This window comes from Streptomyces sp. NPDC127114, from assembly GCF_042677525.1.
Classification (GTDB): Bacteria; Actinomycetota; Actinomycetes; order Streptomycetales; family Streptomycetaceae; genus Streptomyces.
In genome coordinates, this window is record NZ_JBHXTJ010000008.1 from 111656 (window position 1) to 166208 (window position 54553).

A 54553-nucleotide genomic window follows, 5' to 3' on the forward strand; every position below is an offset into this window, starting at 1 on the left:
CCCGGGCAGCAGGAGCTCCATGGTCTCCGGCCCCCCGGCCGGCCCCTCCGGTACCGCCTGCGCCTGCACCGCCTCCGCGGGCATCGGCCCGGCAGCCGGCAGAGGCCCGCCCGCCGCCCCCGGCACCGCCTGCGCCTGCACCGCCCCCTCGGCAGGCAGCGGCCCGCCCACCGGCATCGGCCCAGCCGCAGGCATCGGCCCAGCCGCCGCCCCCGGCGGAACAGCCCCCGCCCCCGACGAAGCCCCGCCCACCCTCGGCAGTACGGCCGTCCCCTCCTCCGTGGCGCTCAGCGTCACGTACGGCCGGATGCGCAGCGGGTCGAAGTCCTCGGCCGCGGCCAGCTCGGCGGCCTGCGCCCGCGCGCGCTCGCAGGCGCAGCCAGGTCTGTGTACACCGCATTCGGGACAGACGTGTCCGGACATCGATGGGTCCCCTCCCGGTCAACTCCGAGCGATTATGCAGGCCGGTCACTGCCGCAGGGTGAACAGCTGTGCCCCTCCGCAGGCCAGAACGGGGCAAACACCCCAGGATGGGGAGGTGTCGCAGCCCCCACGGCCTTGCCCGGACCGGAGGAGACGCCCATGGCCCAGGAAGTACGCGCGCCGCACGCCGGTGGCGGTCCCGTGCCGGGGGAGGGGCAGAGCCGCCGCACCGTCGTCGTCGCGATCGGCGCGCTGCTGCTCGGCATGCTCCTCGCCGCGCTCGACCAGACCATCGTCTCCACCGCGCTGCCGACCATCGTCAGCGAGCTCGGCGGCATGGAGCACCTGTCCTGGGTCGTCACCGCCTACATGCTCGCCTCGACCGCCGCCACGCCCCTCTGGGGCAAGCTCGGCGACCAGTACGGGCGAAAGAAGCTCTTCCAGGGCGCCATCGTCATCTTCCTCGTCGGCTCGGCGCTCTGCGGCGTCGCCCAGAACATGCCGCAGCTCATCGGCTTCCGCGCGATCCAGGGCCTCGGCGGCGGCGGACTCATGGTCCTGTCCATGGCGATCGTCGGCGACCTCGTCTCGCCCCGCGAACGCGGCCGCTACCAGGGCCTCTTCGGCGCCGTCTTCGGCGCCACCAGCGTCCTCGGCCCGCTGCTCGGCGGCCTGTTCACCGAACACCTCTCCTGGCGCTGGGTCTTCTACGTCAACCTGCCGATCGGGATCGTCGCCCTGTTCGTCATCGCCGCCGTCCTGCACATCCCGGTCCGCACCACCCGCCACCGCATCGACTACCTCGGCACCTTCCTCATCGCCTCGGTCGCGACCTGTCTCGTCCTGGTCGCCTCGCTCGGCGGCACCACCTGGGACTGGGACTCGCCGCAGATCATCGGCCTCGCCGTCCTCGGAGCCGTCCTCCTCGTCTGGTTCGTGCGCGTAGAGCGGCGCGCCGCCGAACCGGTCCTCCCGCTCAGGCTGTTCCGGATCCGCACCTTCGCCCTCGTCTCCGTCATCAGCTTCGTCGTCGGCTTCGCCATGTTCGGCGCGATGACGTATCTGCCGACCTTCCTCCAGGTCGTGCAGGGCGTCAGCCCCACCATGTCCGGCGTGCACATGCTGCCCATGGTCGTCGGCATGCTCCTCACCTCGACCGCCTCGGGGCAGATCGTGTCCCGCACCGGCCGCTGGAAGGTGTTCCCGATCGCCGGGACCGCCGTCACCGCGCTCGGTCTGCTGCTCCTCCACCGGCTGACGGAGACCAGCTCCACCTGGGAGATGAGCGTCTGCTTCTTCGTCTTCGGCGCCGGACTCGGTCTCGTCATGCAGGTCCTGGTGCTCGTCGTGCAGAACGCCGTCTCCTACGAGGACCTCGGCGTCGCCACCTCCGGCGCCACCTTCTTCCGCTCCATCGGCGCCTCCTTCGGCGTCGCGATCTTCGGCACGATCTTCACCAACCGGCTCACCGGCAAACTGGAGGACGCCCTCGCCGGCCAGGACATCCCGCCCGGCACCGGACCCGAACAGCTCGCCGCCGACCCGCGCGCCCTCGCAGGACTCCCGCCCGAGCTGCAGCCGGCCGTCCTGCACGCCTACGCCACGTCCATCACCGACGTGTTCCTGTACGCGGCGCCGGTCGTCCTCGTCGCCTTCGTCGTCGCCTGGTTCCTCAAGGAGGACCGGCTGCGCGCCTCCGTCACCGCGCCCGACACGAGCCAGACCCTCGCCTCCAACCCGGTCGAGCGCTCCTCGTACGACGAGTGCGCCCGCGCGCTGTCGTTGCTCGGGTCGCGGGAGGGCCGCAAGGCCGTCTACGAGAAGATCACCGCCCGCGCCGGGCTCGACCTGCTGCCCGCGTCGAGCTGGCTGCTGCTGCGGGTACGCCGCCACGGCGCCGTCGAACCCGCGCGGCTCGCCGACGCCACCCCCGTACCGCTGCGGGCGATCACCGAGGCCGCCCGGCAGCTGGAGGAGCGGCGGCTGGTGGCCAGGGAAGGGCTCCAGCTGGTGCTCACCGAGGAGGGGGCCCAGACGGCGGTAGTGCTCGCCAAGGCGCGTGAGGACTCGCTGTCCGAGCTGCTCGGCGACTGGTGGGGCCCGGACCGGCCCACCGACCTGGTGAAGCTGGTCGAGGAGCTGACGGCCGAGCTGGGCGGCTCGGACGCGGAACGGCCCCGCTCGCCGGAGCCGCCCCGCGACCACCACGCGTGAGGCGCCGCGGACGGGCAGGACCTAGAGCTCCTTGCCGTACCAGATCTCCATGTACGGGCCGGTGCAGTACGCCGGGATCTCCGCGTAGCCGTTGCGCGTGTACAGCGCCCGCGCCTCCACCAGGTCGAGGCGGGTGTTCAGCACGGTGCGGCGGGCGCCGAGCTCGCGGGCCGCGTCCTCCAGGCCGCGCAGGAGGAGGTTCGCGCCGCCGGTGCCGCGGAAGGAGGGGCGGATGAACACCCGGGTCAGTTCGGCGCGTTCGGCGTCGAGCAGGACGAGGCCGCCACAGGCGGCCGGCTCGCCGCCGTAGCGGCCGACGAGGAAGGCGCCGGTGGGCGGGGCGAGCAGGTCGAGCCCCTCGTCGATCATCTCCTGGTCGTACTCGTCCTCGGTCAGGACGCGCTGGTAGTAGCGGCCCGCGACATCGCCGAAGTAGTCGCGGCGCAGGGCGGTGGCGTCGGGGGTGTCGACGCGCTCAGGAGAGAAGAACCAGGTCATGCGCGCCATTGTCGGCGCGCATGACCTGGGACGCAGCTCAATTCTTCGGCGACGCCTGCTGGACGACCTCGAACGACCACAGGGTCGACCCGGTCGCGGCCGGCCGGGGCCGCTCGCCCTCCGCCCCGCCCTCACCGGCACCGGCAGCGGCCGAAGTGCCCTGGTGCGCGGCCTTCATGGAACCGTTCATCCAGTTCTGGAAGTCCTCCTCGCTGCGCCAGCGGGTGTACACCAGGTACTGGTCGGTGCCCTCCAGCGGGCGCAGCAGCTCGAACCACTCGAAGCCGTCCGAGCCCTCGACGGCGCCGGCACGCGAGGCGAAGCGCTGCTCCAGGACCTCGCGCTGCTCGGCGGGCACGGTCAGGACGTTGATCTTCACGATGCTCATGAAGGGCAGGATAGGCGGCGCCCGGCGGCTACGCGGGGTCCACCACCCGGGCGATCAGCAGACCGTCGTAGCCCTTCGTGCCCACCGTCTGGACGGCCGTGGCGTCCAGCCGCGGCTCGGCCGCGACCAGTTCGAACATCTCGCGGGTGCCGGTGACCGACGGGTCGTCCGGGTGCTCGGTGGCGACCTTGCCGCCGCGCACGACGTTGTCGACGACGATCAGCGTGCCCGGCCGCGACAGCTTCAGCGCCCAGGAGACGTAGTGCGGGTTGTTGACCTTGTCGGCGTCGATGAACACGAAGTCGAACGGGCCCACGCCCTCCTGCTCCAGGAGCGGCAGGGTGTCCAGGGCCGGGCCGACCCGCACCTCGACGGTCTTGTCGAGGCCGGCCCGGGCGAGGTTGCCACGGGCCACGTCGGCGTGCTTCGGGTCGTACTCGAGGGTGACGAGCCGGCCGTCGGCGGGCAGGGCGCGGGCCAGCCAGATGGTGCTGTAGCCGCCGAGGGTGCCGATCTCGAGGACGTTCTTCGCGCCCTGCGCGGCCACGAGCAGGTGGAGCAGCTTGCCCTGGTTGGCGGCGACGGCGATCTCGGGCAGACCGGCGGCCTTGGAGTCGGCGAGAGCGGCGGTCAGCGCCTCGTCGGCTGGGGCCAGCAGGTCGGTGACATAGTGGTCGACAGTGGTCCACTGGGCCTGATCATTGCTCATGCAGCCGAACGTACACCGCCGGAGCCCGCCGCGGGCCGTGCGTTTCGCGCCCGCGCCGCCGCGAACCCGCCCGCCACGACCAGCAGGAGCGTGCCGCCCACGGTGAGCAGCCAGACCGGGATGCCGCCGCCGACCGTCCACAGCCGGTCGTCCCAGATCACCTCGCGGTACGGGGTGTCGGCGGGCGCGCGGACGAGTTCGTGGTCGCCGTCGATGCGGGCGGGCTCGGGGAAGGACTGGTCGACGGCCGTGAGGAACACCCGGCCCGGGCCGGTGAGTTCGGCGACGGCGCCCGTCGGCTTGTCGATCCCGCCCGCGAAGAGCACCTCGGGGCGGTCGCCGCCGATGGCGTCCTTCGGCTCCGTGCGGTGGCCGGCGAGCACGTACAGGCCGAGGGACTGCGGGGTCGTGGCGAGCCGGGAGAGCCGCATCGGGTAGACGGGCCGGTCGTTCGTGAACGTGATGCGGAGCGGGTCGAGTTCGCCGTAGAGCGTCTCGCCCGGCTTGTCCGGGGCGAGGCGGACGGCGACGTACTCCCACTTCCGCTCGACGTACGGGCGCAGCCCCTCCTCCAGCCGGTCGGAGAGCTCGAAGCCGTTGCGGTGCAGCCAGTCGCCGAGCGCGGCCGGGTCGGTGGCGGTGAGCCGGGCCACGTCGAAGGGGCCGAGGCGTTCGCGGCCGACGACGCCGACGCCGGGACCGCCGGCCCTGCCGGGCGGTGCGGCGCCCGCGCCGTCCAGCTCGCCCCAGGAGAAGGGCCAGTCGCCGCCGCGCGGCCAGAAGTAGTCCCGGTCGCGGTGCTCGGGCGCGGTCAGCCGGTCGAGCTCGTCGAAGAGCGCCGGGTCGCCGAGCGTCACCTCGGCGCGGTGCGGCACCGGCATGATCCAGGCGGCCTTCTCGGCGTCGCCGTGCACGGTGAAGCGCATGACGATCCGCTCGGTGCCGGTGCGCTCGTCCCAGTGCACGGCCGAGGTCTCCCGGTCGACGCCGATCCGGTCCATCCGGTTGGTGACCATGGCGCCGCAGCCGCACGCATAGGCGGGCGCGACGAGCGAACCGAGCTGGAGCGCGAGCAGCGCGGCCAGCATGGTGAGAAGGCGCCGTGTTCGTGGTGTTCGGTGTGTCCCCCGCATGCCTGCTGCGACGCAGGAACGGATCTTCCGGTTCCACTCCGGGTGCCGGGTGCCGGGTGCCGGGTGCCGGGTGCCGGATGCCTGCGCAGGCGCGTACGTGCGTGCCCACGTGGCTGCGTACGTGCGTGCGGCGTGCGGGAGGCGGGGCGTGGGCGTGGAGGTGGCGCCCCGCCTCCCGGGCGTACGGGAGTGTGCCGAGGACCCTGATCCGCCGGACCGGACCTAACCCACCCTGACCTGGAGCTCCTTGATGCCGTTGAGCCAGGCCGCCCGCAGCCGGCGCGGGTCGCCCGCGAGGCTGAGGTCGGGCAGTTCGTCGGCGAGCGCCTCGAAGATCAGCTCGATCTCCTTGACGGCGAGGGACTTGCCGAGGCAGAAGTGCGGTCCGCCGCCGCCGAAGCCGAGGTGCGGGTTCGGGTCGCGGGTGATGTCGAAGACCTCGGGGTTCTCGAAGACCTCGGGGTCGTTGTTGGCGGAGGAGTAGAAGAGGCCGACGCGGTCGCCGCGGCGGATCTTCTGGCCGCCGAGTTCGGTGTCCTGCGTGGCGGTCCGCTGGAAGGAGACCACGGGCGTCGCCCAGCGGACGATCTCCTCGGCGGCGGTCGCCGGCCGCTCCCGCTTGTAGAGCTCCCACTGGTCGGGGTGGGTGAGGAAGGCGTGCATGCCGTGGCTGATGGCGTTGCGGGTGGTCTCGTTGCCGGCGACGGCGAGCAGCAGGACGAAGAAGCCGAACTCGTCCGAGGAGAGGTTGCCATGGCCCTCGGCGGCGACGAGCTGGGACACGATGTCCCGGGCCGGGCACTCCTTGCGGGCGGCGGCGAGGTTCATGGAGTAGCCGATGAGTTCCATGGCGGCCTCGGCGCCGATCTCCTCGGTGATCGCGTACTCGGGATCGTCGTACGCGACCATCTTGTTCGACCAGTCGAAGATCCGGGCCCGGTCCTCCTGGGGTACGCCGATGAGTTCGGCGATGGCCTGGAGCGGCAGTTCGACGGCGACCCTGGTGACGAAGTCGAAGGCGCCGTCCGGCCCCGCCCCGGCCCTGGCCCCGGTGACGATGGCGCGGGCGCGGTCGCGCAGCGCGGTCTCCAGGCTGCGGATGGCGCGGGGGGTGAAGCCGCGCTGGACGATCTGGCGGACCCGGGTGTGCTCGGGCGGGTCCATGTTGAGCATGATCAGCTTCTGGACTTCGATCTGGTCCCGGTTGATGTGCTCGTTGAAGCGGATGACGGCGGTGTTCTCGTTGGAGGAGAACAGCTCGGGGTGCGTGGAGACGTACTTGACGTCGGCGTGCCGGGTCACGGCCCAGTAGCCCTCGTCGGCGAAGCCGGTGACGCCGGGGGGCTGGGCGCACCACCAGACGGGAGCGGTCTGCCGGAGCTCCGCGAACTCGGGGTGGGGGACGCGGTTCTGGAGCAGATCGGGGTCGGTGGCGTCGAACCCTTCGGAGAGACGGGGACAGGGCATCGGCAACACACTCCATTATCTGATGGCCCATCAGAAGTTGCCGGGAAAGGTAGTAACGAGTTCTACAAGTGGCAAGAGAAGGGGTGGGAACTGTTGCGTCCCGGACCCTTGCGTACCGGCGGTAGCAGTCATAAGACTGCAGTCAGAACTAGAACGCGTACTAGTTCCGAGTTCCTGTTCCACGTGACGTCGACCGGCAAGGGTGCCGGGACACCCCCGCCGGGCGAGGAGAGGACCAGCTCATGGCCGCGGAACCCGTCATCGTCGAAGCCGTACGCACGCCCGTCGGCAGGCGCGGAGGCGCGCTCGCCAACCTCCATCCCGCCTACCTCCTCGGCGAGACCTACCGCGAACTCCTCGGCCGCACCGGCATCCACGCCGACTGCGTCGAGCAGATCGTCGGCGGCACCGTCACCCACGCCGGCGAGCAGTCCATGAACCCCGCCCGCACCGCCTGGCTCACCATGGGCCTCCCGTACGAGACCGCCGCCACCACCGTCGACTGCCAGTGCGGCTCCTCCCAGCAGGCCAGCCACATGGTGGCCAACATGGTCGCGGCGGGCGTCATCGACATCGGCATCAGCTGCGGCGTCGAGGCGATGTCCAGGGTCCCGCTCGGCTCCGGGTCCAAGCACGGCCCCGGCAAGCCCTGGCCCGACGAGTGGAACGTCGACCTGCCCAACCAGTTCGAGGCCGCCGAGCGCATCGCCCGCAGGCGCGGCCTCACCCGCGAACGCGTCGACTCCCTCGGCCTGCTCTCCCAGGAGCGCGCGGCGGCCGCCTGGGCGGAGGAACGCTTCAAGCGCGAGACCTTCGCCGTCCAGGTCCCGACGACCGAGGAGGAACAGGCCGCCGGGCAGGGCATGTGGCGGCTCGTCGACCGCGACGAGGGCCTGCGGGACACCAGCATGGAGGCGCTGGCCCGGCTCAAGCCGGTCATGCCGACCGCGATCCACACGGCCGGCAACTCCTCCCAGATCTCCGACGGCGCCGCCGCGATCATGTGGGCCTCCAAGCGCATGGCCCGCGCCCTCAAACTCCGCCCGCGCGCCCGGATCGTCGCCCAGGCCCTGGTCGGCGCCGACCCGCACTTCCACCTCGACGGGCCGATCGACGCGACGAGGGCCGTGCTCGGCAAGGCCGGGATGTCGCTCAGGGACATCGACCTGGTCGAGATCAACGAGGCCTTCGCGTCGGTGGTGCTCAGCTGGGCGCAGGAATTCGACCGGGACCTGGACGGACTCGCGAAGGTCAACGTGAACGGCGGTGCCATCGCCCTCGGCCACCCGGTGGGCGCCACGGGAGCGCGGCTCATCACCACGGCACTGCACGAACTGGAGCGGACGGACAAGGAGTTCGCGCTGATCACGATGTGCGCGGGCGGGGCGCTGGCGACCGGCACGATCATCCAGCGGCTGTAGAGGCCTGCGGTTCCGCGACCAGTGCCGCCAGGAGGTCGGCCGCCCGTACGTCCGGGCGGCTGAGTCCGGCGGCCTGGCCGGCCCACAGGTTCACCCGGTCGGCGCGCTCCTGCTCCGCCGCGGCCCGTCTGATCGGCAGCATCAGCGCGTTCTGCAGCGGATACGGCGGTACGAGGTCCTCGTGGGCGGCCATCTCCCGCACGAAACGGTTGGGGATGCCGCGGGCCGTCCGGCCCGAGAACAGTCGGGTCAGCACCGTCGTACGGGCCTCCGGACCGCCCAGCGCCCGGCGGTGGACCGGGCTCGCGCCGGACTCGCGGGCGGCGAGGAAGGCGGTGCCGATCTGCACCGCGTCCGCGCCGAGCGCCAGCGCGGCCGCGACCCCGCGCCCGTCGGCGATGCCGCCCGCGGCGACCACCGGCACCGTGACCGCGTCCGCCACCTGCGGCACCAGCGAGAACGTGCCGACCAGGGACTCCCGTACCGGCCGCAGGAAGGCGCCGCGGTGGCCGCCCGCGTCGCTGCCCGAGGCGACCACCGCGTCCACCCCGGAGGCCTCCAGGGCCACGGCCTCCGCGACCGTGGTCGCCGTGCCGATCAACGCGATGCCGCGCCTGCGCGCCTCCGTCACGAGGCGGCGCGGCGGCAGGCCCATGACCAGGCTGATCACCGGCGGGGCGGCGGCGAGCAGCGCGTCGAGCTGCTCGTTGAAGTCCGGCCAGGCCGCGAGGTCGGCGGCGGTCGGGGCGGCGACGCCGAGCTCGTCGTAGTACGGGCGCAGCCGTTCGACGTGGGCGGTGAGGTCCGGGAGGCCGTCAGGGCGGGGCTCGCCGTCCTGCGGCACCCACAGGTTCACGGCGAAGGGCCGGTCCGTGGCCGTCCTCAGCCGGGCCACCAGGGCGGTGATGCCGTCGGGAGCGAGGTGGTGCGCCCCGTACGAGCCGAGGCCACCGCCCTCCGAGACCGCGACGGTCAGCTCCACGGAGGACAGGCCTCCGCCGAACGGGCCCTGGACGACGGGAAGTTCAAGGGAGAGCAGCTCTCCAAGACGGCCCGGCCGCATACAGCCTCCTCGGTCGTGGCGGGCCTCGTGCCCGCCGCCGTCGAGAAGAGTAGACGACCTAGACGACCGGTCAACTAAAACGCCGGAATCCTCTATAGTCACGGTCATGGGACGCACCAGCACGGCACGCGAACGGCTTCTCGACGCCACCGGAGAGCTCATGCGGGCCCGCGGCTACGCCGCCGTCGGCGTCGCGGAGATCTGCGCGAAGGCCGAGGTCAAGAAGGGCAGCTTCTATCACTTCTTCGCGTCGAAGCAGGCCCTGACCGTCGAGGTCGTCGACGCCTACTGGGCCGCCGAGCGGGCCTGCTGGACCGAGGCCGTGACCGGCCCGGGGCCCGCCCTCGACCGGCTGCGGCGGCTGCTCGCCGGCCCCGCCGAGCTCCAGCGGCGGGTCAGGGAGACCACCGGCAGCGTCGACGGCTGCCTCCTCGGCAACCTCGCCCTGGAGCTCAGCACCCAGGAGCCGGACGTCCGGGCTCGGCTCGACCTGATCTTCGACGAGCAGATCGCGATGGTCGCCGCGGTCCTCGCCGAGGCCGCCGAGGAGGGCGCCGTCCCGGCCGACCGGTCCGGGCCGGAGGTCGCGCGGGCGGTCGTCGCCCAGCTGGAGGGCCTGGTGCTGCTGGCCAAGCTCAAGAACGACCCGGCGGTCCTGGACCAGCTGTGGCCGCAGGTGCGGCTGCTGCTGTCGGCGGCCTGACGGCGGGGGGTGTGAAACGCCGCAGGCCCCGCCCCTCCGAGTGGAGGGCGGGGCCTTGCGGGTGGATGCGCGCCGCGGCGTGGTGACTCTTAGTACCAGCCGTGGGTCTGCCAGAAGTTCCAGGCGCCGTTCGGGGAGCCGTAGCGCTCGTTCATGTACTCCAGACCCCACTTGATCTGGGTGGCGGGGTTCGTCTTCCAGTCGGAGCCGGCGGAGGCCATCTTGGAGCCGGGGAGGGCCTGGACCAGGCCGTAGGCGCCGCTGGAGGAGTTGGTGGCGGTGTGGTTCCAGCCGGACTCGTGCTCGACGATCTTGCTGAAGGACGCGAACTGCGACGGCGGCACGATCTGTCGGGCGATCTCCTGCGGGGTGGCGGCGGAGGCCGTACCCGTGTTGCCGAGCACCGCGCCCGAGGCGCCGATGAGGACGGCGGCGGAGACGGCGAAGGTCTTCTTGCGGGAGACGGCGCGAGTGGCGATCGAGCGGAACAAAGCGTCATACCTAACGTCGGGGACATGGTCGCGCCGGGCGTTTTCGGCATGCCGGAACCAGAGCCCGGGGGTCCGGGAGCTGGTGGGGAACCGGCCTGCCGTGGTGCTTCGCGAACCTCGCTGAGCACCGGCTGCCTGGCGACGTCCACCAGACAAACAGGCCTGCGGCGGCGATGCAACGACCCCCTGTACGAGGAGGATTCGGACCCGGGCTGGTGGTCCCGGGCGGGACCCGTGCGTAGGTCCCGTCCCGTTTCCGCAGGTCACGTACGCGTATGGGGCGATTTGTGCGGCTCGTCCCGGCTACTATTCCGGTTCGTACGTGACCTGGGTCCTATGAGGGGCCTCACCCCGAGGGGCCCTCCCAGGACCCGCGAATGTGACCTGGGCCTCGAAGTTCGCGCGCCGCGTGGCCCGCCGGAGGGCTCGCAGGAGCGGGCCGCCGACGGTCAGGGTGAGGACCACGGTGAGCAGGGCGCGGCCGAGGTCCCAGCCGAGGGAGGTGGCGAGGACATACGCGAGGAAGCGCACCAGGTTCTCGGCGGGCGGGGCACCAGGGACGAAGTAGATCCCGCCCGCGCCCGGGTTCTGCCCGCCGCTGACGGTCACCCATCCGTAGAGGTTGGTGACCGTGCCGTACGCGAACGCCGCGAGGAAGCCGTACGCGGAGAGCATCAGGAGCTCGCGCCGGCCCCGCAGGCCCGCCGGGCCCGGCAGCAGGCCCGCGCCCATCGCGAACCAGCCCATGGCCAGCATCTGCGTCGGCATCCACGGCCCCACGCCGCCCGTGAGCAGCGCCGAGGCGAACATCGTCACCGCGCCCAGGACGAAGCCGAAGCCCGGGCCGAGGACCCGGCCGCTCAGCACCATCAGGAAGAACATGGGCTCCAGGCCGGCCGTCCCGGCACCGATCGGCCGCAGCGCCGCCCCGACGGCGGCGAGCACCCCCAGCATCGCCACCGCCTTCGCGTCCATGCCGCAGTCGGCGATGGTCGCCACGACGACCGCGATCAGCAGCGGCAGGACGAGGGCGAAGAGCCAGGGGGCGTCGGCGGCGTGGTCGGTGACGGCGGAGTCCGCGTCGGCGAAGAGCGGCCAACAGATGCCGGTGAGACCGACGAAGGAGACGAGCGCCAGCGCGGCCACGGAGCGGGGGCCGAGCCGGATGGGCCGTGCGGCGGGGGTGGCGAGGGAGCCGGTGGCGGGGGAGCCGTTCACGGGCGGAGCGCCTCCTCCACCTGGTCGACCGTGAGCCACGGCTCCGGCGCGAGGATCTTCGCGACCTGCGGGGAGAAGGCCGGGGAGGAGACGACGACCTCGGCCGTCGGGCCGTCGGCGACCACCTCACCGCCCGCGACGACCACGACACGGTGCGCGAGCTCCGCCGCCAGCTCCACGTCGTGCGTGGCGAGCACGATGGCGTGCCCCGCGGCGGCGAGCGCCCGCAGGCGGGTCACCAGGCGCGCCTTCGCCGCGTAGTCCAGACCGCGGGTCGGCTCGTCGAGCAGCAGGAGCGGCGGGCGGGCGGTCAGGACGACGGCGAGCGCGAGGGCCAGCCGCTGGCCCTCGGACAGGTCCCGCGGGTGGGTGCCGTCCGCGACGCCCGGCAGCAGCTCCGACACCAGCTGTCGGCAGCTGCCGGGCGCGGCGCCCGCGTCGGCGTCGGCCGCGGCGCACTCCGCCGCGACGGTGTCGGCGTACAACAGGTCCCGCGGTTCCTGCGGCACCAGTCCCACCTGCTTGATCAGCTCACGCGGATCGGTGGTGTGCGGGGCGAGCCCCGCGACCCGGATCCGGCCGCCCGTGGGCGCGACCATGCCGACGAGCGCCCCGAGCAGCGTGGACTTCCCGGCCCCGTTCCGCCCCATGAGCGCGACCGTCTCCCCGGCCCCGACCCGCACCGTCACCTCCCGCAGCGCCTCGACGCGCCCGCGACGAACGGCGAGGCGGTCGACGGACACGAGGGGTCCGGCGGGAGCCGCGGTGGAGGGATCGGCCACCGCACGCCGCCGCCTGAACAGCGAGTTCCGCCCACCCCGCCCGCCTTCGGCCCGGGCAGGGGGCCGGGGCGGGGTGGCTCCGGTGTCGGGAGCGGTGAGCGGGCGCGTGCCGTCCGCGACGCCCGGCGGCGGCGCGGAGCGGGGGAGGAGGCCCGCCAGGCGGGACTTCAGCGGGCCGGCCGCGCGGCGTGCGTCCCGTACCGACAGGGGCAGCGGGTCCCAGCCCGCCAGGCGGCCCAGGGCGACGACCGGGGGATGGACCGGGGAGACGGACATGATCTCGGCGGGCGGGCCGATGACCGCCTCCGGCAGGAGGAGGACCTGGTCCGCGTACTGCACCACCCGCTCCAGGCGGTGCTCCGCCATGAGGACCGTCGTGCCCAGGTCGTGGACCAGGCGCTGGAGGACGGCCAGGACGTCCTCCGCGGCCGACGGGTCGAGCGCCGAGGTCGGCTCGTCGAGCACGAGGACCTTCGGGTGCGGCGTCAGCACCGAGCCGATCGCGACCCGCTGCTGCTGTCCGCCCGAGAGCGTGGCGATCGGACGGTCGCGCAGCTCGGCGAGGCCGAGCAGGTCGAGCGTCTCCTCGACGCGCCGCCGCATCACCGAGGGCGGGAGCCCGAGCGACTCCATGCCGTACGCCAGCTCGTCCTCGACCGTGTCGGTGACGAAGTGCGCGAGGGGGTCCTGCCCGACCGTGCCCACCAGATCCGCGAGCTCGCGCGGCGGATGCGTCCGCGTGTCCCGCCCGTCGACCGTGACCCGGCCGCCGAGCGTGCCGCCCGTGAAGTGCGGGACCAGGCCCGAGACGGCACCCAGCAGGGTCGACTTGCCGACGCCCGACGGGCCGACGAGCAGCACGAGCTCGCCCTCGGGCACGGTCAGGTCGACGTTCCTGAGGGTGGGGCCTGCCTCGCCGTCGTACGTGACCGACACGTTCTCGAAGCGGATCACGGGCGCTGACTCTCCTTGCGTACGTCATGTACGTCATGTACGTCTCGTACCTCGCCTGCCACGGGTGGCACGGGCGCCACGAAGGCCGGCAGCAGGCCGACCAGCACCGAAACCGCCGGCCACACCGGCAGGGCGGGCGCCTCCAGCGGTACGACGCCGGGGTGCAGCGCCTCCGGCACGGCCGCGCCGGTACGGATCACCAGGACCGCCACCGCCACGCCGGAACCCGCGACCAGCCACGCCCGCACGCCCCAGCGGTCCGGCCGGTACCGGGTGCGCACGGTCCTCCGTCCGCCGAGCCGCAGCCCGGCGACCGCCGCGACGAGCCCGGCCACGAACAGCGGCAGCCCGTACCCGGCGCCCTGCGCGGCCAGCAGCCCGTACGAGCCGGCGCACACGCCCAGCAGCCCGCCGAGCGTCAGCACGTTCGTCGTGCGCCGGACGGCGGGCGGGACCTGCGCCGTACGGCCGTACCCGCGCGCGTCCATCGACGCGGCCACCGCCACCGAACGCTCCAGCGCGCCCTCCAGCACCGGCAGTCCGATCTGGAGCAGCGCCCGCACGCCGCCCGTGGGGCGGCCGCGCAGCCGGCGGGCGGTGCGCAGCCGCACGACGTCCGCGACGAGGTTCGGCGCGAACGTCATCGCCACGACGACGGCGACCCCGGCCTCGTACAGCGCCCCCGGCAGCGACTTCAGCAGCCGCGAGGGACTGGCGAGCGCGTTCGCCGCGCCCACGCAGATCAGCAGGGTGGCCAGCTTCAGTCCGTCGTACAGCGCGAACACCAGCTGCTCGGCCGTGACCCGGCCGCCGAGCCGGATGCCCTGCGCCCAGTCGGGCAGCGGTACTTCGGGCAGCGTGAACAGCAGGTGCGTGCCCGGGATCGGCGAGCCGAGGAGCAGCGAGAAGAGGACGCGGAGCCCGACGACGAAGAGGCCGAGCTTCACGAACGCGCCGTACGAGCGGGCCCAGGGCGCGTCGGTACGGCGGGCGGCCACGACGTAGCCGGCGACGCCCACGATCAGCCCGAAGAGGAGCGGATTGGTGGTCCGCGAGGCGGCCACGGCGAGCCCGAGCGCCCAGAGCCACCAGGCGCCTGGGTGCAGGGCGTTGGAGCGCGTCGCCTCCGGCGCCCGCAGCCGGGCCGCCGGTCCCGGTGTCGGCCTCGCGGTCATCGACCGCGGCGGCGGGCCTGCCAGACGCCCGCGGCGCCGAGGAGGAGCACGGCGGCTCCGCCCGCGACGAGGCCGAGGGACGGACCACCGGTGTCCGACGAGGACGACGAGGCCGACGAGGCCGAAGAGCTCGCCAGGCCCGTCGAGGTCGAGGGCGCGTCCGCGGGTGTCCGCGGCGGCTTCGTCCCGGAGTCGGTGTCCGGCAGGGCGACCTGCTCGCCGCAGCCCTGCCGCGGGTAGCCGGAGATCCCGCACAGCAGCGCGTTGCTGTCGTACCGCAGCGGCGTGGCGACCGCCGCCAGCGCCTCCGCGGCGGTGGCGTCCTCCCGTACCCGCGGGCAGTCCGTCCGCACCGCCGGCTTCGGCGGGGTCTCGCCGGGCGGCGCGTCCTCGGTGCCGCCGAAGTCGACGACCACGGCGACCCGCTTCGTGCCGGCCTCCTTGCCGACGCCCGAGCAGATCCGGGTGAAGTCGGGGAGGGCGGAGGGCCGCGTCGCGTCGGCGGCGTCCCGGCTGACGGCGAAGCGGAAGCCGACGACGTCGCCGTCGGCGGGCCGGGCGGTCGCCGGGCCCTGCGAGGCGTAGCCCCACTTCGCCCCCGCGCCCGCCCCCTGGTTCTCCCAGAAGGACCAGTAGCGGTAGCCGGACTCGGCCCCGGCGGGCGCCGCGACGGCGAGCGTCAGGACCGCGGCGCCCAAGCCCGCGGCGAGCCGGGTCCTCACTTCTTGCGGCCGCTCAGGAGGAAGCCGATGCCGACGCCGACGACCGTGCCGATGCCGATGATCCACCACACGTCGAAGCCGCCCTCGTCCTCGTCGGCGCCCGCGGACGCCTGCGAGTTGTCGGGGGCCTTGGGCGCGGGGCCGGTGGCGTTCAGCTTCTCCAGGAGGTCGACGGTGCCGAAGCTGCGCGGGTCGGTGTCCATCGCGTGCGCGGCGAAGACGAGCTGGGCGTAGGCGGCCGGGCCGCTGGTCTCGGCCCAGTTCGCGGAGTTCTTCTCCAGCCAGGCCAGTGCGCCGGTGGCCTCCTTCTTCGCGCCGGAGGCGGCGAGCGCCACGACGGCGTCGGCGGTGTTGCCGTAGTCGGGCAGTGCGGCGGGCTCGGTGGCGCCGGGCATCGGGGGCGCGGTGAGGTGGCCGGTCTCCGCGAGCTGCGCGGCGAGGTAGGAGGCGCCCTTGAGGGCGGCCCGTTCGGGCGTCGGCCTGGCCGGCTGGTCGGTGCAGACCGGCTTCTGCTCGGGCTGCGCGCCGCGGGCGGTGATGCCCTTGCCGAGGCCGGCCAGGGTGGCGGCGGCGGTGGCGTCGGCGTTGGCGAGGAGCTTGCCGTTCTTGTCGGGCTGGTAGGCGAACGCCCCCGCGCCGCCGGCCGCGGCCTTGGCCGCCTCACTGCCGGCGCCCTTGGCGGCCTCGCCGCCCGTGCCCTCGGCCGCCTCGCCCGTGCAGGGCAGGGCGAAGGTGAGGAGCGCGTCGTACGGGGTCTTGCCGTCGGCCGACTTCACGGCGCCGGGCCGGACGCTCGACGCGGCGAGGGAGCCGATGACGATCGAGGTGGAGTTGGCGTCGCTCGGGCCGCCGGGCAGGTAGCTCCAGCCGCCGTCCTTGTTCTGGACGCTCTTGAGCCACGCGACGCCCGCCTTGACGGCCTTCTCGGTCTTCGCCGGGTCGGCGGACTGGCGCTTCACCGCGCCGAGCGCCTGGACGGCGACGGCGGTGGAGTTGCTGTCCGGCATGGTCTTGGCGTCGCAGGCCTTCGCCGGGTCGGTGCGGTACGCGGCGAAGCCGCCGTTGGCGCACTGCTGGCCGAGCAGCCAGTCCACGGCCTGGTCGGCGGGCTGGATGCCGGAGGTGCGCTGGGCGAGGAAGGCGAGCGACTGCCGCCAGACGCCGTCGTAGGTCGGGTCGGTCTTGCCGTAGAGCCCGGCCGGGATCCTGACGGGCGAGGGGGTCGGCGAGGGTGCGGCGGCGGCCACTCCGGCGGCGGTGGTGCTGAGCACGGCACCGGCCGCGAGTGCGGCGGCGGCGCGGCGAACGCTGATCATGGGTCCCTCTCTGCGGGCACCGGACACCGGCACCCCGGGGGGCCAGCCTCCGGCGCCGTATTCCTCGACGGTGCCGGCGCTCACGTCCCGTACCGGGCATTCCGACTCGCCACCCGTCGCGGTGGCTCACGGCTGCGGGTCAGTGCCGGATTCCCACCGGCTTCCCCCCGTACGGGCATGACGACGACCGCCCACTTTACCGGCCGGGCCCCGGCGCCTCCCGGAGCCGTACGTCACACGGCCACGTACACGTACGTCACACGGCGAGGTGCGCCGCACGGCCGGGCACGCGACCCGGCCCCGTGCGTCACACGGCCACGTACGCCACCGGGTCCGTGCCCGGCACCGGCTCGGCGCGGCCCAGTTTCACCAGGCGGCGGACGTGGGCCTCGGCCTCGCTGACGGCGATGTTGCGGGAGCCGTGCGGGATGCGGTCCCAGGGGCGGTTCCACTCCATGCGTTCGGCGAGCTGCCAGGGGGTGAGCGGCACGGCGAGCAGGGCGAGGAGGCCGGTGAGGCGGTCCTCGTGGTGGGCGAGGAGTTCGCGGACCCGGCCGGCGGCGTCCGCGAAGGCGTACTGGTGGGCCGGGAGCACCTCGGCGACGCCGAGACGGCCGATCCGTTCCAGCGAGTCGAGGTAGTCGCCGAGGGGGTCGGTCACCGTCGCCTCGTCGGGGTCCTCGTACAGGCCGATGTGCGGGCTGATCCCGGGCAGCAGGTGGTCGCCGGAGAACAGCCGGCCGTGGCCGGGGAGACCGGCCGGGTGGGCCTCCTCCAGGTGGAGGCAGACGTGGCCGGGCGTGTGGCCGGGCGTCCACACGGCGCGCAGCCGGCGGCCGGCCAGGTCGAGGAGCTCGCCGGGGACGATCTCGCGGTCGGGCAGGGCGGAGCGCAGCCCGGGGAGCGTCCGCGTCCGGCCGCCGGCGGAGCGGGCGGCGAGCAGCGGGGCGGTGTGCTCGTCGGGCGCGCCGACGGCGGCGAGCTTGCGGGCCAGGTAGTCGAGCCAGGTCCCGGGCTCGGCGTCGCGGGTGCGGCGGACGACGGCGATGTCGGCGGCGTGCATGGCGATCCAGGCGCCGGACTCCTCGCGCACCTTGCCGGACAGGCCGTGGTGGTCGGGATGGTGGTGGGTGACGACGACGCCGTGGACGTCGGCCGGGGCGAGCCCCAGGGCCCGTAGTCCGGCGGTGAGTTCGGCCCAGGACTCGGGGTCGTCCCAGCCGGTGTCGACGAGCACGGGCCCGCGGCCGGTGTCGAGGACGTGCACCAGGGTGTGTCCGAGCGGGTTGTCCGGAATGGGCACCCGCAACGACCAGACGCCCCCGCCGTGCTCGGTCACCGCGTCGGTCACCTGCGTCATGAGCGTCCTCGTCTCTGCGTACCGGTACGGCGGTCGCAGCAGCACTATAACGAGAACTGACGCTCCGTCAGAACGACTGGGTCGTCATTGCCTCAGTCGATCCGCTGGCAGATGGGCACGGGGAGGCGCGGCGACCAGATGCCCGTCGTGCGGTCGTACGCGCGGGCGTAGCCGTTGTTGCCGGGCGCGCACGGCGAGGCGATGTTCGTCTCCACGTAGATCGCGCCGCCGGGGGTGATGGAGTGCGTCTTCGCGGTGACCGTCTGGCGGAAGGCGACCGTGCCGTTGTTGTACTTGACGTACAGGGTGACCGGGCCGCCGACGGTGAAGTTGCCTCCGCCGATCTTCAGGTGCCCGTTGAACGTGTACTGGAAGAGGAAGGACTCGTGTGCCCTGGCCGGGGCCGAGGCGCTCTCGGGCTGGGCCGGCGCGGCCGGCGCGGGCGCCGACGAGGCGGTGGGGGCGGTGAGGGCGAAAGCGGCGGCGGCCGACACCGCGACGGCCGTGATGCGCCGCGCCCGGTGCGGATGTGAGCGCGCGAGGGTACGCATGGCAGCTCCTCAGGGCGGGGGAGGAGCGGTGACGTCGGCGGCCGGGAACGCGCGCGGGCCGCGGGTTCTTCCGCTCCGTCTCAAAGTCTAGAACAGGGGCGCCGGTCACGCCTGCCGGTCATGCCCGCCCCTCCCGAGTCTGGCCAAGCATAACTAGAACTGGTATCAGTTCTGAAACACTGTCAGATATCGCCGGTGCGGTATCGGCATCGACGCGTGGTTCCGGGAGGCAGTCGGTCATGACCGAGCTTGTGGAGCACGGAAAACTGTTCATCGGCGGCGAGTTGACCGACCCGCTCGGCAGCGAGGTCATCGAGGTGATCTCCCCGCACACCGAGGAGGTCATCGGCCGCGTCCCGCACGCCTCCGAGGCCGATGTCGACCGCGCCGTCGCCGCCGCGCGCCGCGCCTTCGACCAGGGGCCCTGGCCTCGGTCGACGCTGGAGGAGCGGATCGAGGTCGTCGGGCGGATCAAGGACGCCATCGCCGTACGGCACGAGGAGATCGCCCGTTCCATCAGCTCCCAGAACGGCTCGCCCTACTCCTGGTCCGTCCTCGCCCAGGCACTCGGCGCGATGATGGTGTGGGACTCGGCGATCACGGTGGCCAGGCAGTACGCGTACGAGGAGCGGCGCTCCGGAGTCCTCGGCCCGCTGCTCGTGCGGCGCGAGCCGGTCGGCGTGGTGGCGGCCGTGGTGCCCTGGAACGTGCCGCAGTTCACCGCCGCCGCCAAGCTCGGGCCCGCGCTGCTCGCCGGCTGCACGGTGGTCCTCAAGCCCTCGCCGGAGTCGCCGCTCGACTCCTACATCCTCGGCGAGATCGCCGCCGAGGCCGGTCTGCCCGAAGGCGTCCTCTCGATCCTGCCGGCGGACCGGGAGGTCAGCGAGTACCTGGTCGGGCATCCCGGCGTCGACAAGGTCTCCTTCACCGGCTCGGTCGGGGCCGGCAAGCGCGTGATGGAGGTCGCCTCCCGCAACCTCACCCGCGTCACCCTCGAACTCGGCGGCAAGTCCGCCGCCGTCGTCCTGCCCGACGCCGACGTGGCGGCGGCCGTCGCCGGGATCGCCCCCGCCGCGTGGATGAACAACGGCCAGGCCTGCGTCGCCCAGACCCGCATCCTCGCCCCGCGCTCCCGCTACGAGGAACTCGCCGAGGCCTTCGCGGCCGCGGCCGGCGCGCTCGTGGTCGGCGACCCGCTGGACCCGGCCACCCAGGTCGGCCCGCTCGTGGCCCGCCGCCAGCAGCAGCGCTCCCTCGACTACATCGGCATCGGCCAGGCCGAGGGCGCCAAGGTCCTCGCCGGCGGCGGCCGTCCGGCGGGCCTGGAGCGCGGCTGGTACGTCGAGCCGACCCTCTTCGGCGGCGTCGACAACGCGATGCGGATCGCCCGCGAGGAGATCTTCGGCCCGGTCATCTGCCTCCTCCCGTACGAGGACGAGGACGAGGCCCTGCGGATCGCGAACGACTCCGACTACGGGCTCTCCGGCAGCGTCTGGACCGGCGACGTCGAGCACGGCGTCGACTTCGCCCGCCGGGTCCGCACCGGAACCTTCAACGTCAACACCTTCAGCCTCGACATGCTCGGACCCTTCGGCGGCTACAAGAACTCCGGCCTCGGCCGGGAGTTCGGCCCCGAGGGGCTGTCCGAGTACCTGGAGCACAAGATGATCCACCTGCCGGCGGGATACGAGGGACCGTCCGGGAACGAGGCACCGTCCGGCAACGAGGGGCCGGGTGGGGCGTGATGGGCGACCGCTGGCACGTGGAGGTCGACCGGGGCGTGTGCATCGGCTCCGGCATGTGCGTCAACCACGCCCCGGACGGCTTCCGCCTCGACGCCGCCCGCCAGTCCCACCCGCGCGACCCGGAGTCCGACGCGAACGAGCGGATCCTCGCGGCGGCGGAGGGCTGCCCGGTGGAGGCGATCTCGATCGCCCTGGCGGACGGCGGGGAGCCGGTGTTCCCGCCTGAGGACTAGGGGCGCGTCCCCCGCGTGGAACACTCCTCCCGTGTCGGGAGGGGATCGGACGTGAAGAGAACGGCGACGGCGGTGGTCCTGGCCGCGATGGTGACGCTCGCGGCCACGGGCTGCTCGGGAGAGGGGCCGGGGGAGTCCGGACCGCTCACCAAGGAACAGGTGCGGGAGGAACTGACCGCCGCGAGGACCGAAGCCGGCGCGCCGCCCGACGACCCGTCCTGGGAGGCCCTGGCGAAGGCCGCCCCGGCCGACACCTGGGCGAAGTGCCTGGTCATGTACAAGGGCCGCGGCACGCGGCTCGCGCCGGTCGACAGCCGGCGGTACGAGACGGTGCTGAGCGGACTCCGCGAGCGCGGCTGGCGGCAGTCCGGCAGGACGGAGACCGGTGACGTCGTGCACACCTTCACGAAGGACGGCTGGAGCCTGGTGGCGGAGTTCCGCGGCATACCGGCGACCGGACAGATCAGCCTGATGGCCACCGAGGACGCCTGCGTCGCCCGGTCGGGTCCCTCCTCCGGCCCCGACCCCGATGGGTAGGGGTTCCCATATGCAAAACTACTCCCTTGATCACGGGGGCAAGAGGCCCTTGTGCGCGCGGAATTGGGAGTGTTGTGCGCAAGGCGATGGTGGCGGCCGCGGCCGCCGGTGTGGTGCTGCTGGTCGCGGGCTGCGGAAGCAACGGCGGCTCGGACAAGGGGGGTTCGTCCACGGGCGGTTCCTCCTCGGCCGGTTCGACGACGGGCGGTTCGGAGGCCGGCGGCGAGGAGCTGACGGCGGACGCCGTGCGGACCGAGATCGAGACCGCGGCGACCGGAGCGGGCTTCGTGCAGGACGCCTCCGGCGAGCAGATTCCGCCCGGTCTGGAGAAGTGCATGGTCTCCTGGACCGCCGACGCCAAGAAGGCCGCCGACCCGAAGAAGTCCTACACGGACACGGTCGCGGCCCTCGGCAAGGGCGACTGGAAGCCCGGCCAGAACTTCTCCCAGGGCGGCTCGACGGTCCAGACGCTCACCAAGGGCACCTGGCAGCTGAAGGCCAGCGACCACAGCATGGGCCCGGTGAAGATGGTGATGTTCATCGCCAGCGACAGCACGCCCGTGTGCGAGGCGCTGTTCAAGGCCGACCTGGAGAAGAACAAGAAGTCCTGAGCCCCGGACTTCCGGCGTCACCGGCGCCGGCGGCCTCAGCCGCGTCCGGGTGCCTTCGCGGACCCGGGCGCGGTCAGGTCGATCAGCCGGCAGACCGTCTCGATGTCGATCTTCACCTGTGCGATCGAGGCCCGTCCCGACAGCCAGGTGATCAGCGCCGAGTGCCAGGTGTGCTCGATCACCCGCACCGCGGACAGCTGCTCCGGCGTCGGGTGCTCCGTCCCCATCGCGTCCAGGATGATCGCCGTCGTCAGCCGCGACACCGTGTCGACCTCGGGGCTCACGCTCCGGTCGGCGAAGGTCAGCGCCCGGACCATCGCGTCCGCCAGCTGCGGCTCGCGCTGCAGCGCGCGGAAGGCCCGCATCAGGGTCTCGGCCACCCGCTCGGCCGGGTCCTCGCCCGCGGGCGGACGCTTGCGCAGCGTGGTGTGCATGTGCTGGAGCTGGTCCTGCATGGTGGCGACCAGCAGATGGATCTTGGACGGGAAGTAGCGGTAGAGCGTGCCGAGCGCCACTCCGGCCGCCTCGGCGACCTCCCGCATCTGCACGGCGTCGAAACCGCCGCGTCCGGCCAGCTGCGCACTGGCGTGCAGGATGCGCCGGCGGCGTGCTTCCTGGCGCTCTGTCAGGGGCGGCGACGCAGGTCTGTCTTCCGCGTTCATGGGGTCCCGTTCCGTGCGGTGCCGTGCGGTGGCGGAGCGACAGTATGACGGTGGCCGTGCCGTGGTGCGAATCACCTGTTCCGGATCTCCCGACGGCGCTACCAGCCGGTAGATTCTGTGCTCCTCGAAGGATCAAGTCTGTAACTTGTTCTAGATTAGCGCGGGCGGTTACGCTCCCGCGAAAAGCACGCTCGAAGGGGGTCGCAGTTGACCGCGGAGGCCATAGAGGCAAGCCCCCGACAGGGTGCGGGCCCGGGCGGTGACGGTCCGTTGCGGATCGCTCTCCTCACGTACAAGGGGAACCCGTTCTGCGGCGGTCAGGGCGTCTACGTCCGCCACCTCTCGCGCGAGCTCGCCCGCCTCGGCCACAGCGTCGAGGTCATCGGCTCCCAGCCGTACCCCACGCTCGACGAGGGCGTCCCGCTCACCGAGATCGCCAGCCTCGACCTCTACCGCCAGCCCGACCCCTTCCGCACGCCGAAGCGCGAGGAGTACCGGGACTGGATCGACGCCCTCGAGGTCGCCACCATGTGGACCGGCGGCTTCCCCGAGCCGCTCACCTTCTCGCTCCGCGCCCGGCGCATGCTCGCCGCCCGCCGCGGCGACTTCGACGTCGTCCACGACAACCAGACCCTCGGCTACGGACTCCTCGGCGGCCCGCGCGCGCTCGGCGCCCCGCTGGTCACCACGATCCACCACCCCATCACCGTCGACCGGCAGCTCGAACTCGACGCCGCCGCCGACTGGAAGCGCCGCGCCTCCGTCCGCCGCTGGTACGCCTTCACCCGCATGCAGAAGCGGGTCGCCCGCAGGCTGCCGTCCGTCCTCACCGTCTCCGGCACCTCCCGCCAGGAGATCGTCGACCACCTCGGCGTCCGCGAGGACCGCGTCAAGGTCGTCCACATCGGCGCCGACACCGACCTGTGGTCCCCCGACCCGTCCGTCGCCGAGGTGCCCGGCCGGATCGTCACCACCTCCAGCGCCGACGTGCCGCTCAAGGGCCTGGTCTACCTGATCGAGGCCCTCGCCAAGCTCCGCACCGAGCACCCCGACGCCCACCTCGTCGTCGTCGGCAAGCGCGCCGAGGACGGGCCGGTCGCCCAGGCCATCGAGCGGTACGGGCTCGACGGAGCCGTCCGGTTCGTCAAGGGCGTCACCGACGCCGAGCTCGTCGACCTCTACCGCTCCGCCCAGGTCGCCTGCGTCCCCTCCCTCTACGAGGGCTTCTCGCTGCCCGCCGCCGAAGGCATGGCGACCGGCACCCCGCTGGTCGCCACCACCGGCGGCGCCATCCCCGAGGTCGCCGGAGCCGACGGCGAGACCTGTCTCGCCGTGCCCACCGGCGACGCGGGCGCGCTCGCCGCGGGGCTCGGGCGGCTGCTCGGCGACGCGGAGCTGCGCGCCCGCCTCGGCCGGGCCGGCCGCGACCGGGTCCTCGCCAACTTCACCTGGGCCCGCGCCGCCCAGGGCACCGCCGACCTCTACCGCGAGGCCCTCGCCCGCCAGGGCCGCGCCGCGGCACCCCGTCACTGAGCCCACGACACCGCGGCCGCCTCACCTCCGCGACCCGCGACGCCACTGAAAGGCAGACTCCGTGCTGACCGTCGACTTCACCCGCTTCCCGCTCGCCCCCGGCGACCGCGTGCTCGACCTGGGCTGTGGCGGGGGCCGGCACGCCTTCGAGTGCTACCGGCGCGGCGCCCAGGTCGTCGCCCTCGACCAGAACGGCGAGGAGATCCGCGAGGTCGCGAAGTGGTTCGCCGCGATGAAGGAGGCCGGTGAGGCCCCGGCCGGCGCCAGCGCCACCGCCATGGAGGGCGACGCGCTCAACCTGCCCTTCCCCGACGAGTCCTTCGACGTCGTCATCATCTCCGAGGTCATGGAGCACATCCCGGACGACAAGGGCGTGCTCGCCGAGATGGTCCGGGTCCTCAAGCCCGGCGGCCGGATCGCCGTCACCGTCCCGCGCTACGGCCCGGAGAAGATCTGCTGGGCGCTCTCCGACGAGTACCACGAGGTCGAGGGCGGCCACATCCGCATCTACAAGGCCGACGAGCTGCTCGCCAAGATGCGCCAGGCCGGCCTCAGGCCGTACGGCACCCACCACGCCCACGCGCTGCACGCGCCGTACTGGTGGCTCAAGTGCGCCTTCGGCGTGGACAACGACAAGGCGCTGCCGGTCCGCGCGTACCACAAGCTCCTGGTCTGGGACATCATGAAGAAGCCCGCCCTGACCCGGGTCGCCGAGCAGCTGCTCAACCCGGTCGTCGGCAAGAGCTTCGTGGCCTACGCGACCAAGCCCCACCTGCCGAAGGCCGACGCCGAGCCGGCGCAGGCCGAGCCGGCGCGGGCCGACGCCGTGGCCGCCGACGCCGCGAAGGCCGACGCCAAGTGACCCTTCCCGAGCGGATGGCGGAGCACCTCGTCCTGCCCGGGGTACTCACCGCCGAGCAGGCCGCCACGACCGTCGCCGGCATCCTCGCCGTCCAGCGCGAGGACGGCGCCATACCGTGGTTCCGCGGCCACCACCTCGACCCGTGGGACCACACCGAGGCCGCCATGGCCCTGGACACCGCGGGCGAGCACGAGGCGGCGCGCCGCGCCTACGAGTGGCTGGCCCGGCACCAGAACGCCGACGGCTCCTGGTACGCGGCCTACCACGACGGCGACCCCGAGGACGTCACCGACCGCGGCCGCGAGTCCAACTTCGTCGCCTACATAGCCGTCGGCGTCTGGCACCACTACCTGTCGACCGGCGACGACGCCTTCCTCGACCGGATGTGGCCCGTCGTCTACGCGGCCGTCGAGTTCGTCCTCGGACTCCAGCGCCCCGGCGGCGAGATCGGCTGGAAGCGCGAGGCCGACGGCACCCCCGTGACCGACGCCCTGCTCACCGGCAGCTCCTCCATCCACCAGGCGCTGCGCTGCGCCCTCGCCATCGCCGAGGAGCGCGAGGAGCCGCAGCCGGACTGGGAGCTGGCGGCCGGCGCGCTCGGCCACGCGATCCGCAACCACCCCGAGCGCTTCCTCGACAAGTCCCGCTACTCGATGGACTGGTACTACCCGGTCCTCGGCGGCGCCGTCACCGGCGACGCCGCGAAGGCCCGGATCGACGAGAAGTGGGACGACTTCGTCGTGCCCGGCCTCGGCGTGCGCTGCGTGCTGCCCAACCCGTGGGTGACCGGCGGCGAGAGCTGCGAGCTCGCCCTCACCCTGTGGGCGATGGGCGAGTCGGACCGGGCCCTGGACGTCCTCACCTCCATCGGCCACCTGCGGGCCGAGAACGGCAACTACTGGACGGGTTACGTCTTCGAGGGCGACAAGGCCGTCTGGCCGGAGGAGCAGACCACCTGGACCGCCGGCTCGCTGCTGCTCGCCGTGGCGGCGCTCGGCGGCGACGAGGCGACGGTCGCCGTCTTCGGCGGCGAACGGCTGCCGCACGGCCTGGAGCCCGACTGCTGCGGCTGACCGTTCACTCCCCTGGCGGACCCCGGGTGCGTGCCCCGCGCGCCCGGGCGAGGCTGGCGCCACAGTCCCCGGGCCCCAGGGAGGTTCCACCGTGCCCAGCCTCATACGCGCGCGCCGCGCCCTCGTCGCGCTCTTCCTGTCCGGTGCGCTGCTCGCCACGACCGCCGCGTGCGGCGGCGACAGCACGCAGAGCATGTCGACGAGCGCCGACTCCACGCCGACGGCCTCGGCCTCGGCGAGCTTCGAGCAGCAGAAGCTGGCGAAGACCCGGTTCGTGGCGAACGCGGGCCTGGCGGCGGGCGCCACGTACCAGTGGATCGTCAAGCCGTACCGCGCGGGCAAGTTCAAGAAGGGCGCGGACGGCCGGACCTTCGCGCTGGTCAAGGCGGGCCTCGCGGGCGCCTTCACGTACAACCGCCTCAAGGCGGCCGTGAACAACGCCAAGGGCGACGCCCTGCTGTCGAAGGCGGTGGCGCCGCTGAGCGCCGGGATCGAGTCCCTGAAGGACCTCGGGACGAAGCTGCGCAAGGGCGAGGCCACCGAGGGCGACATCGGGTCCTTCGAGAACATCATCAACAGCGTGAAGGACGCGGGGAGGAGCGCGGGCGCCGAGGTCGTCGACAAGGTGCCGAGCGCGTCCCAGCTGAGCGGCGGCTGAGGCCCGGGCGGTCCCTCAGAGGACCAGTTCGGCGAGCGTCCGCAGCGTGACGGGGTCCGGTGCCGTGACCAGGAGGTCGGTCACCGGGCCCTTGCGCCATTCCGCGAGGCGTTCGGCGATCCGCCCGCGCGGTCCGACGAGGGAGATCTCGTCGGCGAAGGCGTCCGGCACGGCCCGCACCGCCTCCTCGCGCCGGCCGGACGCGAACAGCTCCTGGATGTGCCGGGCCTCGGCCTCGTAGCCCATGCGGGCCATCAGGTCGGCGTGGAAGTTGCGGCTCGTGTGGCCCATGCCGCCGATGTAGAAGCCGAGCATGTACTTCACCGGCAGCAGTCCGGTGGCGAGGTCGTCGCAGACCTGGGCCCGCACCATCGGCGCCACCATGAAGGCGCCGGAAAGGGTGTCCGGCAGGGCGTAGACCTCGGCCCAGCGGCCCGGGGACCAGTACAGCGGCAGCCAGCCGTCGGCGATGCGCAGCGTCTGCGCGATGTTCTTGGGGCCCTCGGCGCCCAGCAGGACCGGCAGGTCGGCGCGCAGCGGGTGGGTGATCGGCCTGAGCGGCCTGCCGAGCCCGGTGCCGTCGTCGCCGGTGTACGGGTGGGGGTGGTAGCGCCCGTCGAGCGTGACCGGCGCCTCGCGGCGCAGCACCTGGCGCACCACGTCCATGTACTCGCGGGTCGCGGTGAGCGGCGAGCGCGGGAAGGGCCGCCCGTACCAGCCCTCCACGACCTGCGGCCCGGACAGCCCCAGGCCGAGCATCATCCGCCCGCCGGAGAGGTGGTCGAGGGTGAGCGCGTGCATCGCGGTGGCGGTCGGCGTGCGCGCGGCCATCTGCGCGACGGCGGTGCCGAGCCGGATCCGCGAGGTGTGGGCGGCGATCCAGGTGAGCGCGGTGAAGGCGTCGGAGCCCCAGGCCTCGGCGGTCCACACCGAGTCGTAGCCGAGCTCCTCGGCCTCGCGGGCGAGGGCGAGGTGGGCGGGGGAGGGGCCGCGGCCCCAGTAGCCGAGGGCGAGTCCGAGTCGCATGCCACGGAACCTTTCTGACGATTCGTCAGTTCGCTGCGCAGGCTCGGACTGTACGGCAACGGCCCCCCGCCCGGAAGGGATCCGGGCGGGGGGCCGTCGGTGCGGAGCGGGTGTCCGCGATCAGCCGCGCTGGATGCCGGTGGTGTCCTGGAGGACACCGCGGCGGCCGTCCTGCGTCTGCGCGACCAGCGCCTGGCCGCGCTGCTCGACCGCCAGGTACCAGGTGCCGGGAGCGAGCTCGGCGATCGGAGCGGCCGAGCCGTCCTCCGCGTACAGCGGACGGGCGGCCGGGACCGCGAACCAGAACGCGGCGAAGTCCCCGGCCGGGGCGGCCGCGGCCTGCGGCTGCTGGTGCTGCTGGGCGGCGTCCTGCGGACCCGGGCCCGGCTGCGGCTGGTGCGCCTGCGGGTGCGCGCCGTAGGGCTGGCCGCCGAGCGACGGGTCGGGCTGGGCGCCGTACGGCTGCTGCTGGGCGCCCGGGTAGCCGTAGCCGCCGGGAACGCCGCCCTGGCCGGGCTGCATGCCGTACGGCTGCGGGGTCTGCGGCTTCGGCGCGCCGAGCAGCGGGCCCTGCAGGGCCGGCACCAGCGGGCCGGCGACCGCGGCGGCGGCGAGCACCAGCGCGGCGATGACACCGAGGATCAGGCCGGCGCCGGCGTTGGAGGACTCGAAGACCCACATCAGCATCGTCCAGGCGGAGGCGATCGCGAACGCGACGCCCACCTGGCCCGGCTCCAGACCCGCCACCTTGCGCGGCTGCGGCAGCGCACGCGAGAGGACCACGAGCGCGGCACCGGCGATGCCGAGGAAGAAGGAGCCCCAGCCGAGCGGCGACATCTCCCAGGAGAACGCCGACTCGACCTGGGAGCAGATGTTGTCCGGCGCGTCACAGCCGGAGACGTCGAGGAACGAGGCGATGAACAGCACCACCGCTGCACCGATCAACACGCCATCGCCTCGGGTGAGGGAGCGGATATTCACGTAAGAAGTCCTTCGTCGGTTCGTCTCGTCGGGTGGCGCGGAAGCACGGGGGGCGCCCCATCGTACGGAGCGAATCTATCGTTTGCCCGATCGCCCTCCGGTCCTACCCCTCGAGGTAGGCGCCGATGCCGTTCGCGATCCCCTGCGCCGCCTTCTGGCGCCACGCGGCGTCGGTCAGCAGCGCGGCGTCCTTCGGATCACGCATATTGCCGCATTCGAGGAAGACCTTGGGAACGGTCGAGAGATTGAGGCCCCCGAGATCGTCGCGGACGTCCAACCCGGTGCCGGATCCGATGTAGTTGGCGGGCGAGGAGCCGGTGGCGCGGGCGAAGTGCGTGACGATTTCCTCGCCGAGGGTACGGGACGGGCCCACGATCGTCGCCGTGTCGGCGGAACCTCCGCTCACCCGTGCGGGAAGGATCACGTGGAAGCCCCGGTTGCCGGTGGCCGAGCCGTCCGCGTGCACGGACACGACGGCGTCGGCCTTGGCGGCGTTGCCGATCCGGGCGCGCTCGTCGATGCACGGCCCGTAGGGGCGCTCGGCGTCGTGGACGAGGACCACCTCGGCGCCCTGCTTCTTGAGGAGATCGCGAAGGCGGTGTGAAACATCGAGGGTGAAGGCGGCCTCGGTGTAGCCGGCGTTCGTGGAGGTGCCGGTGGTGTCGCACTCCTTACGAGTGGTCCCGATATCCACCTTCTTGTTGATTTCGGTGGAATGCCGGAAGTTGCCCGGATTGTGCCCGGGGTCGATGACGACGGTCCGCCCGGCGAGCGGAAGCCCCGGGGAGGCGGCGGTGGCGCTCGCGGACGGCTTGGCATCGGCGCTGGTGCCGGGCTTGGCGTCGGCGGTACGGGACTGCTGGGGCGCGGCCGGCCCGGCGGCGCCGCCGCAGGCCGTCAGGGCGAGCGGCAGCGCCAGGGGCAGGGCGAGCGCGAGGAGCTTCCGGTGGTCGTACGGCACCCCGCGACTGTAGGCGGTCCGGAGCCGGAATGCCCGTAGCGGAACCGAACGGCCCTCACGTGTGTGAGGGGTGGGTGAAGGGTAAGTGGGGAAAACCACGACGACCACTAGGGGGGACCTGTGGCGGGGGACGATCACGACCACGGCACCACCGGAAGAAACCCATCACCTTGGGAGTGGACGGGCGGCCAGGCACCTCAGCCGGCACAGCCGCAGCAGCAGCCACCCCAGCAGCCGCAGGCGCCTCAGGCGCCTCAGCAGCCTCAGGCATCGCAGCCGCCTCAGCCACCTCAGCAGCCCCAGGCATCGCAGCCGCCTCAGGTGCCTCCCCAGGCCCCGCAGGCATCTCAGCAGCCCCAGCAGCCCCAGCCGCCTCAGCAGCCGCAGCCGCCTGAGGCGCCCCAGCTCCCGCCACCGCCGCCCGCGCACGCGCCGGTGTACGACGCGGTGCCGTCGCCCGGCACGCCGACGATGGCGCTCGGCGCCATGCCGGGTGCCGCGCCCGGCGCCGTGCCTCCCGCGTCGCCGCCGCTCCCGCCGCAGCCGTGGCCCAACGCGGTGGCCGCGGGCCTGCTCAACCTGTCCTGTCTCGGCCTCGGATACGTCCTGCTCCGCCAGTGGATCGGCGCGGTGGTCTGCTGGGCGGCCACGGTCGCGCTGCTCGTCGCGGCCCTGCCCGCCGACCCCGACGGCATTCCGGTCGGCGTGCTCGTCGCGTACGGCCTCTTCCTGCTCCTGGCGGCCCTGGACGCGGCCCGCCGGGCCCGACGCACCCCGCTCGCCTCCTGGGCGTCGGCCCGCCAGGGCCTGGTCGTGCCGCTCGCGCTCGTGCTGTTCGCGGTGCCCGTCGGCGGCGGCCTCGCCTACGGCGCGGCCCGCGACGAGGCGAAGGAGCAGCGGCTCCTGGAGCAGCTCGCCGCGGCCGACAAGCTGGTGAAGGGCGGCGAGGGACAGGCGTTCACGAGCGCCGAGGCCGGCTACCGCTCGGCCCTCGACACCTACCAGCGGATCGGCACGAAGCACTCCGGGTCCCGGGCCGGGAAGCTCGTACCGGACCGCCTCCAGGCCTACTACGCGTCGGTCTCGGCCCCGTACGGCCAGAAGGACTACTGCAAGGCCGTCCCGGCCCTCAAGCACCTGCGCGACCTGCCGCGGACGGTCGACCGCGGCCTGCTCGGCACCATCGCCGGCCGGGCCGACGAGCCGCTGGCGGAGTCGTGGTTCCAGTGCGGCACCGGCACGGCCGGCAACGCCGGGCAGGAGACCAGCTCGGCCGAGCACCTCAACGCGCTGCTCACGACCTTCCCGCAGTCGCCCTTCGCGCAGAAGGTCGAGCCGACCCTCCGCGAGGCCCTGCGCACCCGTGACAAGTCCCTCGGCGTCGCACCCTGCGCCGCGACCGAGGACCTGCGCCGCTTCGACACGACGGTCGACGCGCTGCCGAGCGCGGCCTTCGCCTCGCTCGGCAGGGACGTCGGCCGGTCGATCCAGCGCGGCGACTTCGCCTGCGGCATCGACCAGTTCAAGAAGAAGGACTACGCCGAGGCCGTCTCGACGATGAACGACTACGTCAAGGCCTACCCCGACAGCCCGCAGACGGCCCAGGCCCGCAACGTCGCGATCGCCGCCGAGATCGCCGAGGAGACGCCGGCCGCCGGCAACAAGGTCCCCTCGGGCGCCACGTCGGACGGCTCCGGCATGGTCATGGTCGTGAGCAACGACGGCCCGGGCGAGGTCGAACTCCTCTACACCGGCCCGGTCACCGGCCGCATCACCCTCCCGGCCTGCGGCAGCTGCAAGGCGTACCCGGGGATCCTGCCGGTGGGCGGCAAGGTCAAGGCCTGCTCGGGCCCGTCGTCGAAGTACCCGAAGCGGACGCTGACCCTCCCGCCGGGCGACTACCAGATGCTCCAGAAGCGCGACGGCACGCGCACGTCGGCGGAGGTGAAGAAGGGCAGCACGGCGAAGATCGAGTCGGGCTACTCCTACACCAACTGTCTCTACGTGACCTCGCTGTTCGGCTGACAGGTTGACGGTGCAACGGGTCCGGTGCCCCGCGTTTGCGCGGGTCGCCGGACCCGCTGATAGTGGTAAAGGCACAAAGGCGGCCGTCGTCCCCTCCCTCCTCGAAAGCACCACCTCGAACGCACGAGAGGAGCGGTCCCATGCGGCTACGCAAGGAAACGCGGTCCCGTCGTCTTCTGACGACGTCGACGATCCTCCTGGCCGGAAGCACCCTGCTCCTGCCGGTCCCCGCCATCGCCCACCCCGCGGCGGACACCACCTCCGCGGAAGCCCGGATCTCCGGCGGCACCTTCCAGTTCCGGAACCTCCAGACCGGCAAGTGCATGACCTTCAACGGCGGCACCCTCGCCCAGAACAACCTCGAACTGCTCCAGTTCGACTGCGACACCGATCCGTCGCGCCGATGGCGGATCAGCAACTGGAACGGTGATTCCTACCAGCTGGTGAACGTCAGGAGCGGCAAGTGCGCCACGGTCGCCGGCGGCCGGTCGACCGAGAACAACACGCAGCTCGTCCAGTTCGACTGCGACTCCGACCCCTCGCGCCGCTGGCGCCTGACACAGTGGGGCGGCACCTCCTACAAGCTGGTGAACGTCCAGACGGGCAAGTGCGCGACGGTCGCCGGCGGCCGGTCGACCGACAACAACGTGCGGATGGTCCAGTTCACCTGCGACTCCGACAACTCCCGCCGCTGGGTGGTCCGCCTGGGCGGGACGCCGAACGGCTGACGGACAGGGAGCCCCCGCCGGTCGGTCATGCCGGGCGTCGCGCCCGGCATGACCGGTGGGGGCACCCCTAGGGTCGCGCGGCCTCCAGGTCGGCGACCGTGGCCCGCAGCCAGGCCAGCTCCGCCGTGCTGGTGGCCCGGGCCACCGTCAGCACGCCCCGTCGGAACGGGTCGTCCAACTCCTCGGCGGCCAGCGGCCGTTCGCCGTTGTAGAAGAAGCTCGCGGGCTCCTCGAGGAACGCCAGCCTGCGCCGCAGGACGGCCGCCTGCGCGGCCGGGTCGTCCAGGTGGCGCAGGAACGCCAGCAGCGTGAACCAGCGGTTCTCGTCCGTGATCTCGGTGCCCTCGGCCTCCGCGAGCCGGCGGCGCAGCTCCCGCCTGCCGTCGGCGGTGAGGCTGAGGACGTGCCGCGGCGCGGCGGCGGGGCCCTGCCGGGTCTCGCGGGCCAGGAGCCCGGCCTTCTCCAGGCGCTTGATCGCCGGATACAGCGTGGACTCGCCGACCGGGCGGACGTGCCCGGTGAGCGCGGTGATGCGCTTGCGCAGCTCGTAGCCGTGCAGAGGGGCTTCGTAGAGGAATCCGAGGATCGACAGTTCCAGCATGGGGGCATTCTCCCGCATCGATGCTGCACGCCGGTGTACATCGGTCGCGTAGTACTACGTCAGCGAGGTATGGTCGGGCCGTCGCCACGCCGGTGGCAGACCGAGGCGGAGAGGGAAAGAGGGGGAGCGGACGGTGCGTGAGGCACGATTCGACGCGCGGGGCAGCATGATCCGGTGGACCGAGGCGCGGGGTGAGGCGGGTACGGACCCGGTGGGGGCGGGAGCGGACCCGGTGGGGGCGGGCGAGAGGCCGGCGACCGTGTTCGTGCACGGACTCGGTGCCGCCTCGACCGTCTACCACGCCCACATCGCGGCGCGCCCGGAGCTCGCGGGCCGCAGGATCCTCTTCGTCGACCTGCCGGGGCACGGCATCAGCGACCGGCCCGCCGACTTCGGCTACACCCTGGAGGACCACGCGGACGCGCTGGCCGCCGCGCTCGACGAGGCGGGGGTGCGCGGCGGTGTGATCGCGGGGCACAGCATGGGCGGCGCGGTCGCCATCGTCCTCGCCCACCGCAGGCCCGACCTGGTGGGCCGCCTGGTCGTCACCGAGGGCAACCTCGACCCGTTCCCCCCGCCCACGGCGGGCAGCAGCGGCATCGCCTCGTACACGGAGGAGGAGTTCGTCACGGGGGGCGGCTTCGCCCGCGTCCTGGAGCGCGTCGGCCCCACCTGGGCGGCGACCATGCGCCTGGCGGACCCGCTCGCGCTGCACCGCACGGCCGCGAGTCTGGTGCGGGGCACCGAGCCCGTGATGCGGGAGATGTTCCGGGAGTCCCGAGCCGAGCGGGTCTACCTCCAGGGCGGGCTCAGCGGCGAACTCCCCGGCGCCGACGGCCTCGTGGCCGCCGGCGTGGATGTGGTGACCGTCCCCGGCGCCGGGCACAACATCATGTTCGACGACCCCGACGCCTTCACGCGCGCGGTCGCGGGCACGGGGGCGGCGAGCGCCTTCGTCTAGGAGCGGCGGCGCAGCACGCGGAGGGAGTCGGTGACCGAGATCTCCTCGAACTCGCCGGACTCCAGCGCCCGGAGGTAGATGCGGTACGGCGCCTGCCCGCCGTCCTCCGGGTTCGGGAAGACGTCGTGGATGACGAGGACGCCACCCGGCGCGACCTTCGGGGCCCAGCCCTCGTAGTCGTTCGTGGCGTGCTCGTCCGTGTGCCCGCCGTCGACGAACACGAAGCCCAGCTGCCCGGCCCACACCCGCGCGACCTGCGGGGAGCGGCCGACGACCGCGATCACGTGCTCCTCGAGACCGGCCTTCCGCAGCGTCCGGCGGAAGGTCGGCAGCGTGTCCATCACGCCGACCTCCGGGTCGACCACCGTCGGGTCGTGGTACTCCCACCCAGGCTGCTGCTCCTCGCTGCCCCGGTGGTGGTCGACGGTCACCGCGACCGTGCCCGCCCGCCGCGCCACGTCCGCGAGCAGGATCGTCGAGCGCCCGCAGTACGTACCGACCTCCAGGAGCGGAAGGCCCAGCTTCGCGGCCTCGGCGGCGGCCTCGTACAGGGCCAGCCCCTCCTTGACGGGCATGAAGCCCTTGGCCGCCTCGAAGGCGGCGAGAATCTCGGGGCTGGGCTCCGTGGCGGCCATGGACCACTCCTACTGGTGGGTACGACGTGTGGGCGCCCATCGTGCCCCATGCCCCGCCCCGCGTCCCACCCGGAGCCCCCGGCACCGTAGCATCGGGGCGTTTGCCGTGACGTGGACGCTTCGCAGGGGGGAACGGCGTGGACGACGAGAGGCGGAAACGAAGGCGAGGAGTGCTCGCCGTCGTGATCGCGGGCGCGATGATCGCCTCGGGCGCGGGCATCGGACTGTGGGCCACGGACACGGGGCCCTTCCGGGACAGCTACTGCTGGGGCGCCTGGCAGGAGAACAGCGGCGCGGAGTTCCTGGGCGAGGAGACGATCGCCGAGTCCGGCTCCGAGCGGTGGGCCACCGAGTCCGCGCCGCCCGCCGCCGGCAGGCCGCACGCCACCTGCACCGTGGAGGTGGCCTCGCCGCCCCATCACTACGGCGACGACGACCACGGCAAGGTCACGCTGGAGTACGGAACCGTGCCCGCCGGAGCCGAGGAACGCCGCCGCTGGATCTCCCAGAACCTCCACGGCTCCGCGTCCCCGCTCCCCGACGGCCTCCCGGGGCTCGTCGCGGGCGACCGGGGCATGCTCGTCCTGCCCGCCGCGTGCGACGCGGACGGCAGGCCGGTGGCGGTGACGGTCCGGAGCGAGGGCTTCACCATGGGAACACGGTCGGCCGTCGGCCGCTTGCTCGTCGACGCGGCCAACCTGCTCATGAAGAAGGCGGGTTGCGCGCCGGAGGAGGCGATGCGCATCACCTCCCCGATGGTGAAGGTCGCGGAGCGGAGCTCCAACGCCGACACACCCTTGTGCCGGATACCGGGCGTGACCTTCACCTACGACAGGAGCGCCGACTACGAGCAGCAGGTGGGCACGGTCGGGGACCGGCTCCAGACCTGCTCGGCGTGGTTCAGCGCCCGCCGGCTTCCCGACGAGCCCGCCGCCCAGTTCGTGATGGCCGGCGAGCCGCGCCTGGTGGCGCTGTTCACGGGCCTGCCCGAGGGCGCCGACAAGGGGCTGGTGCGCGCCACGTGCGACGGGCGGGAAACGGTCTTCTACGGAGACATCCGGCCGGGTCTGCAGGGACACGGGCAGCCGGACGACCGGCGGGTGTTCCGGAACTTCGTCACGTCGGTCAGCAAGCGCATCGGGTGCGCGGCCGGGGAAGAGGCAGCACGATGAGCGACGACGACAACGTGAAGACCGACGGGACGACGACGGGCGGTGGTGACCACGGTCGCGGTGCGGACGAGACGCCCGCCGTCACCGCGCCCTCCCGCCTGCGCCGTCTGCTGCGGAGCCGTACCGCCCGGACCGCGACCGTCGCCGCCGTCGTCGGCGCGCTGCTCGGTGCCGGTACCGTCGCCTGGCGCACCGACACGCTGCCGCTGGTGAGCGGCCACGCTCCCTGCTGGGACTCCTTCGACGAGGAGACGATGAAGGGGCTGTTCGGCGACCGCGAGACCAAGGTCGAGGAGCAGGCCCTGGAGAGCGACGGCCGCGCCCGCGGCCTGACGTACGGCGAGTGCCGGGTCACCAGCTACAAGGACGACCGGATCAGGCGCCGGCTGAACGTCGGCGTCCACCGCCTCGACGGCCTCTACGGCACCGACGCGCACAAGTGGCCCCAGGAGTTCCTCACCTCCCGGATGGTCCCGCTCGGCGAGGGCCTGCCCGGCATGACCTCCGCCGAACGGGCCTGGCTGGCCCTGCCGGAGAGCTGCACCGGCCCGGTCGGTGACAACGAGGCGGCGACCGTGGTCGACGTCTCGATGGGGGCCGCGCTGGAGATCGAGTGGGAGTACCAGGACGAGGACCGCGCCGCCCTGACCCGCGCGGTCGTCGCCGCGGCCAACGGCGTCATGCGCGACTTCGGCTGCTCCGGCACCTACCGCACCCCCGACCGCCTGCCCGCGCTCCCCGACCGGGGCCCCGTCTCGGCCACGTCCTTCTGCGGGCTCAAGGACCTGAAGGCACCTTCCGGTACGCGCGAGTCCCTGACCTGGTCCAGGTCGAGCGGCGACGGCGGCCCGGCGCGCGTGTGCGAGGCGGGTTACCGGAGCCTGGGAGCCACGACGCGGCTGACGACGGTGGTCGACCGCGGCCTGACCGACGTGTTCGTGAAGGACGTGCTGCGCGGCGGGACGCAGATCAAGGGCACCAAGGGCTACGGAACGGTGAACGAGGCCCGGGCGGTGTACCAGGCGGAGTGCCAGACCGGACGCGTGCTGTTCATGGTGGAGCAGGACCGGCCCCTCTACGCGGACGCGGGCCGGCTCACCCGCGAGCTGCTGCCCGCGTACGTGGCGGCGGAGGCGGAGCGCATCGGCTGCGGGCCGGAGAAGGTGGAGGTCACGCCCTCGAAGTCCTCGTAGTCGGCGAGGCCCTCGCGCACCTGACCAGGCGCCGCCGCCCGCTACGTGTCGCACTCGAACCACACCGTCTTCCCGCCGGCCGCCTCCGCGCATCCCCAGCGGTCGGTCACGGCCTCGACGAGCGCCAGCCCGCGCCCGCTCTCGGCGAGCGGATCGGCCACCTTCGCGACCACCGCGCCCGCCACGGCGTCCGAGACCTCCACGCGCAGCCCGTACGGCTCCCGAAGGATCAGGACGGTGCACCGGCGGCCGGGAACGTGCCGGACGACGTTCGCGACGAGCTCGGTGAGGCGCCAGGGTGGAGGCATCGGCGAGATGGACGAGCCGCCACCGTGTGAGGAACATGCGGAGGATGCGACGCATGTGACCGGCGGAGTGCTCACCGACGGTGAAGCCCATGCGGTAGCTGTGGGTAACTTCCGCAGGGCAGAGGTCTGTTGTGTGATTCACGCCACCAGAATGGAGCGCTCCCGTTACGCTCGGCTACGGACTGGAAGCAACGCACGCACGCGTCAGCTTGGGGGTGACCTCGCCGTGGCCAACATCCGCAACCTCGACCCCAGCGCCTCGCCGCTGGACTACTACGGCTCCGAATTACGCCGGTTGAGGGAGGAGGCAAAACTCAACCAGGACCAGTTGGGGGCAATTCTCTTCTGCACGGGCTCGCTGGTGGGCCAGATCGAGACGGCGCGGAAGGTCCCGACGCGGGAGTTCTCGGAACGGGTCGACGCGGCGCTGATGACGGGCGGGCTGTTCTCGCGGCTGGTCGGGCTGGTGCTGAAGAGCCAGCTGCCGACGTGGTTCCAGCCGTACGCGGAGATGGAGGCGCGGGCGACCTATATCTCGACGTACCAGGCGCAGTTGGTCTACGGCCTGCTCCAGACGGAGGAGTACGCCGGTGCGGTGCTGAGCATCGATCACTCGGACACGCTCAACGAGCAAGTGGCGGCTCGCATGGAGCGTCAGCGCATCCTGGACCGTGACCAGCCTCCCGTGTTGTGCGTCGTGCTCGACGAGGCCGTGCTGCACCGGCAGATCGGCAGTCCGGAGATCATGCGGAACCAACTCGCGCACCTGTTGACCTTCTGCGACCACCCGTGGATCCAGGTGCAGGTGCTGCCGTTCGCGGCTGGCCAACACGCGGGACTGCTCGGTTCGTTCACCCTCATGCGTTTCGACGACGACCCAGACATCCTCTACACCGAGAACTATGAGTCGGGCCAAATGACCGCCAATTCTCAAGCGATCAGGGAACGAGCCGTCGGCTACGCTCGGCTCCAGGGCGCAGCCCTCTCTCGGGAGAACACGGCGGCGCTGATCGCACGCGTGATGGAGGAACGGTATGGGCACCAGCCAGGGCCTACGGTGGCGTAAGTCCTCGTACAGCGGCCCCAACGGCGGCGAGTGCATCGAGTGCGCACCCCTCGGCTCCGCCACCTGGCGTAAGTCCTCGTACAGCGGTGACACCGGTGGGCAGTGCATCGAGGTCGCCGATCTCGACGCCGCCCACATCGCCGTCCGCGACTCCAAGGACCCCGCCGGCCCCCACTTCCTCGCCTCCCCGGCGGCCTTCACGGCCTTCGTGACGGCCGCCGCCGAGGGGCGGATCGGGCGGCGCTGACCGCCGTGGCGACGCTCTTCGGGATGGTGGTCCTCGTCGTGGCCCTGACGGCCTGGGCGGGGGCCACGGTCGTCGGGTGGTCACGGAGCCGCCGGGCCGACCGGCCGGCTCGTCGGCCTTCGCCCGCGAGGGTGGCCGTCGCCGTTGCCGTGCTGGCCTTCGTGGCGGGCGGGGCGGTCCACGTGTACGGACTGTCGTACCTGCCATTCCTCTTTCCTGAGGACGCGTGCTGGTTCAACGCGGGGTCGAAGGTGTCGCCCGACTCCTCCAGCGCGCTGCCCGTGAGCCTGGTCTGCAACGGCGAGGAGATCGTCCCGGACTGGGTGAACCCCGCGCTGCTGCTCCTCGGCGTCACGGGGATCGCGGCGACGGGCACGGCAGTCGTCCAGGCGGTGCGAAGGCGGCTGGTGTCCCGGTGAGCGGGCCGACGCCGTTCGACCCTGAAGTAGCGGCTGCCGTCGCCGCCTTGGGTACGGACCGGCGGGAGCCGGTCACGCCGGAGAACCTGGCCGAGCGCCGGGCGCGGGACGCGGCCTCGCGGCCCCGGCCGACGGCCGGGGAGCTGCGGGCGGACGGGCGCTTCGAGGTGGAAGAGCTACGCGTGGGGGACGTGACGCTGGTGAGCGCGCGGCCGGCGGGGCTCGACGGGCCGCTGCCGCTGCTCTACTACCTGCACGGCGGCGCGATGGTAATGGGCAACGCCTGGTCCGTACTGCCGACGGTCCTGCGTGAATGGGTGGAACCGCTGGGGCTGGCCGTGCTCTCGGTCGAGTACCGGCTGGCGCCGGAGGCGCCGTACCCGGCGGCGCTGGAGGACGCGTACGAGGGCCTGGTCTGGGCGGCGGGGCACGCCGCCGAACTGGACGTCGACCCGGGCCGCATCGTCATCGGCGGCAAGAGCGCGGGCGGTGGGCTCGCCGCGGCGCTGGCGCTGCTCGCGAGGGACCGCGGCGGCCCGTCCGCACTCGGCCAGCTGCTCCTCTCCCCGATGCTGGACGACAGCCTGGAGACGTACTCGGCGCGCCAGATGTCGGGCGTGGACGTGTGGGACCTGACGTCGCACGCGACGATCTGGCGGGCGTATCTGGGGGAGCGCTACGAGCCCGGCGCGGCCGACGTCCCGCCGTACGCGGCACCGTCCCGCGCGACGGACCTGTCCGGGCTGCCCCCGGCGTACGTGGAGGTCGGCTCGGCGGAGATGTTCCGGGACGAGGGCGTGGCGTACGCGAACCGCATCTGGCAGTCCGGCGGCCAGGCCGAACTCCACGTCGTCCCGGGCGCCTGCCACGGCTTCGACGGCCTGGCCCGCCACGCCACCCTCACCCAGGACGCCCGCACCACCCGCACCCGCTGGCTCCGCCGCCTCCTGGACGGCGGGGCCGGATAGCCGCAGAGGAGGCGCGATGCCATACGTCGGCATCAGGGCCTGACTACGATGCGGGCCGCGTCGAAGCTGCCCGTGTCAGTGGCACCCGCTACGTTCCCGGAATGGTCAAACCGGACTCCCTCTCTGCCGCCCGTGACGCCTACGACGCCGTCGCAACGCGCTACGCACAGCATTTCGCCGACACTCTGCGCGACCGGCCGCTGGAGCGTGCGCTGCTCGCCGCCTTCGCCGAGTCGGTGCGCGCCGGTGGTGAAGGCGAGGTCGCGGATCTGGGCTGCGGACCCGGGCATATCACCGCTCATCTGCAGCGGTTGGGACTGCGTGCCTTCGGGGTCGACGCATCGCCAGCGATGATCAGGTTGGCCCAGGAGGCCAACCCGGAGCTGCGGTTCACGGTGGGTTCGATGGCAGCGATCGACATCGCGGACGGCGCGCTGGGCGGGGTGCTCTCGCGCTCCTCGATCATCCACATCCCACCGCAGGACCTCCCGGCCGTGATGGCGGAGTTCGCCCGGGTCCTGGCCCCTGGCGGCCACCTGCTGATCAGCTGCTTCGCCACCGACGACTTCGCGATCCCCACGCAGTCCTTCGACCATTCGGTGATGACGGCCTATCGCTGGTCGCCCGACCGCCTGGCGGAACTGCTGCGCAATGTCGGCGTGAGCGAGATCGCCAGGGTGCTGTGCGAGCCGAAGCCCACCGACAAGCGGCAGTTCCAGGAACTGCACTTGCTGGCGGCCAAGAACTAGTGCTCCGACCAGTGGGTTCGCCGAGCCGGTGGGATCGCCAGTTGGATGTGCAGTGATATCCCTCCGACCGCTGGGGGTGACGGCCTAGGGCCTGTCCGGCGGATCATGGCCGGGTCCGCGGCGCTGATCCGCCGGACAGGCCCTAGCTCCGGGCCCGCTCGGCCGCGGCGATCTCGGTAGCCGTCGCCGTCGCCCGCCGGCCCGCCTGGACCTGCTGAAGTCGCTTGATCGTGGCGGCCAGCACGTCGTGGGCGTCCGTGGCGTCCCCGCCCGCGTCCTCGACGCGGACGCGGACGATGACCGTGCCGGACCGGCTGTAGCCGTAGACCGTGCCGCTGGATCCACTGTGCGCGAGGAAGACAGACTCCTCGCCGACCCGACCGGGCACCTTCACGGGAGCCGTTTCGTTCTTGTCCTGCCATCGGTCGTACGCGGTCTTCGCGTGGGCGGCGTTGTCGAACTGGCAGACGTCCAGGTCGATCCCCCGAGAGAGGGTCGATCCCTGGTAGTCGTAGTCGCCGCTGCCCGCTCGTTGCCAGCCGGCCGGAGCGGGAGCCTTCAGCGGAGCGCAGTCGTCGGGCTCCCCGGGCATGCTCTTGTGCAGGCTGCCGGGGTAGTAGCCGGGGACCACGTCCTCGGCGTCGGGAATCGCCTGGGTGAGCTCGCCCCGGTCGAGCTGCCTCGTCAGCGGCACATCGGTGTCGTCCTTGAAGGGCTGCGGCTCGCCCTTTCCACTCGCGGACGGCGCCGCGGCGGGCGGCGGAGCCTGCTCCGAGGCCTTGTCCGCCGAGCAGGCGGAGAGTGCGAGACAGGTCAGGACGGCTGTGGTTATGGCGATGTGACTGCGTGTCATCTGATCAACATAGCCCGGCCCGCGGCCATCGGACGGCCGGAGGCGCAGGCGTCGGACGGCCGGAGCGGGAGCCGTCGCTGTTGATCTCGGCCGCCGGCCGGGCACGGCAGGAGCCACGGAGCTGCCCTAGCCGGCGGTGGCCGCCCCCGCCAGCACCGCGCGCAGCCGCAGCACGCCCGCCTTCCACTCGTCGCCGGCCGACTCCTCCCACAGCTCCAGGAGCTCCGAGTCCTTGCCGAGCACCCGGTCGAGGGCCGCGACCGCCTCGGGGCGCAGGGCGGCCGGGAGCGGCGGTATCGGTCGCTCGGGGCCGTACGACGTGGTGACCGGGTCGCCGCCGGGCAGCTGTGCGGCGATCAGGGCCGCCGCGGCGACGGCCTCCGCCGCGAGGTCGGAGTCCAGGTAGTCGTCGCCGGTCCCGGTCACCTCGCGGAAGGCGGCGAGCAGCACCTCCGCCTTTCGTTCCGCCGGTGCCTCGTCGACCGTGTACGAGAAGTCCGCGGCGGTGTCGTTGTCGAAGGGGCCGATGTCCCAGGTGCCCATGGCGCGTGCGCCCTCTCTGTCCGGTCCTGTCCTCTGCTCCGCATCGTGACAGGCGGCACTGACAACGCCCCTCCACGGGCCGGACGTCAGACGTCGAGCGCGTGGCCCGTCGTCGCGTCCACGTGGTCCGGGACCTCGTCGTGGCGGTCGCCCACCGTCGACGTGCCCGTGGGTTCGAAGAGCAGGATCGCCGCGCCCCGCGGGGCGTACGGGCGGTGTTCCGTGCCGCGCGGGACGGTGAAGACGGCGCCCTTGGGGAGGCGGACCGTGCGCTCGCCGGACGGTTCGCGCAGGGAGATGTGCAGCTCGCCGTCGAGGACCAGGAAGAACTCGTCCGTGTCGTCGTGGGCGTGCCAGAGGTGTTCGCCCGCGACCTTGGCGACGCGGACGTCGTAGTCGTTGACGCGGGTGACGATGCGGGGGCTCCACAGGGCGTCGAAGGAGGCCAGGGCGGTCGCGAGGGAGACGGGTTCGATGGGTGCGGTGCTCATGCGGCGATCCTCTTCGCTGGAGCCGCGCCCGCGTGAGTGCTAGGAATCGCACATGGCGCAAGGATCCTCGCAGAGCAACGGCCGGCGGCGGCTCCATCGGGTCGTCGTGATCGTGGACGCCAACTCGAACCCCTTCGAGCTGGGCTGTGCCACCGAGGTCTTCGGGCTGCGGCGCCCCGAGCTCGGGCCCGGCCGCGAGCAGCTCTACGACTTCCGGCTCTGCTCGCCCGAGCCGGACACGCTCATGCGGGACGGCTTCTTCACGCTCACCGGCGTCGCCGGGCTCGCCGCGACCGAGACGGCGGACACGGTCGTCGTGCCCAACCGTCCCGACGTGGAGGTGCCGCGCCGGCCGGCCGTGCTGGACGCCGTCCGGCGCGCGCACGCGCGGGGGGCACGGCTCGTCGGCTTCTGCAGCGGGGCGTTCACGCTGGCCGAGGCCGGGGTCCTCGGCGGGCGGCGGGCCACCGCGCACTGGCAGTGGGCCGACTCCTTCCGCGAGCGGTTCCCGGCGGTGCGGCTGGAGGAGGACGTGCTGTTCGTGGACGACGGCGACATCCTCACGGCGGCCGGCAGCGCGGCGGCGCTGGACCTCGGGCTGCACGTGCTGCGCCGGGACCACGGCGCGGAGATCGCCAACGCCGTCAGCAGGCGGCTGGTGTTCGCGGCCCACCGGGACGGCGGGCAGAGGCAGTTCATCGAACGGCCGGTGCCGGAGATCCCCGACGAGTCGCTCGCGCCCCTCCTCGCGTGGGCGCAGGAACGGCTCGACGAGCCGCTGGCCGTCGCGGACCTGGCGGCGCGGGCCGCCGTCAGTCCGGCGACCCTGCACCGCCGCTTCCGGGCCGAGCTCGGCACCACGCCGCTCGCCTGGCTCACGGGGGAGCGGCTCACCCTCGCCCGCCGGCTGATCGAGCGCGGCGAGGCGCGGCTCGACGTGGTGGCCCGGAGCAGCGGACTCGGTACGGCGGCCCACCTGCGGGCCCTGATGCGCCGCGAGACGGGCCTCACACCCTCGGAGTACCGTCGCCGCTTCGGCCCGGGGGCCGTCTGACCCGCCGAATCCCGGGCACGGCCGTCGAAGCCCTGGGCCGCTGTCGCTCCGGACTCCCGCAGGGCCGGAGATCCCGTGATCCGCACCGCATCTGACCTTCCGTCAGATTGGAACGTGTTCTAGTCTGCCGTGCCATGGGCATCGCCATCACGCACGAACAGCGGGAGCTCGCCCGATCCGTCCGCGGCTGGCTCACCCGCGCCGTACCGCCGGAGGAGGTCCGCAGGCACCTCGACCTCCCCGGCCTCGCCGCCGAGCGGCCCGCGTACTGGGACGGGGCCGCCGGGCAGGGCCTGCTCGGGGTGCATCTGCCCGAGGAGTACGGGGGCGGGGGCGGCGACCTGGTCGATCTCGCCGTGGTCCTGGAGGAGGCCGGGCGGGCCGTGCTGCCCGGGCCCCATCTGCCGAGCGTCCTCGCCGCCGAGCTGCTGCACCGCGCCGGACACGGCGAGGAGGCCGCCGCCGTCGCCGGCGGCGAGCGGATCGGCGCCGTGGCACTCGACGCCGGCACCCTGACCGCCGCGCCCTCCCACACCGCCGACGGGCTCGTCCTCGACGGCGTCGCCCCGCCCGTGCTCGGCGCGGCCTGCGCCGACCTGATCGTGCTGCCCGCGCGCGCCGTCCACGGCACCGTGTGGCTCGCCGTGGACGCCGACACCCTCGCCGTACGCCTCCACGCCTCCGCCGACCCCACCCGGCCGACCGCCGAGGTCCGCGCCGACGGCGTCCTCGTGCCCGGCGGGCGCGTCCTCGCCCTCGACTCCGGCCTCGTCCACGACCTCGCCGCCGTCCTCCTCGCCGCCGACGCCTGCGGCAGCGCCTCCCGCGCCCTCGACACCGCCGCCGAACACGCCGGCACCCGGATCCAGTTCGGCCGGCCCATCGGACAGTTCCAGGGCGTCAAGCACCTCTGTGCCGACATGCTCGTCCGGCTCGAACAGGCCCGCGCCCTCACCTGGGACGCCGCCCGCGCCGCCCGCGAGACCCGCGAGGACACGCGGTCCCTGACCGCGTCCCTCGCCGCCGCCACCGCGCTCGACGCCGCCTACAGCACCGCCAAGGACGCCCTCCAGATCCTCGGCGGCATCGGCTTCACCTGGGAACACGACGCCCACCTCCTCCTGCGCCGCGCCCTCGTCGCCCGCCAGCTCCTCGGCGCCGGCGACGGCCACCGCCTCTCCGCCGTCCGCCTCGCCGCCGCCGGGACCCGGCGCGAGCTCCGCCTCGAACTCCCCGAGGAGGCGGAAGAGTTCCGGGCCGCCGCCCGGGAAGCCCTCGCGCCCGCCGTCGGGCTCGACCCGCACGCCGCGCGCAAGGCCCTCGCCGGCACCGGCTACGCCGCGCCGCACCTGCCGGAGCCGTACGGACTCGGGGCCGGGCCGCTCCAGCAGCTCGCCGTCCAGCGCGAGGCGGACGCCCTCGGCATCCGGCTCAGCCCGCTGTCCATCGCCACCTGGGTCGTGCCGTCCCTCATCGCCTACGGCACACCCGCCCAGCGTGACCGCCACCTCGGGCCCACCCTGCGCGGCGAACAGCAGTGGTGCCAGCTCTTCTCCGAGCCCGAGGCCGGCTCCGACCTCGCCTCCCTCCGCACCCGCGCCGAACCCGTCGAGGGCGGCGGCTGGCGCGTCAACGGACAGAAGGTCTGGACGAGTTCGGCCCGGGAGGCCGACTACGGCATCCTCCTCGCCCGCACCGACCCCGACGCGCCCAGGCACCGCGGCCTCACCTACTTCCTCGTCGACATGAAGAACACGCCCGGCATCGACATCCGGCCGCTGAAGGAGATCACCGGCGATTCCCTCTTCAACGAGGTCTGGTTCGACGACGCCGTGCTGCCCGCCGACGCCGTCGTGGGCGAGGTGAACGGCGGCTGGCGGGTGGCCCGCAACACCCTCGGCAACGAGCGCGTCCACATGGCCGACCAGGTCGCCTTCGACACCGGCCTCGAAGCGCTCGTCGCCGCCTCCGCGCGCGACGCCGTCGACCACGCGCTCCGGGCCCGGATCGGCGGCCTCGTCGCCGAGGCCCACGCCCTCGCCTGCATCGGCCTGCGCACCACGCTCCTCCAGGTGTCCGGCCTCGAACCGGGCCCCGGCGCCAGCGTCCGCAAGCTCGTCCAGACCCTCCACCAGCAGAAGGTCGCCGAGCTCGGCCTCGAACTCCTGGGCCCGGCGGGCGCGGTGGCCGAAGGGCCGGGGGAGCGGGCCGTGCACGGGCTGCTGATGTCCCGCTGCCTGACCATCGCGGGCGGCACCACGCAGGTACAGCTCAACGTCGTCGCCGAGCGGCTGCTCGGCCTGCCCAGAGACTGACCCGAGAGACCGAGGGGGCCCCGACATGGGGAAGACGTACATCGTCGGCGTCGGCATGACGAAGTTCGAGAAGCCGGAGACCCGGGACTGGCAGTACTGGGACATGGCGAAGGAGGCCGGCACCGCCGCCCTCGACGACGCCGGCATCCCGTACGGCCTCGTCCAGCAGGTGCCCGTCGGCTACTGCTTCCAGGCCTCGACGGCCGGACAGCGCGCCGTGTACGAACTCGGACTCACCGGCGTGCCCGTCTACAACGTCAACAACAACTGCGCGACCGGGTCCACCGCCCTGATGACGGCCCGGCAGTTCGTGGCGGGCGGCGCCGCCGACTGCGTGCTCGCGCTCGGCTTCGAGAAGATGACGCGCGGCGCCCTCGGCGGCGGCTCGGACGGCGGGGACTTCGCGAGCTCGCCCGTCGCCCGGCACTACGGGATCATGGCGGCCGGACACGGCTTCGAGATGGCGCCGCCCACCGCCCAGATCTTCGGCAACGCGGCCCGCGAGCACATGGACCGCCACGGGACCACGGAGGTGCAGCTCGCCGCCGTCGCCGCCAAGAACCACCAGCACTCCTCCCGCAACCCCAACGCCCAGTTCCAGGACGTCCACTCGGTCGAGGAGATCCTCGCTTCCCGGACCATCCACCGGCCCCTGACCAAGCTCCAGTGCTCGCCCACCTCGGACGGCGCGGCCGCGGCGGTCGTCGTCTCCGAGCGCTTCGTCGACGAACACGGTCTGCGAGACCGGGCCGTGGAGATCGCGGGCCAGGCCATGACCACCGACACCGAGGAGTCCTTCGCCTCCGGCTCCTGCATCGACGTCGTCGGCCGGCCCATGTCGCGGGCCGCGGCCCGGCAGGTGTACGAGGCCTCCGGCCTCGGCATCGAGGACGTCGACGTCGTCGAGCTGCACGACTGCTTCTCGATCAACGAGCTCCTCACGTACGAGGCGCTGGGCATGTGCGAGGAGGGCGCGTCCGGCAAGCTCGTCGAGTCCGGCGCCACGACGTACGGCGGCCGCTGGGTGGTCAACCCCTCGGGCGGGCTCATCTCCAAGGGCCACCCGCTGGGCGCCACCGGCCTCGCGCAGACCGCCGAACTGGTCTGGCAGCTGCGCGGCGAGGCGGGCCCGCGCCAGGTGCCGGGCGCGCGCGTGGGCCTCGCCCACAACATCGGCCTGGGCGGCGCGGCGGTGGTGACGATGCTGCGGAGGGCGTAGGCCGGCGGCCGTAGGGCGGAGGTCGCGGGCCGCGGTGCCGGGGGAGAGGCGGGCGGGCGCCACCGGGGTCGTAGGACGATATCCCGATGTACGGGTCGCTGCGGGTCTGCGACCATGACGCGCATGCCGCGAACCGACTCCGACTCCGACGCCGCCTCTGCTTCCGCCGCCTTCGGCTCCGACTCCGCATCACCGGCCGCGGAGACCGCCGACCCGTCCATACCCCCGTCGTCCCCGTCGTCTTCCTCGTCCTCGCCCCGCCGCCCCTGGCTGGTCGTGCTCGTCGCCAGCGCGGCCCAGTTCCTCGTCGTGCTCGACGTGTCGGTGGTCAACGTGGCGCTGCCGTCGATGAGGGAGGCGCTCGGGCTGACGGCGTCGGGGCTGCAGTGGGTCGTCAACGTGTACTCGATCGCGTTCGCCGGCTTCATGCTCCTCGGCGGCCGGGCGGCCGACCTCTTCGGCCGCAAGCGGATGTTCGTCGTCGGCCTCTCGCTCTTCACCCTGGCCTCGGTCGCGGGCGGCCTCGCCCAGGAGGGCTGGCAGCTGCTCGCCGCCCGCGCCGTGCAGGGCCTCGGGGCGGCCGTCCTGTCCCCGTCGACGCTCACCCTCATCACGGCGGCCGTGCCCGCCGGGCCCGCCCGCGGCCGGGCCGTCGGCACCTGGACGGCGGTCGGCGCGGCGGGCGGTGCCGCCGGCGGATTCGTCGGCGGCGTCCTGGTCGACCTGCTCTCCTGGCGCTGGGTGCTGCTCATCAACGTGCCCGTCGGCGCGGTCGTCCTCGCCGGCGCCTTCTGGTGGCTGAGCGAGAGCCGCGTCGGCGGCGGCCGGCGGCTCGACCTGCCGGGCGCCGTGCTCGTCACGGCGGGCCTGGCGACCCTCGCGTACGGCATCGTGCAGACGGAGGAGTCCGGCTGGACCTCAGCGGCGACCCTGGTGCCGCTGGTCGCCGGACTGCTCCTGCTCGCGGCCTTCGTCGCCGTCGAGGCCCGGGCGGCGGAGCCGCTGATGCCGCTGCGGATCTTCCGTACGCGGGCGGTGTCGGCGGCCAACGTGACGATGCTGCTGTGCGGTTCGACCTCGTTCGCCATGTGGTTCTTCATGACCCTCTACGCGCAGAACGTCCTCGGCTACGAGCCGCTGGCGGCCGGGCTGGCCCTCGTCCCCAGTTCCGCCAGCGTCATCGCCGGATCCAAGCTCGCCCCGCGCCTGCTGCCCCGGCTCGGCGCCCGCCGGGTCGCGGTCCTCGGCGCGCTGGTCGCCGCCGCCGGCTTCGCCTGGCAGTCGACGATGACCGCCGGCGGCTCGTACCTCACCGCGATCCTGCTGCCCGGCGTCCTGATGATGTTCGGCATCGGCCTCGGCTCCACGCCGCTCGCCGTCCTGGCGACCACCCAGGTGTCGGCGTCCGAGGCCGGTCTGGCCTCCGGCCTCATCAACACCTCCCGCACCATGGGCGGCGCCCTCGGCCTCGCCGTCCTCTCCACCGTGGCGGCCTCGGTCACGGCCGGCGGGACCGACCCGGAGGCTCTGACCTCGGGCTACGCGGCGGCGTTCCGGGTGGCGGCGGGCGTGCTGGCGGCGACGGCGGTGGTGATGGCGGTGTGGCTGCCCAAACCGGTGCCCAAGCCGGTGCCGAAGCCCTCCGGGCCCGCGACGCGATAAAGATCGGAAGCGGTCGCCCGCGGCTGTTAGAGTCACGCCGTTCGTACGGGTGAGCGGACGCGGCGAGCTGGGGGCTCGCGCGCCGGACCGGACGGTGGCACGACCACCGCCGATGCCTCCCCGTACCGCATTCCACGGGGAGGGAACCCACGTGAGCAGCTCAACCCGCAGACGCGGGCGGGCGCGCGGCCTCGTCAACGCCGCTCTCGTCCTGTCGCTCGCCGTACCGGCCGGCCTCGGTGCCGCCGCCGGTACGGCATTCGCCGCGGACCCGGCGACCGACCGGGCGACGGCGCCGGTGGTCGTCCCCGCGGGCGCGCGCTTCGTCCCGCGCGCCACGCTCGTCCTGAACGCCGGCCAGACCGGCTTCCTGACCGCGCAGGAGGGCGACGACCGCCTGCGCTGGATCGACTACGCCACCGGCGCCACGACGATCCTCGACCAGCGGCTCCCGAAGAAGCCGGTGTACGACGTCGACAGCGGCCGGTTCACCTCGGAGCCCGCGGTCGGCGGACACGGCTACGGCATGGACTACTTCGCGCTCTACGCGGAGAGCCCGAAGCCGCACGTCAGCCTGCTGCCCGTGAAGAGCGGCCCGGCCGACGGCACCGCCGAGGTCACCGTGATCGACATCCCGGAAGGCCAGACGTACGTCGGCACTTACGGCACCACCGTCGTCACCCGCACCGGGACGGTGGAGGCCACCACGTCGCTGCACCTGCTCACGGCCGGAGCCGACGGCACCACCCAGGACCGCCCGCTCACCGGGCTTCCCGAGGGCTGGCGGGTCTACGTCAACGACAGCGACAGGAAGTCGATCGTCATCAGCGCGAGCCGCTGGGTCGACTCCACCGCCGAGACCGCCTCGTGGCTGGTGAACCTCGACGAGGGCGTCCTCAGGCCGCTGCCGCAGCGCCAGACCTGGGACACCTTCAAGCTCGGCCCCGACCACATCCTGCGCAAGGGCTACTACGAGGCCACGATCCTCGACCGGAACGACCTCGCGGCGGCCGGGCGGGAACTCGACCTGCGGGACATGTCCTACCAGGACGACTACGTCGCCCTCGGAGCGAAGCCCGACGACACGGTGCTGCTCAGCCTGGGCCCGATCCAGCCGGGCAACAGCGAGTACCGGGGCGCGCCGCTGTTCGCCTACCGCCCGGGCGTGGGCAACGAGGACGTGCTCGCGATGGCCAGGGGGCAGCTCGTGACGCTGCCCGACGGATCGGTGCTCGTCGCCGGTGCGGAGACCGTGCCCGCGCACGGCGCTCCCGACTGGGCCTACTACCGCTTCAGCCTCGGCGCGGACGGCGGCATCGCCCGTGCCAAGGTCGCGGACATCGACGACATGGAGGCCAGGCCGGCCGGCATCGCGCTCGGCAGCGGCATCCTGACGACGGCGGACGACTCGTACGCCTACGCGCCGCACACCTACATCGGCGCGTACCGCAGCACCTGGCTGAACACCTCCGGACGCCCCGAGCCGGGCCGCACCACCACGGACGGCCTGATCAGCGGTGACGACGAGGAGTGCGGCGCGGAGCAGGACTACTGCCTCACCATGTTCGCCTCCGGCGACGGCTTCCACGGGCGCAAGAACTCCCGGTGGCCCGGCGGGACGGTGCTCCTGGAGAACGGCTCCACGGCGTGGGGTCCGCGGATCGACGGCGTGGTGTCCACGCCGCGGATGGCCGGCCTCTCCGGCCGTTACGGCCTGATCCAGGAAGCCGTCCAAGGCGGCCCGCAGGCCGTCGTGGACTTCGGCACCGGTGCCGGTACGGGCACGGCGCCCAAGGTCGTGGTGAAGCGTGACCCGATGCCGGCGGCGCTCTGGGGCGACACGCTGTGGGGCGCGGGCACGAGCGGATCGACCGTCAGCGCCACGTCCCTGGCGGCCGGCGGCACGGCCGTCACCGAGTCCTTCGCCGTCCCGGGTGCCTGCCGCCCGTCCGAACTCCAGGCCGTGGGACGTTTCGTCTACTGGCGCTGCGACGAGGGCTACAGCGGCAGCTTCCGGGGCGCGGGCGTCTACGACCGCCAGGCGAAGAAGTTCACCACCGCCCCGGCCGGTTCGACCCTCCTCGGTGACGGCTACCTTGCCGTCGCCAACGAGGGCCAGGGCATCGACGTCTACGACCTCCAGGGCGGACTGCCCGCCTCCGGCGCCCACGCCGACCTGCCCCGGCGCAACGCGGTGAGCGGCGCGGACCTCGGCACGTCCACCCGGGCCCGGGTCAACTGGACCGTGGACCGCTTCGGCGGCCACCTCGCGTACGTCGGCGACGACCGGCGCGTGCGGGTCGTGCCGACCGGCGTCCAGGCCTCCCCGCTCTCCGTGATCGACCAGGCGGTGCCGGGCACGGCGCTCGACCTCACCACGCCCGGCGCGAGCGTCGGCGGCCGCTGGTGGCTGTCCAAGCCCGCCGCGTCCTGGGAGTTCACGCTCCGCCACGCGGCAACCGGCGACGTCGTCCGCACCCTGCGCGGCACCGACGCCCGTGGCCGGGTGGACGCCGCCTGGGACGGCAAGGACGAGGCCGGGAAGCCCGTCGCCAACGGCGCGTACACCTGGACCCTGACCGCCGTCCCCGCGGACGGCGTGGGCCCGGCGCTCCAGCGCACCGGCTCGGTGACCGTCCTCGGCGGCGCCGCCTCCGGCACCTACCGTCCGGTGACGCCGTCGCGGGTGATGGACACCCGGAGTGGTGTGGGTGTGCCGAAGGCGAAGCTGGGCCCGGGTGGCACGGTGACGCTGACGGTCGCCGGCAAGGGCGGGGTCCCGGCCACGAACGTCACCGCCGTGGTGATGAACGTGACGGCGACGAACGCGACGGCGGGCACGTTCGTGTCGGTCTACCCGGCGGGCACCACCCGTACGAGCGCGTCGAACCTGAACGTGGTGGCCGGTCAGACGGTTCCGAACCTGGTCGTGGTGCCGGTGAAGGACGGCAAGGTCACCTTCTACAACAAGGCGGGCTCGCTCGACCTGCTGGCCGACGTCGCCGGCTACTACACGACGGACGGGGAAGGTTCCCGCTTCCGCCCGGTGACGCCGTCGCGCGTGATGGACACCCGCAGCGGAGTCGGCGTGGCGAAGGCCAAGGTCGGTGCCGGCGGCACGGTGACCCTGACCGTCGCCGGCCAAGGCGAGGTCCCCGCCACGAACGTCACCGCCGTGGTGATGAACGTGACGGCGACGAACGCGACGGCGGGCACGTTCGTGTCGGTCTACCCGGCGGGCACGACGCGCACCAGCGCGTCGAACCTCAACGTCGTGGCCGGCCAGACCGTCCCGAACCTCGTCATCGTCCCCGTACAGGACGGCAAGGTCACCTTCTACAACCGCGCCGGCACCATCGACCTCCTCGCGGACGTCGCGGGCTACTACACGACGGAGCCCACCGGCTCCCTCTACGAGCCCGTCACGCCGTCGCGGGTGATGGACACCCGGAGTGGTGTGGGTGTGCCGAAGGCGAAGCTGGGCCCGGGTGGCACGGTGACGCTGACGGTCGCCGGCAAGGGCGGGGTCCCGGCCACGAACGTCACCGCCGTGGTGATGAACGTGACGGCGACGAACGCGACGGCGGGCACGTTCGTGTCGGTCTACCCGGCGGGCACCACCCGTACGAGCGCGTCGAACCTCAACGTGGTGGCCGGTCAGACGGTTCCGAACCTGGTCGTGGTGCCGGTGAAGGACGGCAAGGTCACCTTCTACAACAAGGCGGGCTCGCTCGACCTGCTCGCCGACGTGGCGGGCTACTACACGGGCTGAGCCACCGGCTGTACGACCGGCCGGTCGCCCCGGGTCCGCCCAGGGGCGGCCGGCCGGCTACAGCCAGCCCTGCTGACGGGCCTCCCGCACCGCTTCCATGCGGTTGCGGGTGCCCGTCTTCCCGATGGCCGAGGACAGGTAGTTGCGGACCGTGGACTCGGACAGGTGGAGCTTCGCCGCGATGTCGGCGACGGTCGCGCCGTCCACGGAGGCGCCGAGGGCGTCGCGTTCGCGGGCCGTCAGCGGGTTCGGGCCCGCGCTGAGGGCCGCCGCCGCGAGGGCCGGGTCGATGACCGTCTCGCCGCGCAGGGCCTTGCGGATGGCCTCGGCCAGCTCCTCGACCGGACCGTCCTTCACCAGGAAACCCGCCGCGCCCGCCTCCATCGCGCGGCGCAGATAGCCGGGCCGGCCGAAGGTCGTCAGGATCAGGACCCGGCAGTCCGGCACCTCGTCGCGCAGGTCCGCCGCCGCCTCCAGGCCCGAGCGGCCGGGCAGTTCGATGTCCAGGAGCGCCACGTCCGGCCGGGCCGTCAGCGCGGTGGCCACGATCTCGTCGCCCCGCCCCACCTGGGCGACGACCTCGATGTCCGGCTCCATCCCGAGCAGCAGCGCGAGCGCGCCCCGCATCATCCCCTGGTCCTCGGCGAGGAGGACCCTTGTCGACTTGGCGGGGCGGTGGTCCCGCGGCATCTCGTTCACGGGAACAGCGTAGGCCGGGAGGCCTGTTGGGGCGCGTCGTACGGGACCGGACCCCCGCTGCCCCGTCGGTGGCCTCCCGGCGGTGTCACGCGGCCGTGTCGAAGGTGTAGTGGGCCGTGTGGTCCAGCATGTCCGCCGGGGTCACGTCGTTCCACGGGCGCATCGTGTCGTGGAGGTCGACGACGTTCGGGGTGCCCGCGGCCGGGAGGTAGGGGGACTTGGGGTGGCGGGCCTGCCACTCGGCCCACAGCTTGTCGACGAAGGCGTGGTGCAGCCAGAACACCGGGTCGTTCGGGGACACCCCGGTCGCCATCTGTCCGCCGACCCAGACGTGGACGCGGTTGTGGAGGTTCACGCCGCGCCAGCCCTCCAGGTGGTTGCGGAAGCCCTCCGACGAGCTGTTCCAGGGAGCCGTGTCGTACGTCTCCATGGCGAGGACCGAGTCCACTTCGGCGCGCGTCGGCAGCTGCCGCCCGCCCGCGCCGAGGTCGCGTCGCAGGTAGTCGCGGCCGTCCACCCGGACGTTGACGGTCCACCTGTTGCCGGAGCGGGCGAACGCGCCGTCGAGCACCTGGCCGTCCCGCGCGCGGCCGGTGCCGCCGAGGAAGTCGGGCGCCCAGAGCGAGGAGCGGGAGGTGCGGTCGGCCGTCCAGTCCCAGTAGGGCAGGGTGACGGTCGCGTCGACCGACTGCAGCGCCCGCTCGAACTCCAGGAGGAAGCGCCGGTGCCACGGCAGGAAGGACGGCGAGCGGTGCCCGACGCGGTCGCCGGTGTCCGTGTCGCCCATGATGAAGGCGTTGTGCGTGGTGACGAAGGTGTCGTAGCGGCCCGAGCGCTTGAGTTCGAGCAGCGCGGCGACGAAGCGCCGCTTCTCGTCGGCGGTCAGCGTGGCCTGGTTCTTGCGTATGGTCATGACGGTGGTACGGCTCCGGGATCGGGGCGGTCGGGGCGGTCGAGTCGATCGGGGCGGATCAGGCGAGGGCGAGCGGGACGAGCGGCGCGCCCTGGAGCTCGCGGACGGCCGCGCGGGCGGCCGCCTTGGGCGAGGCGACGGGCTCGTAGTGCGTGATCACGCTGATCCAGGTGCCGTCGGCGTTCTGCATGACGTGCAGTTCCGCCCCGTCGATCGTGACGCTGTAGCCGCCTCCGTGGCCGTCCCCGTGGCCGCCCCCGTGCGACCCTCCGTGGTGTCCGCCGCCCTGCGCGGGCCCGCCCTTGATGCGGCGGCCGAGGTAGACCTCGTCGAACGATCCCGGAGCCGCGGGACCGGCCGTCGCGGCCGTGGTGCGCGAGGTGGCGGCGGTGGCCGGGCCGGCCAGGGCGAGGCCCGCGGCGGCGCCGGCGGCGCCCGCGGCGACGCCCAGGGCCCTGCGGCGAGTGATGCTGGACATGAAACCCCCTGA

Annotated in this window: 54 protein-coding genes and 1 riboswitch (1 of these 55 only partly in view); of the genes, 26 read left to right on the plus strand and 28 right to left on the minus strand. The window is 73.2% G+C overall.

Going from position 1 to position 54553, the window contains the following annotated elements:
* Window positions 1-21 carry the 5' end (the start) of a peptidoglycan-binding protein gene (locus ACFVGS_RS11140; RefSeq protein ID WP_385692302.1) on the minus strand. Its footprint begins 963 nt before the window's first position, so 21 of the gene's 984 nt are visible here — the first part of the coding sequence; its start codon is at window positions 19-21; the stop codon falls past the left edge of the window.
* A 561-nt stretch (window positions 22-582) separates the two neighbouring features.
* Between ACFVGS_RS11140 and ACFVGS_RS11145 the strand changes: the two genes are divergently transcribed.
* Window positions 583-2637 (plus strand): DHA2 family efflux MFS transporter permease subunit, encoded by a 2055-nt coding sequence (locus ACFVGS_RS11145; RefSeq protein ID WP_385692304.1) that lies wholly within the window; start codon window positions 583-585, stop codon window positions 2635-2637.
* 21 nt (window positions 2638-2658) lie between these two features.
* On the opposite strand, the gene ACFVGS_RS11150 is transcribed toward ACFVGS_RS11145, so the two are convergent.
* The 5 genes from ACFVGS_RS11150 to ACFVGS_RS11170 all read right to left on the minus strand — a co-directional run bounded on the left by ACFVGS_RS11150 (window position 2659) and on the right by ACFVGS_RS11170 (window position 6832).
* On the minus strand, window positions 2659-3135 hold the full coding sequence (locus ACFVGS_RS11150; protein ID WP_384418506.1) for a GNAT family N-acetyltransferase: 477 nt from the start codon (window positions 3133-3135) through the stop codon (window positions 2659-2661).
* 37 nt (window positions 3136-3172) lie between these two features.
* Complete coding sequence (locus tag ACFVGS_RS11155; RefSeq protein WP_384418509.1) at window positions 3173-3523, minus strand: antibiotic biosynthesis monooxygenase family protein; 351 nt, start codon at window positions 3521-3523, stop codon at window positions 3173-3175.
* A 28-nt stretch (window positions 3524-3551) separates the two neighbouring features.
* Window positions 3552-4232 carry an O-methyltransferase gene (locus ACFVGS_RS11160; RefSeq protein WP_384418512.1) on the minus strand — a complete coding sequence of 227 codons (681 nt, stop codon included), beginning with the start codon at window positions 4230-4232 and terminating at the stop codon, window positions 3552-3554.
* Window positions 4229-5320 (minus strand): DUF2330 domain-containing protein, encoded by a 1092-nt coding sequence (locus tag ACFVGS_RS11165; RefSeq protein ID WP_385692307.1) that lies wholly within the window; start codon window positions 5318-5320, stop codon window positions 4229-4231. The genes ACFVGS_RS11160 and ACFVGS_RS11165 overlap by 4 nt, the downstream gene beginning before the upstream one ends.
* 267 nt (window positions 5321-5587) lie before the next feature.
* Complete coding sequence (locus tag ACFVGS_RS11170) at window positions 5588-6832, minus strand: cytochrome P450 (RefSeq protein ID WP_385692309.1); 1245 nt, start codon at window positions 6830-6832, stop codon at window positions 5588-5590.
* Window positions 6833-7074: 242 nt separating this feature from the next.
* On the opposite strand from ACFVGS_RS11170, the gene ACFVGS_RS11175 reads away from it, so the two are divergent.
* Window positions 7075-8253 carry a steroid 3-ketoacyl-CoA thiolase gene (locus ACFVGS_RS11175; RefSeq protein WP_384418519.1) on the plus strand — a complete coding sequence of 393 codons (1179 nt, stop codon included), beginning with the start codon at window positions 7075-7077 and terminating at the stop codon, window positions 8251-8253.
* Here the strand turns inward: ACFVGS_RS11175 and ACFVGS_RS11180 are convergent.
* A complete protein-coding gene (locus ACFVGS_RS11180) occupies window positions 8237-9316 on the minus strand; it encodes an NAD(P)H-dependent flavin oxidoreductase (RefSeq protein ID WP_385692311.1) in 1080 nt (359 codons plus the stop codon). The two genes, ACFVGS_RS11175 and ACFVGS_RS11180, sit on opposite strands and share 17 nt — an antisense overlap.
* A 106-nt stretch (window positions 9317-9422) precedes the next feature.
* Between ACFVGS_RS11180 and ACFVGS_RS11185 the strand changes: the two genes are divergently transcribed.
* Complete coding sequence (locus ACFVGS_RS11185; RefSeq protein WP_385692313.1) at window positions 9423-10019, plus strand: TetR/AcrR family transcriptional regulator; 597 nt, start codon at window positions 9423-9425, stop codon at window positions 10017-10019.
* A gap of 89 nt (window positions 10020-10108) precedes the next feature.
* On the opposite strand, the gene ACFVGS_RS11190 is transcribed toward ACFVGS_RS11185, so the two are convergent.
* The 8 genes from ACFVGS_RS11190 to ACFVGS_RS11225 form a co-directional block, all read right to left on the minus strand.
* Window positions 10109-10510, minus strand: coding sequence for a transglycosylase SLT domain-containing protein (locus ACFVGS_RS11190; protein ID WP_384418528.1), 402 nt, complete (start codon window positions 10508-10510; stop codon window positions 10109-10111).
* 306 nt (window positions 10511-10816) lie between these two features.
* A complete protein-coding gene (locus ACFVGS_RS11195) occupies window positions 10817-11728 on the minus strand; it encodes an ECF transporter S component (protein ID WP_385692315.1) in 912 nt (303 codons plus the stop codon).
* Window positions 11725-13464 (minus strand): ABC transporter ATP-binding protein, encoded by a 1740-nt coding sequence (locus tag ACFVGS_RS11200; RefSeq protein WP_385692317.1) that lies wholly within the window; start codon window positions 13462-13464, stop codon window positions 11725-11727. The genes ACFVGS_RS11195 and ACFVGS_RS11200 overlap by 4 nt, the downstream gene beginning before the upstream one ends.
* The gene (locus tag ACFVGS_RS11205; protein WP_385692319.1) at window positions 13461-14639 is read right to left on the minus strand and encodes an energy-coupling factor transporter transmembrane component T; all 1179 of its coding nucleotides are present in this window, start codon (window positions 14637-14639) and stop codon (window positions 13461-13463) included. The genes ACFVGS_RS11200 and ACFVGS_RS11205 overlap by 4 nt, the downstream gene beginning before the upstream one ends.
* Entirely contained in the window at window positions 14636-15361 is a 726-nt protein-coding gene (locus ACFVGS_RS11210) for an SCO2322 family protein (RefSeq protein ID WP_385692321.1), read from the minus strand. Before ACFVGS_RS11210 ends, ACFVGS_RS11205 begins: the two co-directional genes overlap by 4 nt.
* The gene (locus ACFVGS_RS11215) at window positions 15358-16677 is read right to left on the minus strand and encodes a prenyltransferase/squalene oxidase repeat-containing protein (protein ID WP_385692323.1); all 1320 of its coding nucleotides are present in this window, start codon (window positions 16675-16677) and stop codon (window positions 15358-15360) included. Before ACFVGS_RS11215 ends, ACFVGS_RS11210 begins: the two co-directional genes overlap by 4 nt.
* Window positions 16678-16771: 94 nt before the next feature.
* Window positions 16772-16844: riboswitch (cobalamin riboswitch) on the minus strand.
* A gap of 140 nt (window positions 16845-16984) precedes the next feature.
* Window positions 16985-18037 (minus strand): MBL fold metallo-hydrolase, encoded by a 1053-nt coding sequence (locus ACFVGS_RS11220; RefSeq protein WP_384418547.1) that lies wholly within the window; start codon window positions 18035-18037, stop codon window positions 16985-16987.
* Between the two features lie 92 nt (window positions 18038-18129).
* Entirely contained in the window at window positions 18130-18588 is a 459-nt protein-coding gene (locus ACFVGS_RS11225; protein WP_385692326.1) for a hypothetical protein, read from the minus strand.
* Between the two features lie 239 nt (window positions 18589-18827).
* On the opposite strand from ACFVGS_RS11225, the gene ACFVGS_RS11230 reads away from it, so the two are divergent.
* From ACFVGS_RS11230 to ACFVGS_RS11245, 4 genes are all read left to right on the plus strand, one after another.
* The gene (locus ACFVGS_RS11230; RefSeq protein ID WP_384418553.1) at window positions 18828-20333 is read left to right on the plus strand and encodes an aldehyde dehydrogenase; all 1506 of its coding nucleotides are present in this window, start codon (window positions 18828-18830) and stop codon (window positions 20331-20333) included.
* Window positions 20333-20566 (plus strand): ferredoxin, encoded by a 234-nt coding sequence (locus ACFVGS_RS11235; RefSeq protein ID WP_384418555.1) that lies wholly within the window; start codon window positions 20333-20335, stop codon window positions 20564-20566. The genes ACFVGS_RS11230 and ACFVGS_RS11235 overlap by 1 nt, the downstream gene beginning before the upstream one ends.
* 51 nt (window positions 20567-20617) lie before the next feature.
* Window positions 20618-21103, plus strand: coding sequence for a DUF4148 domain-containing protein (locus ACFVGS_RS11240; protein ID WP_384418558.1), 486 nt, complete (start codon window positions 20618-20620; stop codon window positions 21101-21103).
* A 74-nt stretch (window positions 21104-21177) separates the two neighbouring features.
* Window positions 21178-21714 (plus strand): hypothetical protein, encoded by a 537-nt coding sequence (locus ACFVGS_RS11245; RefSeq protein WP_384418561.1) that lies wholly within the window; start codon window positions 21178-21180, stop codon window positions 21712-21714.
* 35 nt (window positions 21715-21749) lie between these two features.
* Here the strand turns inward: ACFVGS_RS11245 and ACFVGS_RS11250 are convergent, their stop codons facing one another.
* Window positions 21750-22376, minus strand: coding sequence for a TetR family transcriptional regulator (locus tag ACFVGS_RS11250; protein WP_384418565.1), 627 nt, complete (start codon window positions 22374-22376; stop codon window positions 21750-21752).
* 207 nt (window positions 22377-22583) lie between these two features.
* Here ACFVGS_RS11250 and ACFVGS_RS11255 point away from each other — a divergent pair, with 207 nt between their 5' ends.
* The 4 genes from ACFVGS_RS11255 (at window position 22584) to ACFVGS_RS11270 (ending at window position 26502) form a co-directional block, all read left to right on the plus strand.
* Window positions 22584-23909: a glycosyltransferase family 4 protein gene (locus ACFVGS_RS11255; protein ID WP_384418568.1), complete on the plus strand. Its 1326-nt coding sequence runs from the start codon at window positions 22584-22586 to the stop codon at window positions 23907-23909.
* A gap of 61 nt (window positions 23910-23970) precedes the next feature.
* Complete coding sequence (locus ACFVGS_RS11260; protein WP_384418571.1) at window positions 23971-24771, plus strand: class I SAM-dependent methyltransferase; 801 nt, start codon at window positions 23971-23973, stop codon at window positions 24769-24771.
* A 14-nt stretch (window positions 24772-24785) separates the two neighbouring features.
* On the plus strand, window positions 24786-25844 hold the full coding sequence (locus tag ACFVGS_RS11265; RefSeq protein WP_384418666.1) for a prenyltransferase: 1059 nt from the start codon (window positions 24786-24788) through the stop codon (window positions 25842-25844).
* Between the two features lie 91 nt (window positions 25845-25935).
* Complete coding sequence (locus tag ACFVGS_RS11270; RefSeq protein ID WP_384418574.1) at window positions 25936-26502, plus strand: hypothetical protein; 567 nt, start codon at window positions 25936-25938, stop codon at window positions 26500-26502.
* Between the two features lie 15 nt (window positions 26503-26517).
* Here the strand turns inward: ACFVGS_RS11270 and ACFVGS_RS11275 are convergent, their stop codons facing one another.
* From ACFVGS_RS11275 to ACFVGS_RS11285, 3 genes are all read right to left on the minus strand, one after another.
* On the minus strand, window positions 26518-27528 hold the full coding sequence (locus tag ACFVGS_RS11275; protein ID WP_384418577.1) for an LLM class F420-dependent oxidoreductase: 1011 nt from the start codon (window positions 27526-27528) through the stop codon (window positions 26518-26520).
* Between the two features lie 120 nt (window positions 27529-27648).
* On the minus strand, window positions 27649-28509 hold the full coding sequence (locus ACFVGS_RS11280) for a DUF5336 domain-containing protein (RefSeq protein WP_384418580.1): 861 nt from the start codon (window positions 28507-28509) through the stop codon (window positions 27649-27651).
* 103 nt (window positions 28510-28612) lie between these two features.
* The gene (locus tag ACFVGS_RS11285) at window positions 28613-29470 is read right to left on the minus strand and encodes an N-acetylmuramoyl-L-alanine amidase (RefSeq protein ID WP_384418583.1); all 858 of its coding nucleotides are present in this window, start codon (window positions 29468-29470) and stop codon (window positions 28613-28615) included.
* A gap of 321 nt (window positions 29471-29791) precedes the next feature.
* Between ACFVGS_RS11285 and ACFVGS_RS11290 the strand changes: the two genes are divergently transcribed.
* Together ACFVGS_RS11290 and ACFVGS_RS11295 are read left to right on the plus strand one after the other, a co-directional pair.
* Window positions 29792-31495: a hypothetical protein gene (locus ACFVGS_RS11290; protein WP_385692331.1), complete on the plus strand. Its 1704-nt coding sequence runs from the start codon at window positions 29792-29794 to the stop codon at window positions 31493-31495.
* Between the two features lie 140 nt (window positions 31496-31635).
* Window positions 31636-32223, plus strand: a complete 588-nt coding sequence (locus tag ACFVGS_RS11295; RefSeq protein WP_384418589.1) for an RICIN domain-containing protein — start codon at window positions 31636-31638, stop codon at window positions 32221-32223.
* Between the two features lie 67 nt (window positions 32224-32290).
* On the opposite strand, the gene ACFVGS_RS11300 is transcribed toward ACFVGS_RS11295, so the two are convergent.
* Window positions 32291-32824: a PadR family transcriptional regulator gene (locus ACFVGS_RS11300; RefSeq protein ID WP_385692333.1), complete on the minus strand. Its 534-nt coding sequence runs from the start codon at window positions 32822-32824 to the stop codon at window positions 32291-32293.
* A 133-nt stretch (window positions 32825-32957) separates the two neighbouring features.
* Between ACFVGS_RS11300 and ACFVGS_RS11305 the strand changes: the two genes are divergently transcribed.
* Entirely contained in the window at window positions 32958-33785 is an 828-nt protein-coding gene (locus ACFVGS_RS11305) for an alpha/beta fold hydrolase (RefSeq protein ID WP_385692335.1), read from the plus strand.
* On the opposite strand, the gene ACFVGS_RS11310 is transcribed toward ACFVGS_RS11305, so the two are convergent.
* Window positions 33782-34420, minus strand: coding sequence for a class I SAM-dependent methyltransferase (locus ACFVGS_RS11310; RefSeq protein WP_384418598.1), 639 nt, complete (start codon window positions 34418-34420; stop codon window positions 33782-33784). The two genes, ACFVGS_RS11305 and ACFVGS_RS11310, sit on opposite strands and share 4 nt — an antisense overlap.
* Window positions 34421-34557: 137 nt before the next feature.
* On the opposite strand from ACFVGS_RS11310, the gene ACFVGS_RS11315 reads away from it, so the two are divergent.
* Both ACFVGS_RS11315 and ACFVGS_RS11320 read left to right on the plus strand, forming a co-directional pair.
* Window positions 34558-35592, plus strand: a complete 1035-nt coding sequence (locus tag ACFVGS_RS11315) for a hypothetical protein (protein ID WP_385692337.1) — start codon at window positions 34558-34560, stop codon at window positions 35590-35592.
* Complete coding sequence (locus ACFVGS_RS11320; protein ID WP_384418604.1) at window positions 35589-36785, plus strand: hypothetical protein; 1197 nt, start codon at window positions 35589-35591, stop codon at window positions 36783-36785. The genes ACFVGS_RS11315 and ACFVGS_RS11320 overlap by 4 nt, the downstream gene beginning before the upstream one ends.
* Window positions 36786-36826: 41 nt before the next feature.
* Here the strand turns inward: ACFVGS_RS11320 and ACFVGS_RS11325 are convergent, their stop codons facing one another.
* Window positions 36827-37093, minus strand: coding sequence for an ATP-binding protein (locus tag ACFVGS_RS11325; protein WP_385692339.1), 267 nt, complete (start codon window positions 37091-37093; stop codon window positions 36827-36829).
* Between the two features lie 226 nt (window positions 37094-37319).
* Here ACFVGS_RS11325 and ACFVGS_RS11330 point away from each other — a divergent pair, with 226 nt between their 5' ends.
* The 5 genes from ACFVGS_RS11330 to ACFVGS_RS11350 all read left to right on the plus strand — a co-directional run bounded on the left by ACFVGS_RS11330 (window position 37320) and on the right by ACFVGS_RS11350 (window position 40542).
* Window positions 37320-38159, plus strand: coding sequence for a Scr1 family TA system antitoxin-like transcriptional regulator (locus ACFVGS_RS11330; protein ID WP_385692341.1), 840 nt, complete (start codon window positions 37320-37322; stop codon window positions 38157-38159).
* Window positions 38128-38406 carry a DUF397 domain-containing protein gene (locus ACFVGS_RS11335; RefSeq protein ID WP_384418610.1) on the plus strand — a complete coding sequence of 93 codons (279 nt, stop codon included), beginning with the start codon at window positions 38128-38130 and terminating at the stop codon, window positions 38404-38406. The genes ACFVGS_RS11330 and ACFVGS_RS11335 overlap by 32 nt, the downstream gene beginning before the upstream one ends.
* Before the next feature lie 131 nt (window positions 38407-38537).
* Window positions 38538-38825: a hypothetical protein gene (locus ACFVGS_RS11340; protein WP_385692343.1), complete on the plus strand. Its 288-nt coding sequence runs from the start codon at window positions 38538-38540 to the stop codon at window positions 38823-38825.
* A gap of 47 nt (window positions 38826-38872) precedes the next feature.
* Complete coding sequence (locus tag ACFVGS_RS11345; protein WP_384418616.1) at window positions 38873-39793, plus strand: alpha/beta hydrolase; 921 nt, start codon at window positions 38873-38875, stop codon at window positions 39791-39793.
* Window positions 39794-39894: 101 nt separating this feature from the next.
* The gene (locus ACFVGS_RS11350) at window positions 39895-40542 is read left to right on the plus strand and encodes a class I SAM-dependent methyltransferase (protein ID WP_384418619.1); all 648 of its coding nucleotides are present in this window, start codon (window positions 39895-39897) and stop codon (window positions 40540-40542) included.
* 142 nt (window positions 40543-40684) lie between these two features.
* Here ACFVGS_RS11350 and ACFVGS_RS11355 read toward each other — a convergent pair whose 3' ends face one another.
* The 3 genes from ACFVGS_RS11355 to ACFVGS_RS11365 all read right to left on the minus strand — a co-directional run bounded on the left by ACFVGS_RS11355 (window position 40685) and on the right by ACFVGS_RS11365 (window position 42429).
* The gene (locus ACFVGS_RS11355; protein WP_384418621.1) at window positions 40685-41395 is read right to left on the minus strand and encodes a hypothetical protein; all 711 of its coding nucleotides are present in this window, start codon (window positions 41393-41395) and stop codon (window positions 40685-40687) included.
* 126 nt (window positions 41396-41521) lie between these two features.
* Entirely contained in the window at window positions 41522-41938 is a 417-nt protein-coding gene (locus ACFVGS_RS11360; RefSeq protein ID WP_384418624.1) for a DUF4259 domain-containing protein, read from the minus strand.
* A gap of 86 nt (window positions 41939-42024) precedes the next feature.
* Window positions 42025-42429 (minus strand): cupin domain-containing protein, encoded by a 405-nt coding sequence (locus tag ACFVGS_RS11365; protein WP_384418627.1) that lies wholly within the window; start codon window positions 42427-42429, stop codon window positions 42025-42027.
* A 52-nt stretch (window positions 42430-42481) separates the two neighbouring features.
* Here ACFVGS_RS11365 and ACFVGS_RS11370 point away from each other — a divergent pair, with 52 nt between their 5' ends.
* The 5 genes from ACFVGS_RS11370 to ACFVGS_RS11390 all read left to right on the plus strand — a co-directional run bounded on the left by ACFVGS_RS11370 (window position 42482) and on the right by ACFVGS_RS11390 (window position 52451).
* Window positions 42482-43483: a GlxA family transcriptional regulator gene (locus tag ACFVGS_RS11370; protein WP_384418630.1), complete on the plus strand. Its 1002-nt coding sequence runs from the start codon at window positions 42482-42484 to the stop codon at window positions 43481-43483.
* A 134-nt stretch (window positions 43484-43617) separates the two neighbouring features.
* The gene (locus tag ACFVGS_RS11375; protein ID WP_385692347.1) at window positions 43618-45798 is read left to right on the plus strand and encodes an acyl-CoA dehydrogenase; all 2181 of its coding nucleotides are present in this window, start codon (window positions 43618-43620) and stop codon (window positions 45796-45798) included.
* Between the two features lie 25 nt (window positions 45799-45823).
* On the plus strand, window positions 45824-47017 hold the full coding sequence (locus tag ACFVGS_RS11380; protein WP_384418635.1) for a lipid-transfer protein: 1194 nt from the start codon (window positions 45824-45826) through the stop codon (window positions 47015-47017).
* A 123-nt stretch (window positions 47018-47140) separates the two neighbouring features.
* Window positions 47141-48679 (plus strand): MFS transporter, encoded by a 1539-nt coding sequence (locus tag ACFVGS_RS11385; protein ID WP_385692349.1) that lies wholly within the window; start codon window positions 47141-47143, stop codon window positions 48677-48679.
* A gap of 151 nt (window positions 48680-48830) precedes the next feature.
* The gene (locus tag ACFVGS_RS11390) at window positions 48831-52451 is read left to right on the plus strand and encodes a FlgD immunoglobulin-like domain containing protein (protein ID WP_385692351.1); all 3621 of its coding nucleotides are present in this window, start codon (window positions 48831-48833) and stop codon (window positions 52449-52451) included.
* Window positions 52452-52508: 57 nt separating this feature from the next.
* Here ACFVGS_RS11390 and ACFVGS_RS11395 read toward each other — a convergent pair whose 3' ends face one another.
* The 3 genes from ACFVGS_RS11395 to ACFVGS_RS11405 all read right to left on the minus strand — a co-directional run bounded on the left by ACFVGS_RS11395 (window position 52509) and on the right by ACFVGS_RS11405 (window position 54541).
* The gene (locus ACFVGS_RS11395) at window positions 52509-53141 is read right to left on the minus strand and encodes a response regulator (RefSeq protein ID WP_384418672.1); all 633 of its coding nucleotides are present in this window, start codon (window positions 53139-53141) and stop codon (window positions 52509-52511) included.
* Window positions 53142-53235: 94 nt separating this feature from the next.
* Window positions 53236-54063: a tyrosinase family protein gene (locus ACFVGS_RS11400; protein ID WP_384418643.1), complete on the minus strand. Its 828-nt coding sequence runs from the start codon at window positions 54061-54063 to the stop codon at window positions 53236-53238.
* A 58-nt stretch (window positions 54064-54121) separates the two neighbouring features.
* Window positions 54122-54541 carry a tyrosinase family oxidase copper chaperone gene (locus ACFVGS_RS11405; protein ID WP_385692353.1) on the minus strand — a complete coding sequence of 140 codons (420 nt, stop codon included), beginning with the start codon at window positions 54539-54541 and terminating at the stop codon, window positions 54122-54124.
* Window positions 54542-54553 lie beyond the last annotated feature (12 nt).

Excerpts from the sequence above, each read along its gene's own strand:
- ACFVGS_RS11300 (WP_385692333.1), bottom strand. The coding sequence starts at position 32,824 with ATGCTGGAACTGTCGATCCTCGGATTCCTCTACGAAGCCCCTCTGCAC.
- ACFVGS_RS11150 (WP_384418506.1), bottom strand. The coding sequence starts at position 3,135 with ATGACCTGGTTCTTCTCTCCTGAGCGCGTCGACACCCCCGACGCCACC.
- ACFVGS_RS11180 (WP_385692311.1), bottom strand. The coding sequence starts at position 9,316 with ATGCGGCCGGGCCGTCTTGGAGAGCTGCTCTCCCTTGAACTTCCCGTC.
- ACFVGS_RS11235 (WP_384418555.1), top strand. The coding sequence starts at position 20,333 with ATGGGCGACCGCTGGCACGTGGAGGTCGACCGGGGCGTGTGCATCGGC.
- ACFVGS_RS11350 (WP_384418619.1), top strand. The coding sequence starts at position 39,895 with ATGGTCAAACCGGACTCCCTCTCTGCCGCCCGTGACGCCTACGACGCC.
- ACFVGS_RS11205 (WP_385692319.1), bottom strand. The coding sequence starts at position 14,639 with ATGACCGCGAGGCCGACACCGGGACCGGCGGCCCGGCTGCGGGCGCCG.
- ACFVGS_RS11185 (WP_385692313.1), top strand. The coding sequence starts at position 9,423 with ATGGGACGCACCAGCACGGCACGCGAACGGCTTCTCGACGCCACCGGA.
- ACFVGS_RS11360 (WP_384418624.1), bottom strand. The coding sequence starts at position 41,938 with ATGGGCACCTGGGACATCGGCCCCTTCGACAACGACACCGCCGCGGAC.
- ACFVGS_RS11175 (WP_384418519.1), top strand. The coding sequence starts at position 7,075 with ATGGCCGCGGAACCCGTCATCGTCGAAGCCGTACGCACGCCCGTCGGC.
- ACFVGS_RS11325 (WP_385692339.1), bottom strand. The coding sequence starts at position 37,093 with ATGCCTCCACCCTGGCGCCTCACCGAGCTCGTCGCGAACGTCGTCCGG.
- ACFVGS_RS11335 (WP_384418610.1), top strand. The coding sequence starts at position 38,128 with ATGGGCACCAGCCAGGGCCTACGGTGGCGTAAGTCCTCGTACAGCGGC.
- ACFVGS_RS11265 (WP_384418666.1), top strand. The coding sequence starts at position 24,786 with ATGGCGGAGCACCTCGTCCTGCCCGGGGTACTCACCGCCGAGCAGGCC.
- ACFVGS_RS11320 (WP_384418604.1), top strand. The coding sequence starts at position 35,589 with ATGAGCGACGACGACAACGTGAAGACCGACGGGACGACGACGGGCGGT.
- ACFVGS_RS11250 (WP_384418565.1), bottom strand. The coding sequence starts at position 22,376 with ATGAACGCGGAAGACAGACCTGCGTCGCCGCCCCTGACAGAGCGCCAG.
- ACFVGS_RS11370 (WP_384418630.1), top strand. The coding sequence starts at position 42,482 with ATGGCGCAAGGATCCTCGCAGAGCAACGGCCGGCGGCGGCTCCATCGG.
- ACFVGS_RS11310 (WP_384418598.1), bottom strand. The coding sequence starts at position 34,420 with ATGGCCGCCACGGAGCCCAGCCCCGAGATTCTCGCCGCCTTCGAGGCG.
- ACFVGS_RS11405 (WP_385692353.1), bottom strand. The coding sequence starts at position 54,541 with ATGTCCAGCATCACTCGCCGCAGGGCCCTGGGCGTCGCCGCGGGCGCC.
- ACFVGS_RS11375 (WP_385692347.1), top strand. The coding sequence starts at position 43,618 with ATGGGCATCGCCATCACGCACGAACAGCGGGAGCTCGCCCGATCCGTC.
- ACFVGS_RS11380 (WP_384418635.1), top strand. The coding sequence starts at position 45,824 with ATGGGGAAGACGTACATCGTCGGCGTCGGCATGACGAAGTTCGAGAAG.
- ACFVGS_RS11220 (WP_384418547.1), bottom strand. The coding sequence starts at position 18,037 with ATGACGCAGGTGACCGACGCGGTGACCGAGCACGGCGGGGGCGTCTGG.
- ACFVGS_RS11230 (WP_384418553.1), top strand. The coding sequence starts at position 18,828 with ATGACCGAGCTTGTGGAGCACGGAAAACTGTTCATCGGCGGCGAGTTG.
- ACFVGS_RS11215 (WP_385692323.1), bottom strand. The coding sequence starts at position 16,677 with ATGATCAGCGTTCGCCGCGCCGCCGCCGCACTCGCGGCCGGTGCCGTG.
- ACFVGS_RS11170 (WP_385692309.1), bottom strand. The coding sequence starts at position 6,832 with ATGCCCTGTCCCCGTCTCTCCGAAGGGTTCGACGCCACCGACCCCGAT.
- ACFVGS_RS11385 (WP_385692349.1), top strand. The coding sequence starts at position 47,141 with ATGCCGCGAACCGACTCCGACTCCGACGCCGCCTCTGCTTCCGCCGCC.
- ACFVGS_RS11355 (WP_384418621.1), bottom strand. The coding sequence starts at position 41,395 with ATGACACGCAGTCACATCGCCATAACCACAGCCGTCCTGACCTGTCTC.
- ACFVGS_RS11295 (WP_384418589.1), top strand. The coding sequence starts at position 31,636 with ATGCGGCTACGCAAGGAAACGCGGTCCCGTCGTCTTCTGACGACGTCG.
- ACFVGS_RS11165 (WP_385692307.1), bottom strand. The coding sequence starts at position 5,320 with ATGCTGGCCGCGCTGCTCGCGCTCCAGCTCGGTTCGCTCGTCGCGCCC.
- ACFVGS_RS11225 (WP_385692326.1), bottom strand. The coding sequence starts at position 18,588 with ATGCGTACCCTCGCGCGCTCACATCCGCACCGGGCGCGGCGCATCACG.
- ACFVGS_RS11155 (WP_384418509.1), bottom strand. The coding sequence starts at position 3,523 with ATGAGCATCGTGAAGATCAACGTCCTGACCGTGCCCGCCGAGCAGCGC.
- ACFVGS_RS11365 (WP_384418627.1), bottom strand. The coding sequence starts at position 42,429 with ATGAGCACCGCACCCATCGAACCCGTCTCCCTCGCGACCGCCCTGGCC.
- ACFVGS_RS11400 (WP_384418643.1), bottom strand. The coding sequence starts at position 54,063 with ATGACCATACGCAAGAACCAGGCCACGCTGACCGCCGACGAGAAGCGG.
- ACFVGS_RS11275 (WP_384418577.1), bottom strand. The coding sequence starts at position 27,528 with ATGCGACTCGGACTCGCCCTCGGCTACTGGGGCCGCGGCCCCTCCCCC.
- ACFVGS_RS11145 (WP_385692304.1), top strand. The coding sequence starts at position 583 with ATGGCCCAGGAAGTACGCGCGCCGCACGCCGGTGGCGGTCCCGTGCCG.
- ACFVGS_RS11160 (WP_384418512.1), bottom strand. The coding sequence starts at position 4,232 with ATGAGCAATGATCAGGCCCAGTGGACCACTGTCGACCACTATGTCACC.
- ACFVGS_RS11395 (WP_384418672.1), bottom strand. The coding sequence starts at position 53,141 with ATGCCGCGGGACCACCGCCCCGCCAAGTCGACAAGGGTCCTCCTCGCC.